The sequence below is a fragment of the Nostoc sp. LPT genome (genome assembly GCF_017115165.1).
In the GTDB taxonomy this organism is placed as follows: domain Bacteria; phylum Cyanobacteriota; class Cyanobacteriia; order Cyanobacteriales; family Nostocaceae; genus Nostoc.
On the sequence record NZ_JABXKF010000105.1, the window covers coordinates 115,343 to 173,013 of the forward strand.

A 57,671-nucleotide genomic window follows, 5' to 3' on the forward strand; every position below is an offset into this window, starting at 1 on the left:
ACCCAGGATTTTAGTCAAGGGAGTTAGTGATCGCAACGTTTTAACTATTAGTGGTGGATAATTCAATAATCGCCGCATCTTCTGACAATACTCTTCTTGCCCTGCTATCTCTACACCTTCTGGTGCTAGCAGTACCACACCATCAACTTTCTCTGGATACTTTAAAGCATAGCTAGCAGCAATCCAACCCCCAAGAGAATGCCCCACTAAATATACTTTTTCTAGCTTCACAGCTTGCAAAAATTCAGCTAGACATTCAACTTGTAAATCTATCGAATGGTGGATATTAGGATTTTCTGATTCACCAAACCCTAACAAATCAGGTGCAAAACAATGAAAATCTTGTGCAAGGGACTTCATCACAGATAACCATTGACTGCTCTCATTCCAAGCACCATGTAAAAAAATTATAGGAGTTTTTTCACCGACTTCACGCCAGAATAGTAGCCCTTGAGAAAGCTTTCTTCGGGAGTTACGGAATAGTATATCCATTTTATTTAGTAGTTAACTTTAGCACCATAATAAATAGTCATTAGTCATTGGTTATTATTAACTAGTTCTGGACAAATTACAAACAGAGAAGTGTGAGCCAAGGCTTCTTGAGATTATAAGTTTGGCGGCAAATCACAAAGGACTAATGACTAATGAGTAATGAAAAAATATTGTTATGCCAGTGTTGTCAAGCCATTTAAGTAGTCTTGCAACTGCCGAGTATGGTCGTGAGACATCTTTCCTGAAGGTAGTAAACTGGGAAAGAAAGCTTGGATTTCCATGACTTCTAACGTGTCTTGAATCTCCATTGTCCCATGCACTTCGGCTTCAACCACAATACAAATTGAATGAATTCTGGGATCGCGGTCTGGTGCAGAGTAAACTCCTACTAAACGGTTAATTTTCACTAATTCTAGCCCGGTTTCCTCCATCAATTCCCGGCGGACTGTATTGGGAATATCTTCTCCCCAATCTACAATCCCTCCAGGCAATGACCAAAGACCATTGTCGCGCCGCCGGATCAGTACAATCCGACCATCGGGTAAAATTGGGATGATACTAGTGCCAGTAATGGGATGACGAAATATTATACCCAATACTGTTTGTCCAATACGCCATAAGCTACGTGTGGACTCTACAGCTGCCGGAAAAAAAGCAATAACGTTCAATCTTCAAAATTTATGTGTTGTATTCTATAGTTCTCTACCACTTACATAATCTCAACTGATAAAATTTTTGTTGAGTTTTGTTTTATACAAAAATGTTTGTGGGTTGAGATTTTATTCTCACGATTTACGTAGAATATTATCAATTCTAACATCAAGTTTCATGAGAAGCACTGTATTTATATATACATGATATTTATTAAATAAAGTAAATTTTCAGTTTATAGCTAACATTAGTACTGCTGAAATTAGCTGTTACTAATAGATTTTTAGAACAAATAAAAATAATATGAATAATAAGTCAAAATTCTGAATTCTGAATTTATAAGAGGCAATTAAGTAGGGTTTAAAACCTACAATTAATTAAAGACCACTAAATCAAAAATTAGACTCTATGCTTAAACTTACCTATGCCTCCGAGTTTTGATGACCGATTCCTGAATTATTTCTTGATAATTTCTTAATAATATTGGTTTGTTTTAAGAACAACAACTAATGAGCTAATTTACAATCATTTGACAGATTGGAATCTCAGAAAAGATATTTTTGTCTTACTGGCGTGGATAATTCAGAATTTATATTGACAAAATCAGGTAAAATGCGGTAGACTAGTACACTGTTTAAAGCGTATTTATTGCTGCACTAGGCTAAAAGTATATCAATAACATTGGTAGCTAATATTGCCTAAGTGATGCCTAGTTGCTACTTTTTTGTTGTTTATTAATAGAGGTGAACATGGCCAAGCGCCGTAACCCGAAAAAAGAAAAGGCGCTACGTAACCAGGCGTATGCCAGAAAGTTTCGTAAACGGACTACGACAGGAAGAATGCAGAGAAGGTTCCAACAAAGACCACCAAAGAGTGAGGAAGAAGAAGGCGCAGCAGCAGCTGACACTGAATAAGCTGCCTGCCTAAATCCTTATTGTTTGGGTTATTTACCTATTTACCTTTTGGGGCGCACATTTATTTGTACGCCCTTATTTATTTTTGGGCATTGGGCGTTAGGAGTGCTGAGTTAGGAGTTAAGAGTTAGGAGTTAAAAGTTAGGAGTTTTGTTTATCTCCTCATCTCCCTCATCTCCTCAATCCCTCTATTGAGCAATTTGAGCACGGGCGGCTATGAGTGCTTTGTTTACCTGTACAAAGCCAGTTCCTCCGTAACTGTTGCGGGCAGCAACAACTTGACGGGGGGATATCGCCTCATAAATATCTGCTGCAAATGCCGGATGTAGTTGTTGCCACTCTTCTAATTTCAAATCTTTTAGGAGTTTACCTGCGGCAATACTAGTTTTTACCACCTTACCCACAAGGTTGTAAGCTTCCCGAAAAGGAACGCCCCGTGCTGCCAGATAATCTGCGACATCGGTGGCATTAGAAAAATCCTCCGCTACAGCTGATGCTAACCGCTGGGTACGAAATTCTAAGCCTTCCCTGAGCAAAATTGTCATCGCTTCTAGTGAGGCTTTGACTGTGTTAACGCTATCAAATAGACCTTCTTTATCTTCTTGTAAGTCTTTGTTATACGCCAGGGGTAGCCCTTTCATAATGACCAACATCGCTTGGAGATGACCGAATACACGTCCCGTTTTCCCCCGCACCAATTCTGGGACATCGGGGTTTTTCTTTTGAGGCATGATACTGGAACCTGTAGCACAGCTATCTTTGAGGGAGACGAAGCGAAATTCTTCAGATGACCAAAGAATGACTTCTTCTGCAAGGCGGCTGAGGTGAACCATAATCAAGCTAGCAGCACACAAGAATTCGATCGCAAAATCGCGATCGCTCACTCCATCGAGGCTATTAGCATAAATATCGTCAAAATTCAAGACTTTGGCTGTGTAGTGGCGATCGATAGGGAAAGTAGTTCCCGCTAAAGCACCGCACCCCAAAGGTGAGATATTCACGCGGCGAGAAACATCTCCTAAGCGTTCCCAGTCACGTTGCACCATTTGAAAATATGCCAAGAGGTGATGAGCTAAACTCACGGGTTGGGCGCGTTGGAGGTGGGTATAGCCAGGAATCAGAGTTTCAACGTGCTTTTCGGCTATATCCAGTAAAACACCTTGAAATTCTCGCAATTCGCTTTTGATTTGTTGAATTTGGTCGCGCAGGTAGAGTCTGGTATCAGTGCCAACTTGGTCATTACGCGATCGCGCCGTATGCACCTTTTTACCCACATCGCCGACAATTTCTGTCAGTCGTCGTTCAACTGCAAAATGTACATCTTCAGCATCGATACCAGGCTGAAATTTTCCCTGGCGGTACTCTTGGCGAATTTGTTCTAAACCGGCAACCAGTTGCTCTCCTTCTTCTGGGGAGATGATGCCCGTGTGAGCAAGCATTTTGGCATGAGCTTGAGAACCAGTGAGGTCATATTCGATTAATTCAATATCAAAACTTATACTGGCATTAAAACGAGCGATCGCTGGATGCAACGCTGATTCAAACCGCTGGCTCCAAGTTTGTTTTTCAGTCATAAATATCAGAGGAGTGGGCATCAATTTTGGATTTTAGATTAATCATCAATCTAAAATCCAAAATCTAAAATTACTTTAACCGTAGCTAGTTAGATTCCGAATCATATAGCCAATGACTAAACCAATCAACAATGCCCACACTTGACCTGTTTGTATAAAGTGGCTCCAAGCTTTTTGCATCTGACCCATAACGTTTGGATCGGTGATTGTTTGTGCTAGGGCTGTCCAATTTACAGGCAAATGCCAAAGTAACTGAGATATCAAATCGCTGTAATTGCTCATCTTTGGTGATTAAGAAGTTAGGGGTGGCAAATTTCAGCATCAGTTTATTATTTACATTAATTACTGATATTTACTGAAATATTTGGATATAACTTCAATGTCTTAACTCAAGATGCAGCCGATGCCAACCGCAATTTCTCGGCAGTCCGCAAAATTTGCCCCGCTAAAACTGCTGCACCAAAACCATTATCGATATTTACTACCCCTACTCCCGCAGCACAAGAGTTAAGCATTGTCAATAAAGGTGCTAAACCGCCAAAACTTGCGCCATAACCGATGCTGGTGGGTACAGCAATCACAGGACAACTCGCTAAACCAGCGACAACGCTGGGTAAAGCGCCTTCCATCCCCGCCACGACAATCAACACCGATGCTGATTCAATCAGGTGGCGGTTACTCAGCAAACGGTGAATTCCAGCAACGCCAACATCCCAGAGGCGCTGGACGCGAAAACCAGAAAGTTCAGCAGTGACAGCAGCTTCTTCAGCAACGGGTAAATCGGCGGTACCAGCAGAAAGAATACCGATCTCACCGCAGAATTGTGGTTCGATGGTAGGGGGAGCGATCGCACAAATTCGCGCCGATTCATAATATCGCAAACCGCTAACTTTTGATTGCAGTGCGGTATAAACTGCTGATTCAATGCGGGTTGCCATTACTACAGGGTTACGGAGGCGCATCACTTCCATAATTTGAGCAATTTGTTCGGGCGTTTTACCAGGGCCCCAAATCACCTCTGGGAAACCAGTTCTTAGCTGGCGATGGTGGTCAATTTTGGCAAATTCACCTACAGATTCATAAGCTAAGTCTTTGAGTGAGTCTAATGCCACATCTGGCGTAACTTTACCATTGGCAACCGCTTCCAGGAGCGATCGCAAACTTTTTTCATCGGTCATTGGTAATTAGCCCTTTGTCTTTTGTTCTTAGTTGTTTATCAGTCGTCCAATGCCCAATGCCCAATACCCCATGCTTAATCGGTTACTTTCAATTCGTAAAGATTCCAAAATGGGCCACCAAGAGCAGTATATTGAATTCCTTGGAAGCGATCGCGCACTGCTTGCAGATTCAACCTCTCCACTAAATGAATAAACGGCAACTGTTCTGAGGCAATGCGCTGATATTCATAATAAATTTCCTTGCGCTTGTTTTCATCCAATACCTGTGCGCCTTTAATGTAAAGCCTGTCAATTTCCTTTTCCCAGTCGGAAACTTCCCAGCCAATTATGGGTGGATCTCCCGGTTGTGGCCCCAAATTAAATGCGTGGGATGCACCGGTAATTCTCCATATTTTGCTAGCGCCGTGGGGTTCAATACCGCCTTCAGTAAATCCTCCAAGGTAACAATCCCAATTATGCGTAACTTTGAGTTTTTCTAGATAGGAATTGAAACTGAGAATTTGCAAATCTACTTGAATCCCAATATTAGCGAGATCCCGCCTGATTTGGGATGCCATATCTCCTCTAACTTTTCTTTCCGAATTCGTTAAGAGTGTAAATCTGACTCTGTTACCATCAGTATCTAAAAGCTGATTTTGGTCATTATATTTGAAACCAGCTTTTAACAATAATTTCTTCGATTTATCTGGTTCGTAATTATATACTTTTAGCCCTTTTTCTGGAGTTAGGAAATAGGGACTTTTGACATAAACAAATGAATTTTGCAGTTCACCCAGTCCCCGATAAACATTTGTTTTCATCGTTTCGCGGTCGAGGGCGTAGGCTATAGCCTGCCTGAATTCCTTTTTATTAAACCATATAGATTTAATTGGGTCTACAAAAGGTTTACCCTGAGAATTCTTTGCTTTAATCAGATTGAAAGCAATAAAACTCGTACTTGTACTTGGCCCACCGTTATAAATTTTAAACTTCGCCCGTTTTTCTTGTCGCTTCAGCAAACTGAAGCCTTCAGGAGGAACTTCTAAATTATCCAACTGCCCAGAGCGAAAACTAATCAACTGGTTTTCAGTAGATTCAATAATTTGCCAAACAATACGCTCAATGTAAGGCTGAGAATTACCCTGAGCATCTTTGCGCCAGTAATATGGATTACGCCGAAATATTATTCGCTGACTGGAAACGTAACTTTCCATGATATATGGGCCGTTACCAACAATTTGTTTCGGATCAGTGCCTGTTCCCCACATTGAGAGAAACTTAGGATTTCCATCAGATCCAACTGTGCGAATTGCTTTCTGTAGAGCATGGGCTGGCATAATTGGGATACCACCTACATATCTTAAAAAAGGAGCAAAGGGTTCTAGTATACTGAATTCAACTCGGCGCTCATCGATTTTTTTGACCTTTGGCAAAGTGCCCTTATCACCAATTCTTAGGGCATCCTTGGTAGAGGTGGGAATTTTGGGGTTGAGGTAGATTTCGTTATAAGTAAAGACAACATCATCAGCAGTCATTGGCTGACCATCTGACCACTTAATTCCTTCTCGCAGAGTGATCACAATCCGTTGACCATCTTCAGAAACTTCCCAGTCCTCTGCTAAAGCAGGCTCTAGTTTTGTAGTTAGGGGATTCTCATTAATCAATGAGTCATAGATGAACCTAAAAACACTATATGCTGATTCATTTAAAGCATAGTTAAAAGTTGAAGGCTCACTCAAAACTGCGGTGACGAGTTGCGGTACTTGAGCAGCTGCGCTTTTAAAGTTCGCTGGGTTGCAGGCAGTAAGTGTAAGTGCTATTGCTGAAGTCAGAAATATTGGCAACCAAAAACGCCTAATTGCAAAAAAGATGAAGGGTGATTTCATAGAATTAAATTTACTGGAATTCTGTCTAATTATGGTCAATAAATTCACCCGCAGGTTTATAAGACAAAGATTCAAGTGTGTATAATCCTATATCTGGAGTAACTTTACCATTGGCAACCGCTTCTAAGAGCGATCGCAAAGTTTTTTCATCAGTCATTAGTCTTTTGTCCTTTGTCCTTCATTGTTTGTAATTAGCGATTAGTTAGTAGACAACTAATGACTAATTCATTACTTTAATTTCATGAATGTTCCAGAATGCGCCACCAAGAGCAGAGAATCTGATACCTTCAAAGCGATTACGGACTGCTGACATTGACAACTGATTAACTAGGTAAATCAACGGTAAATTTTCCTGAGTAATTCGCTGCGTTTCCCCATAAATTTCTTTCACTTTTGCTTCATCAAACTCCTGTGCAGCTTGAATGTAAAGCTTACCAATTTCTGCTTCCCAAGGAGCTACTTCCCGACCCTCAATCGGTTGTTGTCCAGGTTGTGGTTTCTGATTAAACATATGCAATCCACCTTCGGGAGACCAGACATTTGCTCCATCATTGGGTTCTAAACCACCCGTCAGACCCAGCATCGAAGCTTCCCAGTCTAAAGAATTAGAAAGCTTGTCTGTATAAGTATTCCATGCCAATGGAGTGAAATCGACTTGCATACCGATCTTACTCAAGTCTCGTTTAATTTGCGATCCAATTGCTTCGCGGATTTTATTTCCAGAATTAGTGAGCAAAGTGAAGCGAACGCGGTTAGCTTCAGCGTCTAATAACTGACCTTGTTGATTGTACTTAAATCCAGCTTTAATTAGCAGTTCCTTTGCTTTATTAATATTATAATCATAAGTTTTTAATCCTTCTTTTGGCGAAAGGTAATAAGGACTTTGTACTGTAATTGGTGAATTTTGTGGTTCACCCAAGCCGCGGTAAGTGTTATTAATCATCGTTTTGCGGTCGATAGCATAAGCTACTGCTTGCCTAAATTCAACTGTATTGAACCAGCGTGATTTAACTGGATTTACCAATGGTTTTCCGTTTCTTTTACCTTTATTTAAATTAAATAAAACAAACGTTGTACCAGTTCCAGGTTCATTGCCGTAAATTTTAAAGTTACCCTGCTTTTCTTGCACCTTTAGCAAAGAAAAGTATTCAGGTGTTACTGGCACAGTATCTAATCCACCAGACCGAAATTGCAGCAAAGAAGTATCCGTATTTTCGACGATTTGCCAAACCATGCGTTCAATATAAGGCTGAGATTTACCTTGGTTGTCCTTGCGCCAGTAGTAGGGATTGCGTCGAAATACTACACGTTCACTTGTGTCATAGCGTTCAACTTTATAAGGGCCGTTGACAATAATTTGCTTGGTGGGAGTATCAACACCCCACTTACTCAAAAAGGTCGGCTTTCCTTCTGAATCTTTCTGTTTTATAGATTCTCGCAGTGCATGGGCAGGTAAGATAGAAGTGCCTGTATTTAGTAAGAAAGGTCTAAAGGGTTCCGGTAGAGTAAATTCTACCTGGCGTTCATCGAGTTTTCGCACCGTAGGTAGCTTGCGACTGACACCAATTCTGAAGCCATCTCTGGTATCTGTAGGAATCGCTTCATTCAAGTAGATTTCGTTGTAAGTAAATACAACGTCTTCAGCTGTGAGTGGCTGCCCATCAGACCATTTTAAGCCTTCACGTAAAGTAAAAGTAAATCGCAATTTGTCATCAGAAATTTGCCATGATTCTGCTAAGTCTGGCTCAACTTTACCAGTAATTGGATTTTGGGTAACTAATCCTATGTATGTCAAACCAAAAATATTTGGTGATTCTTGACTCAGAGCAAGGTTGAAAGTTTTGGGATCACTGAGAATGCTACTTACCAATTGCGGTACTTGAGCAGATGCGCTTTTGAAGTTAGTTGGGTTGCAGGCGGTAAGTGTAAGTGCTGTTGCTGAAGTCAGAATTATTGGCAACCAAAAATATTTAATTGCTAGAAATATTTGTCTAAAAAATTTCATAATTTCAAATTTATTTTGATCCTAATCAGTTTTCAATATCTCGATCAGAAGCTAAAGAAAGTTATTCTGAAGCACCTAGCAAGACAACAGCATAAGCACATATACCTTCTTCACGTCCAACAGGGCCTAATTTTTCGTTAGTAGTAGCTTTGATGCCAATTTGATTTGGTTGTAATTCTAAAACAGTCGCTAGTTTGTCGCGCATCTTGTGAATATGCGGCTTTAATTTTGGACGTTCTGCTACTATTACCGAGTCAATGTTTCCGATCTGCCAGCCTCGATCCCGAATAAGTTGATGTACTTGAGTTAATAGTACTAAACTATCTGCTCCTGCCCATTGGGGATCGGTAGGCGGAAAATAATGACCAATATCTCCTAAAGATAATGCCCCAAGCATGGCATCCATAATCGCGTGCGTTAACACATCAGCGTCACTGTGCCCCAACAAACCCAGTTCATGGGGAATTTGAATTCCACCTAAAATCAAAGCGCGATCGCTCACTAGTTGGTGAATATCGTAGCCATTACCAATACGAATTTTTGTCATTTGTCATTTGTCATTTGTCATTTGTCATTTGTCAGGAGTTATTATTCTCCCCCTGCTCCCCCTGCTCCCTCATCTTCCCCTACTCCCCCTACTCCCCCTGCTCCCCCTGCTCCCCCTGCTTCAATTTTTCCAGGAGATCGGGGCGGCGATCGCGGGTTTTTTGAATTTGTTGTTCGTAACGCCACCGGGCGATCGCTGCATGATTCCCACTGAGCAACACATCAGGCACTTTCAAGCCGCGAAAATTGGCAGGACGAGTATATTGGGGATAGTCCAATAACCCTTCCTCAAAACTTTCTGCTGTCAGCGACTCTGTTTTGGCCACAGTTCCTGGTATTAGTCGCACAACACCATTAATCAAAGCCATTGCTGGAATTTCCCCACCAGTCAGAATAAAATCGCCTAAAGATACTTCCCGAGTTACCAAATGCAGCACCCTCTCATCCACCCCTTCGTAATGCCCGCAAATAACTACTAACTGGTCATAATTTGTCACCAATTCTTTCAAAAGAGGTTGATTGATTGTTTGACCCTGTGGACTCATCAAAATTATTTCTCTTCGGGGAAGAGTTGGCAGCGACTCTACAGCCGTAAAAATCGGTTCTGGCTTCATTAGCATTCCCACACCGCCACCGTAGGGTTCATCATCCACCTTTCGGTGCTTGTCAGTGGTAAAGTCCCGTGGATTAATCAGATGCACTTCGGCAATCTGTTTGGCTAAGGCTTTACCTAGCAGCCCAGAATTGAGAACAGAGTTAAAACAGTCAGGAAAAAGTGTAACTATATCAAAGCGCACAGTTATTCGTATTCGAGGACACTAATCTTAAATTTGAATGTCTAGCAAATACCAGCAAGCCAAGGTCGGGTTAAACTCCAGTTAAACTTTATCAATAGTATCTAAAACTACCAGACCTCCTGGATTTTAGATGGGCTCAAAAGTTTTTCTAATTACTTAATTTATGTTTAAATGTTGTCACAACTACATTTAAATTAATAATCATATCAAGTTAACAACTTCCAGGATGCATCGAGCCAGCCTCAGAAAAAAGCGTAGTCTTAACTGCTCGTTCCCAACTCTAAAGGGGGAATCTAGCTACTTAAAGACTATTTTGCCCTGCTGCAAGTGGATAGGTGAAAAACAAGGCGCCAGCGAGAGAGGAATGGGAACAAACACGTTTAGACTGAGGCAACGCGAGCGTTAAGCGAGAATTTAGAGAGTAGCTTTCCCCAGTTCCAAACTTCCAAAAAGTGTCCTCTCAAAAGTTGCAAAGCGCAAAAATTATCAGGCAACTGAACCTTGTTAAATTCACCTGAAGTTGTTGACAGGAGAACCAAAATGCCGCAATTACAAGCTAAATCGCTAGAAATGAGGACACCCCAAGCAACTAAAACAGCCGTTCTGGTTATCGGAGGTGCAGAAGATAAAGTTCATGGGCGCGAAATCCTACGAACTTTTTTTGGACGTGCCGGTGCTAGTAAGGCTTATATTACAATTATTCCATCTGCCTCTCGCGAACCTGCCATCATCGGTGGTCGGTATATTCGCATTTTTGAAGAAATGGGTGCCCAGAAGGTAGAGATTTTAGACATCCGTGAACGAGAACAGTGTGAAGCCTCCCAGATCAAAGCATCTTTAGAAGCCTGTAGTGGGGTGTTTTTGACAGGAGGAGACCAACTGCGTCTTTGTGGCGTATTGGCAGATACGCCAGCAATGGAAATTATTCGCCAGCGGGTGAGGGCGGGGCAACTTACGTTAGCAGGCACCAGTGCAGGAGCGGCGGTGATGGGGCATCACATGATTGCTGGCGGCGGTAGTGGAGAGGCGCCCAATCGTTCCCTAGTGGATATGGCAACGGGTTTGGGATTTATTCCGGAAGTAATCGTTGACCAACACTTTCACAACCGTAATCGCATGGGACGACTAATTAGTGCGATCGCAGCTCATCCCGATCGCTTAGGTATTGGCATTGACGAAGATACTTGTGCAGTGTTTGAACGTGATGGTTGGTTACAAGTTATGGGTAAAGGTAGTGTCACCATTGTCGATCCCACTGAGCTGACCCATACCAACGAACCCCATGTCGGTGCTAATGAACCGTTAACCGTACATAATTTACGTCTCCATATCCTCAGCTACGGTGATCGCTTCCACTTGTACCAGCGGACTGTATTGCCTGCTGTACACCGAATCTCCAGCTGACGGGATAGAGTATCTGAGGTTACACTGAGTTGACCGCACATTTATTATTTCTTACCGTAGAAAAATGATAAGAATACCATGTAAAAAGAAAAAACTGTTTTTAACGAACAGTTTAGCGGTCAATTCCAGTAAGAAACTAGAATTTTGGTTCCGAATCTCCATCTACCTATTCCCATGAGAATTCTCAAGATCCAGACATTACGCGGCCCAAACTATTGGAGCATTCGACGCCACAAACTGATCGTCATGCGCCTCGATTTAGAAAACCTTGGCGAGACGCCCTCGAATCAAATCCCTGGCTTTTATGAAGGATTAGTTGAGGCGCTGCCAAGTCTGGAGGGTCACTATTGTTCGCCTGGCTGTCGCGGTGGTTTTCTGATGCGAGTCAAAGAAGGCACTATGATCGGGCACATAGTGGAACACGTAGCCTTAGAACTCCAAGAATTAGCTGGGATGCATGTCGGCTTTGGTCGCACCCGCGAAACTGCCACGCCCGGAATTTACCAAGTAGTAATCGAATACCTGAATGAGGAAGCGGGACGCTACGCTGGACGAGCCGCAGTACGGCTGTGCCAGAGTATCGTTGATCGAGGCCGTTATCCCAAGGCAGAATTAGAGCAAGATATCCAAGACCTGAAAGACTTTTCCCGTGATGCTTCCTTAGGCCCTTCCACAGAAGCGATCGTTAAAGAAGCAGAAAAAAGAGGTATTCCCTGGATGTCGCTGGAAGCCCGCTTTTTGATTCAGCTAGGTTATGGCGTGAACCAGAAGCGGATGCAGGCCACAATGACGGACAACACTAGCATTCTGGGCGTAGAACTAGCTTGCGATAAAGAAGCCACTAAACGTATCCTTGCTGCTGCGGGTGCGCCAGTACCCAGAGGTACAGTAATCAACTTTTTAGACGATTTGGAACAAGCCATTGAATTCGTTGGCGGCTATCCCATCGTCATCAAGCCCCTGGATGGCAATCATGGACGTGGGATCACCATTGATATTAGAACTTGGGAAGAAGCTGAAGCCGGATACGAAGCTGCCAGACAAGTTTCCCGGTCAATTATTGTCGAAAGATATTACGTTGGGCGCGACCACAGGGTACTGGTGGTAAATGGCAAAGTAGTAGCAGTAGCCGAGCGCGTCCCGGCTCATGTCATTGGCAACGGCAGATTAACCATTGCCGAACTGATTGAGGAAACAAACCTCGACCCAAATCGCGGTGAAGGACATGATAACGTCCTGACCAAGATTGAACTAGACCGCACCAGTTACCAGCTGCTAGAAAGGCAAGGTTATACCCTAAATAGCGTGCCACCCAAGGGCACTATTTGTTATCTCAGAGCAACAGCCAACTTGAGTACAGGTGGTAGTGCCGTAGACCGTACCGATGAAATTCACCCAGAAAATCTGTGGTTGGCACAACGAGTAGTTAAGATTATCGGTTTGGATATCGCCGGACTCGATATCGTCACCACAGATATTAGCCGTCCTCTGCGGGAAGTGGATGGCGTGATTGTCGAAGTTAACGCCGCTCCCGGTTTTCGGATGCACGTTGCCCCAAGCGTGGGTATTCCCCGCAACGTCGCTGGCGCAGTCATGGATATGCTGTTTCCTAACGAGCAATCTAGCCAAATTCCGATTCTCAGCGTCACGGGTACTAATGGTAAAACCACTACTACCCGACTACTAGCACATATTTATAAGCAGACTGGTAAAGTAGTAGGTTATACTACTACAGATGGAACCTATATCGGTGATTACTTAGTAGAGGCAGGCGATAATACAGGTCCCCAAAGTGCCCATGTCATCCTCCAAGATCCCACAGTGGAAGTAGCAGTACTGGAAACGGCTCGCGGTGGCATTCTCCGCTCTGGATTGGGCTTTGAAGCCGCAAATGTAGGGGTAGTATTGAATGTAGCCTCCGACCACTTAGGAATAGGCGATATAGATACCATTGAGCAGTTAGCTAATCTCAAAAGTGTAGTAGCAGAAGCTGTATTCCCTGATGGCTATGCGGTACTTAACGCCGACGATCGCCGTGTCGCCGCTATGTCAGAAAAAACTAAGGCTAATATTGCTTACTTCACGATGAACCCCAATTCGGAATTAGTGCGGAAGCACATCTTAAAGGGTGGAGTTGCGGCAGTATATGAAAATAGCTATTTGTCAATTGTTAAAGGTGATTGGACACACCGCATAGAAAGAGCCGAAAATATACCTTTAACAATGGGCGGACGTGCGCCGTTTATGATTGCCAACGCTTTAGCAGCCAGTTTGGCAGCGTTTGTGCAAAACGTCACAATTGAGCAGATTCGTGCTGGTTTGAAGACCTTCCGGGCTTCAGTTAGCCAAACACCGGGACGAATGAATCTATTTAATTTAGGCAACTACCACGCTTTGGTGGACTATGCCCACAACGCAGCCAGTTACGAAGCTATAGGTTCCTTTGTGCGGAACTGGACTACAGGACAACGGATTGGCGTAATTGGCGGGCCAGGCGATCGCCGCGACGAAGACTTTGTTACTTTGGGTAAATTAGCAGCACAAATTTTTGATTACATCATCATCAAAGAAGACGATGATACACGGGGACGCTTACGTGGTTCAGCTGCCCAGTTGATTATTCAAGGTATCACGGAAGTTAAGCCTGATAGCCGCTATGAATCGATTCTGGATGAAACCCAAGCGATCAATAAAGGCTTAGACATGGCTCCTAATAACAGCCTAGTGGTAATTTTGCCAGAAAGTGTTAGTAGGGCTATTAAGTTAATTAAGCTGCGTGGTTTAGCCAAGGAAGAGACACACCAACAAAATCCCGGCACAACTGTTATCGATTCCCAAAATGGAATCACACCTTCTTCTGTTGTTAATACCTTGCTGTAGTCAGGAATCAGGAGGAAGCACTGCGCTGGCTTCTCCTGACTCCTTTAATTACTGTTTTTCTTCTTCGTGATTGGTTTCCTCGCTAGGAGTTTTCATCTCCTCCTTAAAACCTCGTAGGGTTTTGCCCAGTGCAGTCCCCAGTTCGGGAATTTTTTTTGGGCCGAAAATTAGAATAGCGACTATGCTAATTACAGCTATTTCTGGCCATCCCAGTCCAAACATATAAATTTCCTCTAAGGCATCTGTAATTAAATATAGACATTGATGGCTCATATCCCATAAGTTTATCACTGATAAGCACTCTACCCTCTTGCAAAACAGGGTATAAATAAAATCAATAAAGATAAGTTTTTTGTCCTCAAAAACTTTTGGCAAAGCAACTTGGCATAATCTGCCAAAGTAGCTCAGTCTGTGATTGACCAACTCAAATTAGTGAAAAGTGCGACTAAATCTCCTCAGTTTCTTGCGTCTGTAACCTTGTCAAAACAATACATAGAGATGCTACAATGGAATTCAAATGTACTAGTTTCTAGTAATAGAGCTATCATTTAGAGTTAATAGAGAAACCTTTAATGTGCGGTCTTTAAAGCTATTTTTTGATAAAAATATAAATCTTTGATACAAGCGTGAAGAAAATACTTCCCCTATGAAGAAATAGCCATTAGTCCCTTATAAATAGATTCTGTAACTTTAAAATACTGGTATATGCCTCTACTATGAAACTTAATTTCAAGTGTGCAAGTTGTGGCATCGTAACCAACACTTTGCAAATCGCTTGAGCTAACTTGTATTCGTAGCATTCTTTATTCTTATAGAAAAATAAATGTCAGGTAAAATTACTCACCTGACAGTTTATCTTGAACTAATGCAGTAATCTTTAACCTTTAGATGAGTGTGGATCATTGCCGTAGCTGTTCCGCTCTCGAATTTGGCCCTCTCGGTTATGTATTAATAATTCCGACTGCTGATTAATAGCAATCTCACGCCCTTTCTCAATGGCTTCTTGCTGGGTGGGGAATATTTTAGTAGCCTTACTAGCACCCTCAGACTTAACTGCCCAACCTTTAGAGTGAGGGACGATATGTTGGTCTTTACCTTTAGACATTAGCGATATTGTTTATACTTAACTACTTTTATACCTTAACATAATCTTTACTAATGTAAATATCTTGTAGTAGAAACAATATTAAATAATTATTAAATAATTTTGATTATTCTTAGAAAATCAAATTTTAAAATTATTTTTTTTAAAGTCATTTTAATTTCAACTTTAGAATTCAATATTAATATATCTTTGTTGAAGATTTAAAGCTGCCTTGAAACGACAGATATAATATCTGAAAACTACTTTTTGAAGCCAGCCAGCATATATAATACCCGTTTAGAATGGTGGGAAAAATAACATTAGGCAATATTGGCTTCCAGTATGTCTCAAATTAGTTGACACTCTTTACATAATTTCAGAATTTCAATTAAAGAGAATTTTGCTGGTGGCTAAAACTGATGTTTATAAGTAAAACTTTTTAATTTATTAGACTCCATTCTGCAATTTCCTTAAAACATCTGATGGTTGGAGCGCCTTCTTTAAAACAGTCCTAACTGTACTGACTGGTTATTATCAGCATTTTCTATTGCTATTGATGGTAAATCTGCTGGAGGTTCAACAACTAAAGGAGCATTTTCTTCAAATCTCAGTTTTGAGCTTTTGATGTAGTTTTCATCAATCTCAAAAGCCAACCAGCGTCTTTGTAAAGTTTCTGCAACTCGACCTGTCATATTAGAACCAGCAAAAGGTTCTAAAACAATATCACCTGGTTCTGTACAAAGGTTAATGACAAACTCTGGTAAAGCTTGAGGGAATCTTGCTGGATGTGGCTTAAAACCTTCTTGTTTGCAACGCCTTTGGTAATAATCGTTAGAAGCAGTATTCGAGGCAGAAATTACATTTACAGGCTGGACTAAATCTTCAAATAAAGTTTCTTGTATAAGAGTCTGTTGCCCTATTTCTTCTTTGTCTGTACTACAACGTCCATCAATAAAATTCGGGGGAATGGCTCCTCCCCTGTCCTTCCCAAATTTCTCGGAAATATCATGGCCTGATGGTCTAATTTTGGGTTTATACCCATTATTTAGAAGGTTTTTCATTGCATCACTATAAGGCTTTAAAACCCTTCTGTTATTAGCTTTAGGATGCGGTTCTTTTGACAGCCACCAAATTGTATTTACTGAATCTTTAACTCTTTCCCTGCGAACTGTTACCCATTCGGCAGGGGTGGGTAGTTTTGCTGGATTATACCAATACAATTCTTGTGCCAGATAAAATCCAAGTCCACCTTTTTCTTTTGCTTTGCACAAAGCAACAACTAGTTCAAAATGATAAAGAGAACGAACTGGCATTCCTTTAATCCAACTGCCACCTATATCAATAACTAGTGAGCCTGTTGGTTTAAGAATACGGTAAAACTGGGCTGCATAATCTTTAAACCATTCAACATATTCCTCAGCATCAACGTTTCCGTATTCTTTTTTACGAACCAATGCAAATGGTGGAGAAGTACAAATTAAGTCGATACTTTCGTCGAGAATACCTGCCATTAATTCTAGGCTGTTTCCCAAATAAGCAGCACCAAATTTTGTTTCGTAGTAAGGATTACAATTAAGTTTCATCTAAACTTTTTTAGTACAATTGTACGGTCTATAAAGACAGTATCATCCATAAAAGCATAAGTTTTCCAACTGTTAGCTATTTTTTTGATCAATTTGCTGGATGAATAAGGCAATGTGCCAAATATCTGCACTCACAAAAGTACGTATGTTCTGTATTGACTATGGTCGGCATAGAACTGGACACTTTGAATAAAGCCATGATCAGCGCAACTAACTTCCCATTAGATTAGTAATTGGCAAACCTAACCAATCACTTAATTCATGAGCTAACCATTCAAGTTCTGCTTCAGATTTAATACCACTATAGTTCGTCACACTAAACTTATATTCTTGTTCTCCTGACCAAATATATAGTGCTGGAACGCCAGAAATGTATTTTGGAATGTAAATTAACTTATTGATACTTTGTCGCGATGATGTACGCGGACGAGAAACTTTCCAAGTAAACAATTCCTCGGTTAAAGTAATTTCTTCTGAATTCAAGCGTAAGCAGATGTGTCCAAACAACACAAAGAGAAAGTGATATATTAACCAACAGCTAACACCCCAAAAGGGAAGAGAAAGCAAGGCAATGATCATGTTGCCAGTATAAGGTATTGAGAGTAGGCAACTTATTGTCATCCATAGGGTCATTGAATTCCAGGCGATCACAAATAAACCTGTAAATACGATTAATAATAAATCAAAACCAACTGATGGAATAATGATTTCTAGAGAATCCAAATTTTTGGTTAGTTGAATATTACTCTCATATGGTTTGCCAACTACCAAAGTAGGTTTCTTTAGTGGAATTCTGCTACCTGCTGGTTTGCCAACAGCTAAAGTTTTCTCAATTTCAAACTGCGGCTCATATAAATTTTTCAGTGCCTCCAAGGCAGAACTCAAACGCTGTTCTAAACTGGGTTCAACCATCCACTTTAACCAATTGGTAAAGCTGGGACTAAGATTAGCCGCTACCTCAAACTGAATGCGAAAATCTTTTTGGGGTAAATCGGCTGGGTGTGTACCTGTCACCAAATAAATTAAAGTTGTACCTAAACTATAAAGGTCAGAGGCGGGAACAGTGCGTCCGCCAAATTGCTCCTGTGGCATATAGCCATAGGTTCCTACCACAGTCCTTGTCCCGGTTTCTGTGGCCAAGACAGTTTGCACCGAACCAAAATCGATTAGATAAACTTCACCGACACTATTACCAGAGCGATCGCCCAATAAAATATTGCTAGGCTTAATATCACGATGGATTACAGGCGGATGCAACCCATGTAAGTAAATCAGAATTTCTAAAAGCGCTTTGGCTATCTGTTTGATTTCAGCTTCTGTAAAAGTCCGCCCAGTTTGTAAGTATTGCTCTAAAGTTTGTGCTGGAATATAAGTTTGTACTAAGGCAAATCCTTTGATAGTTGGTGAATTTATCTCAAAATAGTCTAAATAGCGAGGTATTAAGGGATGTGCTAAGTTTTTTAAAGTTTCGGCTTCCCGCTCAAACAGCTTGAGTGAATCCCATTCAAAGTCACCACCAAAAGACAGTAACTTGATAATAACTAATTCCTGAGTTTTCAAGTCACGAGCTAGCAAAGTTCTACGCCCAGCTTTTTTACCTAATAGCTGCTGAACTTCGTAGCGCTCTCCTAATATTTGACCAATCATAAAAAGTAATTTGATTAATTATTTTCATATTTTTATCTCTGAAATAGAAAAGCTTTACTCTCTGGTAATTGGTATATCTAACCAATCACTTAATTCTTGAGCTAGCCATTCAATTTCTGGTTCGGAGTTAATCACACCATTAGCACCAGCTAGTTGATATTTATGCACTCCTGCCCAAAGTATTAATTGAGGCATAACATTAACTTCATTACCAGTTTTTGACTCCCTTTCAAACCGTTTGGAAATGTAAACTAAATGTACATCCTGTCTTGGTGATGGATAGGTACGGTTGAATTTAAATCCCAATAACTCATTTTTAAAAGTAATTTGCTGCTGATCTAGGCGTAGACGGATGCGTTTCAATAACGGAAAAAGAAATCTAGATATCATCAAAAACAAAATACTATACAAGAAAAATAAGAGCAGGTTTAAGCGCTTAGAAGGATATAAGAAAAGGTTTATTGTCCAGATTAGGGTAATGAAACTAAAGAAGAGTGGGTCTACACCTTCAGATGTACATAATGTTGATGAATTAAGCCCAACAGGTGGAAAAACAATCTCTAGAGAATTCCGATTCTTTTTCAGTTGAATTTTGCTACCAGCTGGTTGAATAACATTTAAAGTTCTAACGCTTTCAATTTGCGGTTCATCCAAAGCTTCTAGTGCAGCACTCGCAGAACTAAAACGCCGTTCTAAACTCGGTTCAGTCATCGACTTTAACCAGCGAATCAAGCTTGGACTGACATGAGCCACTTGCTCAAACTGAATCCGAAAATCCTTTTGGGGTAAATCGGCTGGGTGTGTACCCGTCAATAAGTAAATTAAGGTTGCACCTAAACTGTAAAGGTCAGAAGCGGGAACGGTACGTCCACCAAATTGCTCTTGTGGCATATAGCCATAGGTTCCTACCACAGTTATTGTCCCACCTTCTGTAGCCAAGACAGTTTGCACCGAACCAAAATCTATCAGGTAAACTTGACCGATACTATTGCCAGAGCGATCGCTCAATAAAATATTGCTAGGCTTAATATCACGATGGATTACAGGTGGATGCAGTTTATGTAAGTAAATCAGAATTTCTAAAACCGCCTTGGCTATTTCTTTGATTTCAGCTTCTGTAAAACTACGCCCAGTTTGTAAACATTGCTCTAAAGTTTGAGCTGGGATATAACTCTGTACTAGAGCGAATCCTTTGATGGTGGGTAAATTTACTTCCAAATAATCTAAATAGCTTGGGATAAAAGGATGTGACAAAGATTTTAAGGTTTGGGCTTCCCGCTCAAACAACTTGAGTGAATCCCATTCAAAGTCACTGCCAAAAGAGAGTAACTTGATAACAACTAATTCTTGAGTTTCCAAGTCATGAGCTAGCAAAGTCCGCCGCCCTGCTTTTTTACCTAATAGTTGCTGAGCTTCGTAGCGCTCTCCTAATATTTGACCAATCATAAAAAGTAATTTGATTAATTATTTTCATATTTTTATCTCTGAAATAGAAAAGCTTTACTCTCTGGTAATTGGTATATCTAACCAATCACTTAATTCTTGAGCTAGCCATTCAATTTCTGGTTCGGAGTTAATCACACCATTAGCACCAGCTAGTTGATATTTATGCACTCCTGCCCAAAGTATTAATTGAGGCATAACATTAACTTCATTACCAGTTTTTGACTCCCTTTCAAACCGTTTGGAAATGTAAACTAAATGTACATCCTGTCTTGGTGATGGATAGGTACGGTTGAATTTAAATCCCAATAACTCATTTTTAAAAGTAATTTGCTGCTGATCTAGGCGTAGACGGATGCGTTTCAATAACGGAAAAAGAAATCTAGATATCATCAAAAACAAAATACTATACAAGAAAAATAAGAGCAGGTTTAAGCGCTTAGAAGGATATAAGAAAAGGTTTATTGTCCAGATTAGGGTAATGAAACTAAAGAAGAGTGGGTCTACACCTTCAGATGTACATAATGTTGATGAATTAAGCCCAACAGGTGGAAAAACAATCTCTAGAGAATTCCGATTCTTTTTCAGTTGAATTTTGCTACCAGCTGGTTGAATAACATTTAAAGTTCTAACGCTTTCAATTTGCGGTTCATCCAAAGCTTCTAGTGCAGCACTCGCAGAACTAAAACGCCGTTCTAAACTCGGTTCAGTCATCGACTTTAAAGTGCGAGTCAAGCTAGGCCTGAGATTAACTACCTGCTCAAACTGAATCCGAAAATCCTTTTGTGGTAAATCGGCTGGATGAGTACCCGTTAATAAATAAATTAAGGTTGCGCCCAAACTATATAAGTCAGATGCTGCAACAGCGCGTTCGCCAAATTGTTCTGGTGGCATATAGCCATAGGTTCCTACCACAGTCCTAGTCCCGGTTTCTGTAGCCAGGACAGTTTGCACCGAACCAAAATCGATTAGATAAACTTCACCGACACTATTACCAGAGCGATCGCCCAATAAAATATTGCTAGGCTTAATATCACGATGGATTACAGGCGGATGCAACCCATGTAAGTAAATCAGAATTTCTAAAAGCGCTTTGGCTATCTGTTTGATTTCAGCTTCTGTAAAAGTCCGCCCAGTTTGTAAGTATTGCTCTAAAGTTTGTGCTGGAATATAAGTTTGTACTAAGGCAAATCCTTTGATGGTTGGTGAATTTACCTCAAAATAGTCTAAATAACGAGGTATTAAGGGATGTGCTAGGTTTTTTAAAGTTTTGGCTTCCCGCTCAAACAGCTTGAGTGAATCCCATTCAAAGTCACCACCAAAAGAGAGTAACTTGATAATAACTAATTCCTGAGTTTTTAAGTCACGAGCTAGCAAAGTTATACGCCCAGCTTTTTTACCTAATAACTGCTGAACTTCGTAGCGATCGCTGAATATTTGACCAATCATAATCAGCACTTTTTTATACTTTAAATACTGCAATCTAGCTAATTATATTTAAAAGTATTACATAAAATACTACTTGGTAATATCCATACGTAACCAATCACTTAATTCTTGAGCTAGCCATTCCAGTTCCGCTTCAGATTTAATTGCACCACCACTACCACCAAGTTGATATTTTTTTACTCCTACCCAAATATCCAATTGTGCGGGAACAGCAATTCTAGTGCCTTCAGAATCTTTAGTAAAATGTTTGGGAATGTAAACTAACTTATTAATACTTTGTCTTGGCGATGCACGATAACGATAAAATTTCCCAGAAAACAACTCCCAGCTTAGAGAAATTTGTTTGGGATTCAGGCGTAAGCAGATGCGTCCAAAAAAATGAAAGAAAAATTTATATAGCATCATAAAGCCAGCACCCCAAAAAGGAATTGAAAACATGGCAAAAGGGATGTTGACAGGAAAAGGTGCTGAGAGTGCGCCAATTGTCCAAAATAAGATAAATGAATTCCAGACGATCGCAAATAAACCTGTGAATACTATTGATGGATCAAAACCAGCTGGTGGAACGATAATTTCTAGAGAATCTCCATTTTTGGTTAATTGAATTTTACTCCCATCTGGTTTGCCAACAACCAAAGTAGGCAAGTTTGTCGGTTGTGGTTTCTCTAAAGCTGCGATCGCAACAGCAGCAGAACTAAAACGCCGTTCTAAACTGGGTTCAATCATCCACTTTAGCCAATGGCTAAAGCTGGGACTGAGATTAGCCGCTTGTTCAAACTGAATACGAAAATCCTTTTGGGGTAAATCGGCTGGGTGACTACCCGTCATCAAATAAATTAACGTCGCCCCTAAACTATAAAGGTCAGAAGCTGCAACAGCGCGATCGCCAAATTGTTCTAGTGGCATATAGCCGTATGTTCCTACTACAGTTCTTGTCCCAGTTTCTGCGCCGAGGACAGTCTGCACTGAACCAAAATCTATCAGATAAACTTCACCGACACTATTACCAGAACGCTCCCCCAATAAAATATTGCTAGGCTTAATATCACGGTGAATTACAGGCGGATACAACCCATGTAGATAAATGAGAATCTCTAAAAGTGCTTTGGCTATCTGTTTGACTTCAGCTTCTGTAAAAGTCCGCCCTGATTGTAAGTATTGCTCTAAAGTTTTTGCTGGAATATAAGTTTGTACCAGAGCAAATCCTTTGATGTTTGATAAATTTACCTCAAAATAGTCTAAATACTGAGGAATTAAGGGATGTGACAAAGATTTTAAAGTTTCGGCTTCCCGCTCAAACAGCTTGAGTGAATCCCATTCAAAGTCACCACCAAAGGAGAGTAACTTGATGACAACTAATTCCTGAGTTTGCAAATCACGAGCTAACAGCGTCCGCCGCCCTGCTTTTTTTCCTAATAGCTGCTGAACTTCGTAGCGTAGACGCCCAGCGTCTTGTCCCCGAACATCGCCTAAAATTTCGCCAATCATTATGATTTCTTGTAATGCTACGGTTGAAAAGTTTTATAGCTTATAGCTTTTCAATTTGGCAAATCGATATCTTTAGTATAATTGCGTAGTTCTATGCCCTCCCAACTTTGGCCTTATATTACCCCTGGTATTCCCGATGAATTATTCGAGCATTTGCCAGGAATTCCCCTGAGCCAGCGAGAAGTCCGACTACTATTGATTGCCCAACTGCGGCTAAAATCAGATTCCGTGTTGTGGGATATTGGTGCCGGGACAGGTACAATTCCGGTAGAGGTAGGGCTATTGTGTCCAGACGGACAGATTATCGCTATCGAAAGGGATGAAGAAGTAGCTAATCTGATCAAGCGTAACTGCGATCGCTTTGATGTGAAAAATGTCGAAGTTGTTGAAGGCAGCGCCCCAGAGTGTTTGCATGACCTCAAAATTACCCCTCACCGCGTTTGTATTGAGGGAGGTCGCCCCATTCAAGAAATTCTACAAGCAGCTTGGCATTATTTGCCGCCATCCGGTCGGGTTGTAGCCACAGCTGCTAATCTAGAAAGTCTGTATGCTATTTCCCAGAGCTTTTCCCTGTTAAGAGCTAGAAATATCGAAGTTGTCCAATCTGCGGTTAATCGCCTAGAGACACGCGGCTTTTCTCAAACCTTTACCGCCGTTGATCCCATTTTTATCCTCAGTGGTGAGAAACTAGACTAAATCCAAAATACTTCTATGCCTTGGTCTCGGATTATTAGTGGAATTGTTGCGATCGCTCTTGCTCTTTGGGCAACCCTTTTGGGGGGTTGGTACTTTACCATCATCTTTGCGGTTATCATCTTTTTGGGTCAACAGGAATATTTTAATTTGGTGCGAGCCAGAGGCATCGCTCCTGCCGCTAAAACTACTATGGCTGTCAGCCAAGTATTGCTAGTGATTTGCACCCTTGATGGCAGTTTAGCTGACGCTGTGATGCCAATAGCCGGCACACTTATTTGTTTTTACCTGCTGTTTCAACCCAAATTTGCCACGATCGCTGATGTTTCCGCTTCCATTATGGGGCTATTTTACGTAGGTTATTTACCAAGTTACTGGGTGCGGTTACGAGCAATTGATAGCGTTACTTTTAGCAATCTCCCTTTTGGAGGTTACTGGCCCACAACCTGGACAGATTTCTGGGAAAAGGCAAATTCCGCTTCTTTAGCACAAGGTTTTACAGCCACACTACTGACTTTTTTGTGTATTTGGGCAGCTGATATCGGTGCTTACACCATTGGCAAATTCTTTGGGAAAACCCGTTTATCTGACATTAGCCCGAAAAAAACTGTAGAAGGTGCTGTCTTTGGCATTACTTCAAGTGTTGCCGTAGCCATAGCAGGAGCCTATTATCTTCACTTGCCTAAATCCCTCTTCACTGGTTTAGCATTGGGTTTACTGATTGGTATTGCTAGTCTTTTAGGGGATCTCACAGAATCTATGCTCAAGCGGGATGCTGGAGTTAAAGATTCTGGACAGTTAATCCCCGGTCATGGTGGTATTTTAGACCGTACCGATAGTTATATTTTCACAGCTCCTTTGGTTTACTATTTTGTGACATTACTTTTGCCACTACTTAGTAAATAGGTGAGTTGCGCATTGGGCATTGGGCATGAAGAAGAGACAAGGTAGACAAGGAAGAGGCGGGAGATAAGGGAGATATAGGAATTTGTTTCTTACCTCCTTGTCCCCCTCATCCCCCTCATCCCCATGTCCCCCTGCTCCCCAGTCCCCACTAGACGCCATATAATTTAAAATAGAGTATTAATATTTTTTAATTTGTCATCATCAAGGGTTAACGTTAATCCGCCCACGACACACCAGCTTGCCTGGGATCAGCGTTAATTCTTGAATATCAACATCTGAGCCAAGATCCAGGTTGTACTCATGATTGTCCTTTAATATATCTTTCTGGTCGGGCTTGATTGGGATATATGTCAGTTGCAATTCATGCCCACTGAGTAATTGTAAGCCCAGACAAATCTCTAGAGGTGTTGTTTCACTATTGGTTACTTTCAAACCTCGCAGTATAATTTGGTTGTTTCCAAGGAGAATTTCTTGCCACTTGATTGGTTGTGACTGGGGGTAATCTGTTGGTGAAACCTTAACCAATAGATCGCTCAAAGCAGTCGATAATAAGTCAGATGAGAGAGAAGCATTCAGATCCTTCTCATCTACGATTAAATCGCCAACCACTGGTACTGTTTCTAACAGTCGCAGGGCTTTTCCCTTGAGTACAGAACCGATATTTACCCGAATATTTTCTGCTATTAATTGAATTTGTGTAATTAGGAGACCTTGATAAACTGCATGAGTAGCAAAAACAGATACCGAAGGAATGCGTCCAGAGAAAAGTTGGCGATCGCTAGCTTTAATCTCCACTTCTAATTCCGATATTTGGCTGACCTGCGCTCTTAACCAGAGCTTGACTGCTGTTGTGAGTACCTGCGTAATTATGCGGGTTTTATTTGTACTTGTTGTTTGAGAATTTTGATCTGGCATTTAAATCAATTTGTTTATGAGTATTTATTCAACAACTGAACATAAATTAAATAAGCTTTAAATGTAACATTTCTGCCTACTCGCTACATAATGCAAATATCATCTAATTGATAACAATAAATAAGCAATTTCCACATGGAGGTACGGTTACAAAAAATTATCGCTCAATGGGGTATCGCCTCACGTCGTGAAGCCGAAGAAATGATTAGGCACTCACGGGTGCGGATTAATGGGGTATTGGCACATTTAGGTCAAAAAGTCGATCCCGAAAAAGATGCGATCGCAATTGATGGTAAGCCTGTATCCCAAAAGCAGCGTCCGGCTTTAATATATCTATTGCTGCACAAACCACCGGGAGTGGTTTCGACTTGCTACGACCCTCATCGAAGACCAACAGTCCTAGATTTACTACCGAAAGAATTACGGGAGGGTTCAGGTATTCATCCAGTTGGTCGTTTAGATGCAGACTCTACAGGAGCATTAATCCTGACTAATGACGGAGAACTGACATTTGGATTAACCCATCCACGTCACAGTATTTCCAAGACTTATCATGTTTTGGTCAAAGGACATCCTCCAGAAACAGTACTACAGATGTGGCGTCAAGGTGTGATGTTGGAGGGTAGAAAAACTAGGGCTGCTAAGGTACATCTAATAGAACATCGTAGCGAGCAAAGCGTTTTAGAAATAATATTGCAGGAGGGAAGAAATCGCCAAATTCGCCGGATAGCTCAACAGTTAGGATACCCAGTAATCAAGCTGCATCGGACTGCTATCGGCCCAATTAAATTACAAACTCTAAAAGAACCCTTTTTGTCAGAGGGTAAATATCGTTCTCTTAAAGATTATGAGATTCACTTTTTGCAAGATCAGATAAGGCAACCTAATTATTGATTCAGTGGAATTAAGGAGTGTCAGTAAGCATGAAATGGCTAAGAAAGAAGAATAAGCACCAGCCATCACTTTCATTAGAGGAACAACGAGCCGAAAAGTTGGCAGAATTAGGCGCTCAACTTTGGGCATTGCGTCAAGAACGGGGTTTATCTCTAGAGCAAGTGGTTGCATTGACCAGGATTCCCCAACGATTATTGCAGGCGATCGAAGAAGGTAATTTAAACGATCTGCCAGAACCAGTATATATTCAGGGTTTAATCAGGCAATTTGCCGATGCACTAGGTTTGAATGGAGTAGAATTTTCTGGCACTTTTCCGGTCAGTTCTGTACAAGTTAGCCCTTTAAGTAGAGGTGATACTTCACCCCTGGCTCAACTACGTCCGATTCATCTTTACTTTCTTTACATATTACTAATAGTATGCTCTGTAAATGGGTTATCTCAGTTATTAAATAACGCGTTACTACAAGCAAGTAATAGCCCAAACCAGCCATATCCTAAACAAAAGTCCGTTGTTAAACCAGAAATAGCTCAACTAAAAGAGTCAACGCAGGTACAACCTGTCAGCGATACCCTTAGCGGTGTCCAAAAGGGACAGGTTGTCCAGGTTGGTGTGACTTTGAAAGCCTCATCTTGGATTCGTGTAGTAGCCGATGGCAAAACCGAGTTTGAGGGTATTCTGCCAGAGGGAACTCACCGAATTTGGAAAGCCCAAGAGCAACTGACAGTGAAAACTGATAATGCTGGTGGTGTGTTAGTGAGCGTCAATCAAGAGAAAGCTAAGAAAATGGGAGAGCCAGGGAAAGAGGAAGAAGTTAGGATTGCTGCCAAGCCTAAGTTTTGAAATATGGGGTATGGGGCATTGGGCATGGGGGATTGGGGATTGAAAAGAGACAGGGTAGACAAGGAAGAGAGGGAAGAACAGGAAAAGATTTATTCAATAATTCCTCTTTGTCCCCCTTGTCCCCTGCTCCCTTGCTCCCCTGCTCACTCAGCCCCACTCCTCACTGGGCTTGGGCTTCCGGGGCGCGTCCATTGAGTTTGGTAAGAACTTTCAAGCGATCGCGCAATTCGTCTGTTATCGCCCCTGCTTGATAGCGCCACTCCCAGTTCCCCTCAGCAATACTGGGAAAATTCATCCGCGCTTCGTTTCCTAATCCCAAAATATCTTGCAAGGGAATAATCGCTTGGTTGGCTATAGAACTCAAAGCTAGGCGAATCAAATCCCAGTGAATTCCATCAGGGCTGATAGAACCTAAATAAAGCAACAAGTTTTGCTTTTCCTCGTCCTCAGCTGTATTGAACCAGCCTATAGTTGTATCATTATCGTGAGTCCCGGTATAAACTACAGCATTGTGCCGATAATTGAATGGTAAAAATGGATTAGCGGAATCAGCACTAAAGGCAAATTGCAAAATTTTCATCCCCGGAAATTCATACTTGTCTCGCAGCGCTTCTACCCCCGGTGTAATTACTCCCAAATCTTCTGCTAAGACGGGTAGCTTGCCCAACTTTTGCCTAATCACTTCAAAAAAAGCATCTCCAGGCGCTTCCACCCATTTACCATTCATCGCAGTTTGTTCACCTTGCGGCACAGCCCAATAAGCCTCGAAGCCCCGGAAGTGGTCAATGCGAATTATATCTACATAATCCAGCATTGCCTCAAAGCGCTGTACCCACCATTTAAAGTCTTGTTTTTGCAATTCCTCCCAGTTGTAAACCGGGTTGCCCCACAATTGACCGGTGGCGCTAAAGTAATCTGGTGGGACTCCTGCCATTTGGGCGGCAGCTCCTGTCTGTTCATCTAGACAAAAGATGTTGGGATGCGCCCACACATCAGCACTATCATGAGCTACATAGATGGGGATATCGCCGATAATGTCAATCCCGCGCATATTAGCGTAGCTTTTAAGCTCTGACCACTGGCGGAAAAACTCAAATTGGACAAACTTGTAATAAAAAATCTCTCCATTGAGCTGCTCCTGTACTTGCTCCATTGCTTGTGGATCCCGCTTGACAAGTTCTGACGGCCATGTATGCCAGTTTGCATTCTCGTTGGCATCTTTCAACGCCATAAATAAGGCGTAATTATCTAGCCAATAGGCTTTGCTGTCGCAAAAACCTTCAAACTCTTTTTGTTGGATGGGTGTGGCATTCACTCTAAAATGTTCATAGGCTTTTTTGAGTAGCCCAATCTTAATCGGCACAACCTTCTCGAAATCTACCTTTTCTTCCGGAAATCCCGGTAAATTAGCAAAGTCTTCTTCTGTTAGCAAACCCTCATCTCGCAGTTTTTCTGGGCTAATCAGCAGGGGACTTCCCGCCATTGCCGAGTAGCACATATACGGAGAATTGCCGTATCCAGTGGGGCCCAAAGGTAAAACTTGCCAATATTGTTGATGGCTTTCTTTAAGAAAATCGATGAAGCGATAAGCTTCTAAGCCTAAATCCCCAATGCCAAATCGACTGGGAAAGGAGGTAGGATGCAGCAAAATACCACTTGATCTAGGAAAAGGCATAAGTAATCTGAATTATGGGAGGAAGCTATTGTCTGAACGACACGCTAGGCGATCGCATCGAATCTATCACAGAACAGTATTCGATTATCAGTTATCAGTTGTCACAGAGCTAACAAATACAGTTAACTATTAACTGTAGTTAACTATTAACTGTTCACTGTTAACAGATTATGACTTACCGAAATCCTACACCGACAGTTGATATCATCATTGAACTCGTAGATCGACCTCATCGGCCAATAGTGTTAATTGAAAGACATAATCTACCCTTAGGTTGGGCTATTCCTGGTGGGTTTGTAGATTATGGGGAAGCGGTGGAAGTGGCAGCACGGCGGGAAGCTCAGGAAGAAACGGGTTTACAGGTGGAGTTGGTTGAACAATTACTAGTGTATTCTGACCCCGATCGCGATCCCCGTCAGCATACGATTAGTATTGTGTTTTTGGCAACGGCGACGGGGGAACCGGTGGCTGGAGATGATGCTAAGGGTGTAGGCATTTTTGAGTATTGGTGTGTTCCTGGTAATTTATGTTTTGACCACGATCGCATTTTGCGGGATTATTGGCGATATCGGCATTATGGGATACGTGCGAGGTTGGGGTAAGAGGGACGAACCGCAAAGGCGCAAAGGGCGCAGAGAGAAGAGGGGAGAAGAATATCTGTGACACAAAGTTTTTGTGATTATACTGTGTCAGTGGTATTTAAAGGTGAATTATGGATGCTGAGACACTGTTGGAGAAATACGCCGAAGGACAAAGGCAATTTCACAACGAGAATCTTAGAGGAGTAGACCTCAAATATGCAAATCTGAGTGGAATAGACCTAACAGGTGCAGATTTGACGGGTGTAGATTTAAATGATGCGAACCTGAGCAAAGCATTACTTAAAAATGCAAACTTCACTAGAGCTTCTCTAACAGGTGCAAATTTGAGTGAGTTGGGCGAAAGTTCTAGTTTAAATTTGAGTTGGGCAGACCTAAGTAGTGCTGACTTGAGTGGAGCAAAACTAAGTAGCGCTAACTTTAGTAACGCTAATCTGGATAATGCCAACTTGAGTAAAGCATACTTGAATAGCGCTAACTTTAGTAATGCCAATCTAGATAACGCTAACTTGAGTGATGCGACACTCACTTCTGCAAACTTAACCGACGCATCCTTAAATGAAGCAAAAGTCGTTAGAGCTAACCTTACTAGTGCTGATTTAAGTAAAGCTAACTTGTTTGCAGCTGATTTGAGTCAAGCAAACTTAGCTCAAGTGATACTCAAAAGTGCTAATTTGCAGGAAGCCAAAATTCGAGGTGTTAATTTATCTCAAAAGGATTTGTCAGGTATGAATCTGACTCAGGCTGATCTAGGTGCAGCAAATCTTATCGGTGTAAATTTCAGAAAAGCCTGCCTTGAGGGGACAAATTTAGAGAAAGCAGAACTACAAAAAGTAGATTTGATCAACGCGAATCTGAAAGAGGCAAAGCTGAAGAAGGTAGATTTAACTGGGGCAAATATATATGGGGCAACCTTTAAAGATGCTGACCTGACTGGTGCGATAATGCCAGATGGAGAAGTCTACAAACCGATCGCAGCTGAAGCAGAAATCGGTAAACAGGAAACATCGTTAGAGAAAGTAATATCTATGACTCGTAAAGTAATTAATACTGATAACGCACCCGCACCAGTCGGCCCTTATAATCAAGCGATCGCAGCTTCAGGTCAATTTGTATTCATCGCTGGACAAATTGCCATCGATCCCCGCCTTGGTGATGTCGTCTACACTGATGATGTTAAAAAACAAACTGAGCAAGTATTAGCTAATCTTGAAGCCATCCTCACAGCAGCCGGAGCGACTTTTCAAGATGTGGTAAAAACCACTGTATTTTTAGCTGATATGAATGATTTCGCGGCGGTGAATGCCGTTTATGCTAAATATTTCCCGGAAGATACAGCCCCAGCGCGAGCTTGTGTCCAAGTATCGCGCTTACCTAAAGATGTGTTGGTAGAGATTGATGCGATCGCTGTGATTAGCGGTTAGGAGAAATAGAATAATGAGCAAAATTTTAACGGTTACATTTGATGGTTCTGTTTTGCGACCAGATATTCCACCTGATTTAGAACCAAACAAACGCTATGTGATTACCATTGTTACTGAGGAAATTAACTCATCTCAAATTAAAGTGGCTGATGCGTGGGATGTATTAGAAGATTTAACTGGAACAGTTGATGCACCCGAAGATTGGGCAAGTCAACATGACCATTACCTGTATGGCATACCAAAACGTCAGCCTGAAATTAACACATGACAGGTGAGCGAATATTTTTAGACACTGTTTTTATCCAAGCGTTACTGAATGCACGCGATCAATACCATATCAACGCAAAAATACTGCTACCACGTGTCCGAAATGCTGTAGAAGTATGGGTGACTAAAGCTGTTTTAATCGAAGTTGGTAATGCTTTGAGTGCTTTTAATCGCACAGCTGCGATGCAGTTTATCCAACAGTGCTATCAAACGCCAAATATGTATATTGTGAGTCTAGACACACCACTGTTCAACTATGCTTTACAACTTTATCAGTCTCGTCTAGACAAAACCTGGGGGCTAACTGATTGTATTTCGTTTATTGTCATGCAAGATCAGGGCTTAATCATTGCAGCAACGGCCGATCAACACTTTGTCCAAGCAGGTTATCGGGCACTTTTGCTGGAAACAGAAGCTTGAGTTATCATTACTTGAAAAATTAGAACTTTAACAGCAGAGTTGGGAATTGGCAATTGCAAGTATTTTTGAGTGTTCCCCTCTGATAAATGCGATCGCCTTTATAACTTTGGGAATACTGAAATTAAGTACCCTAAAGGAGTATTAAAAATGGCAGAAAATCGCATCAGTGCCAGCCTAGCCCCAGCAGATAAGGAAGTGGTCATGCAAGCGATCGCTACAATTAGAGAAAAGTTACCGTTTTTGGTAGATTTGACCCCTGAAGAGCGGCGAACGATGCTGAAGATGGGAGATAAAAGTCGGGCTTTTGTAAGCAAAGCTTTAGAAGTGGCGACACAGAACCCTAACTTTTTGCCCCGTTCTTTTGATTTAGAAGAGATGCGCCGAGATTTGGAAATATATGAGGACTTGTATCCGGTGCTGTTGTCTTTAACTCAACTGCAAGAATTGGTGGATGATACCTGTATAGCCTCTGCTAGCGAAGCTTACGCAGCAGCATTAGCAGTTTATAGCTATGCCAAAGCTAGCGGTGATGTCGCAGGTTTGGATGCAGTAATTGATGAGATGGGACGCAGGTTTAACCGCCGTTCTAAGAAAAAGAAACCCGAAGTCTCAGTTAGCTAAAGTTTAAAATAGGCGATCGCAGCAGTTATTAAATAGGTACAATGAGCGTTCTTTGTAGGGGCATAATAATGTTATGCCCCTTTCGCGTCTTGAATCTAAAGATTTTTGAAACTTGCACAAGCAAGTTTTGTCTGTATAGCCGCAACTTCTTTAGCGCATCTCGTTTATCTAAAATACACTTTGACCTCACTTCCATTCCTCTCCCCTACAAGGGGAGAGGCTTTAAATCTTACTCCCCAACGCTAGTAGGGAAGGGGCTAGGGGTTAGGTCTATATTAGACTCCACCGAGAAGCACTAAGTCGCCAGGACATTTTTCAGCCTCAGAAGGTCAACGTCGAGCCTCAGAAGGTCAACATTGAACCTCAGAAGGTCAACATTGAGCCTCAGAAGGTCAACATTGAGCCTCAGAAGGTCAACATCGAGCTTCAGAAGGTCAACATTGAACCTCAAAAGGTCAACATTGAACCTCAGAAGGTCAACATTGAGCTTCAGAAGGTCAACATCGAGCCTCAGAAGGTCAATATTGAGCTTCAGAAGGTCAATATATATAAAATTACCTAAAAAAAAATTAATAAATTCTGAAATATAGAGTGTGTATTTAGTAGTTATTCTGTAAGCATTAGCACCTTAAAATTTAATTTTGTAATGAACCCATATAACAAGCCCAGGAATCTACAAGATATTATTAAGCAACGTCAGCAATTAGGTTTTGTGGGTCGTGAAGACCAAACCAATCAATTTCGCCAAAATCTGGCATTGCATGTAGAAGACGATCGCCGTCATTTTTTGTATAACATTTGGGGTGAAGGCGGGGTTGGTAAAAGCACACTTGTACGACAGTTTCGCAAAATTGCTGAAGAAGCAAAAAATATTACGGCTTATATAGATGAAGCTGAAAAAACTGTCCCAGAAATTATGGGTCGTCTAGCTGAAGACTTGGAACGGCAAGGTCACAAATTGCCGCAGTTTACAGAACGCTACAAAGTTTACCGTCAAAAGCGCCAAGAATTAGAAACTGATCCAGAAGCTCCTCAAGGCTTTTCGGCTTTTGTAGGCAAAACTGTAGTTAAAACTGGTGTGCGTCTGGCGCGTCGAGTTCCCATTGGCGGTGCTGTCTTTGACTTTGTAGATGAGGATGCTTTGGCTACCCAAGCCGGAGAATGGGCATCTTATGTTGCAAAGAAAATAACAAATAAAGATGAGGTGCGCTTAGTTCAAGAACCTGTAGAAATCCTAACCCCGCTATTTTTGCAAGATATTTTTAAAATTGCCGATAAAACTGCTGTTGTTTTGTTTTTTGATACTTATGAACGCACTGGGGAATTCCTAGATAACTGGCTACGAGAAATTTTGGAGGGTCGCCACGGTGAAGTGTCTCTCAATATATTGATAACCATCGCCGGTCGCCAGGAATTAGATAAAAATTATTGGGCACCTTACGAGGGGTTAATTGTTCGTTTCCCTCTGGAAGCCTTTACAGAAGAAGAAGCCCAACAATATCTAACTCGCAAAGGCATTACAGACAATCGCATTATTGAAGTGATTTTGCGCCTTTCTGGAAATTTGCCGTTGCTGATGGGAATGCTAGCAGATGCTCATCCCAATGACCCTAACCAAGTAGTTGAGCCTAGCAGCAGTGCTGTACAATGCTTTTTAAAATGGATTGATGACCCCAAGCGGCGACAAGTTGCTCTCGATGCTGCCATTCCTGGGTGCTTGAATCGAGATGTTATAGCCAAATTAAGAGGAGAACAAGAAGCTGATGAGCTATTTACTTGGCTGAAAGAAACATCCTTTGTCAATGAACGCTCTGATGGCTGGGCTTATCATGATATCGTTAAAACCCAAATGTTACGCCACAAGCGCCTTTCATCGCCGCAAGGTTGGGCTGACATACATGGTAAGTTAGCAGACTATTATGACAGCCTGCGGAACGATCTGCAATTGGACGAAGAAAATAAACAGCGCCATCCTAGCTGGCAAAGTCACACATTAAACGTGTTGTACCACAACTTATGTCAGTCACCGCAAAGGAATTTATCTGTATCTCTCAATGAATTTCTTGCTGCACTCAAAAATAAACGCAAATTTGCCCAACAATATGCAGAAACGATGCTTCAGGCTGGTAAAGATGCGGATTCCTCTGAAGTTCAGCGTTGGGGTGAGCAACTAGCTAGTGGGTTAAAAGCTTATGAGGAGAACCTTTATCAACTTACATTAGAAATGTTTACCGCAGTCCTACAAAATTCTAGGATTGAAGTTAAATGGCAACCAATTGCTCTAGGTTGGCGCGGTCAAACTTACCGCTTAATGAAGCGTTACCCAGAAGCCTTACAAGATATTGATCGCGCAATTGAACTTAACCCCAAACTTGACTGGGCGATCGCACGTCGCGGTGAAACTTATCACTCAATGAAGCGTTACCCAGAAGCCCTACAAGACTTTGACCGCGCAATTGAACTTAACCCCAAATATGACTGGGCGATCGCACTTCGTGGTCTAACTTTCTGCTTAATGGAGCGTTACCCAGAAGCCCTAGAAGATATTGACCGCGCAATTGAACTTAACCCCAAACTTGACTGGTCGATCGCACATCGCGGTCTAACTTATCACTCAATGAAGCGTTACCCAGAAGCCTTACAAGATTTTGACCGCGCGATTGAACTTAACCCCAAACTTGACTGGGCGATCGCAAGTCGCGGTGAAACTTATCGCTTAATGGAGCGTTACCCAGAAGCCCTACAAGATTTTGACCGCGCGATTGAACTTAACCCCAAACTTGACTGGGCGATCGCAAGTCGCGGTGAAACTTATCGCTTAATGGAGCGTTACCCAGAAGCCCTACAAGATTTTGACCGCGCGATTGAACTTAACCCCAAACTTGACTGGGCGATCGCACGTCGCGGTCAAACTTACCTGATGCTTAAGCTATATAATGAGGCTCTCGCAGATTTCAACCGCGCTATTAACTTAGATTCTGACAGTAATTGGAGATTGTATAATCGTGCTTTAGCCTACCAAGCCCTTAACCAACCAGATAAAGCATGGGCTGACCTATCACTTGCCATCAAGCTTGCTAAACAGCATTACGAAAAAGATGCTAAAGACTGGTCTAATACCTTTAACTTAGCCCTTTACTATTTAGCTGCTCAATATCATCAACCAGCAGAGCGGTTATATCTCCATGTTTTATCTCAAGGTGCTTCCTCAGAATCTATTCGTGAAGCTATCCAAGACCTAAATGACTTTTTAACCGTGTTCCCTGACCATATGCAGGCTACATCCATACGACGGTTGTTGCATTCTCTAACTTAGGTCATGTAATTTCCACTAGAAATATCAAGCGATGCCTGCGGCGGGCTATGCCTATGCTACTACTACTTTGCTCTTATCATGAGAAACTGTAGGCGATCGCTAAACCTAATTGCGTACAAATATTAAGCGATGCCTGCGGTTTTTGCTAGCCTACACTACTACTACTTTGTCTTTCTCATGACAAAAGAGGGATATATTGACTCAGTACATCTACCAGCAGCATACAACAGCTATGAGCAATACCTCTGGATTTTCAGTCAGCAAGCCTGTTGCATTATGGAATAAACCTATTAAAGCTGACTTTAAAGAACTATTCAAATCACTAAGCAAAGGTGTGATAGATGGGGTTTTGGGTAAGTGGGAAGAGGTAGCCAAAGATGCTGTAGAAGCTACAGCAGCACTAGGTTTAGCAGCAGCACCAGAGGAAGTTGCTTGGTTACTAATTTACCGTTCTTTGGTAGAAGCAATAGTGAGTTTGGTGAAAGGAAATCAAGAGTTACTGTTTGAAAAACCAAACGAAAAGGATCTTGAGCTATTGTGCGATCGCCTCAACCATTCCCTAGAAAGTATAGAATTGCGTATTGACCAAGATTTTTTTAGCCATCCCAAAGATTTACCGATTCTGGAAGCGATTAAAACTGCTTTTGCCGACTGGTTAAAATACTTTAGCGTCAATCAAGCTCAAGCACAGACAATTAGTCATCGTCTTCCTACCTATTTTGTATATGCCCTACATGAAGAGTGGGCAAAACATCCAGAAAAATATGCTTGTTTAAAAGCAAAACTCGATACCCCCTTTACTCAAGCCAATGAACGGGAACAGTCATGGCAGCGTTATTTAGCTTGGCTACAAAAACAGGTTGAAGAACCGATGCTTTTAGAAGCTTTTGGTTTAAAACAGGTTTATGTTCCCTTACGCGCCTACTATAAGCAGAAAGTTGCGGGTGAAAAGTCAGAAGAATTTGAACGCCGACTGAGAGAAGATGATAAATATCAGCGAGTTGTGCTTGATTTAGAAACTGAACTAGAAGCTTGGTTAGAAAAAGGCGATCGCAATGATGCCATTAGAGTAATTAGTGGTGACCCAGGAAGTGGTAAATCTTCCTTTGCCAAAATCTTTGCAGCTAACCAAGCAGAAAAAGGGAAAACTCCGGTTCTATTTATACCTTTGCACTATTTTGAACCCTCGGATGATTTAGTTGATGCAGTTGGTAAATTTGTGCGAGACGATGGCTTTCTCAGATATAACCCCCTAGAGAAAGATAAAGCTGATTCACACTTACTGATTATCTTCGATGGTTTAGATGAGCTTGCGATGCGGGGCAAAATTGCCACTGAGATTGCTCAACAATTTGTGCGTGAAGTCCAAAGAAAAGTAGAGCGGTTTAATGTTCGTGAAACTTGCTTACAAGTATTAATCAGTGGTCGAGAATTGGTAGTACAGGCAAATAGTAGCGACTTTCGCCAACCACAGCAAATCTTGCATATCTTGCCTTATTTTGTTCCTAAAGATGAGAGAAAGAATTACATTGACGAGCAAAACTTGTTGCAGCAAGATCAACGTCAGATTTGGTGGCAGAAATACGGCAATGCTAGCGGAAGGGGATATGATTGCTTACCAAAAGAGTTAAACCAAGATAACCTGATAGAAATTACTGCTCAACCCTTGCTGAATTACTTGGTAGCATTGAGTTTTGACCAACAAAATAAATTTCCTACAGACGGCAACCTGAATGCAATTTATGCCAATTTGCTCACAGCAGTTTATCAACGCGGTTGGGATAGTCATCAACATGCGGCTCTTCATGGAATTAAGGAAAAAGACTTTGTTCGCATCCTCGAAGAAATTGCTTTAGCTTCTTGGCATGGAGATGGACGAACAACAACAGTTAGAGAGATTGAAGCCCATTGTGAAAACAGCAGTTTAAAGAGTCTTTTAGACAAGTTTCAGGAAAGTGCAAAGTTAGGCGTAACTCGTCTTTTGACTGCCTTTTATTTTCGGGAGAGTGGAGTTAAAGAACAGGAAAAAACTTTTGAATTCACTCACAAAAGTTTTGGTGAATATTTGACAGCAAAACGCATCGTGCGAGAAATTAAACTCATTCATAAAAAGCTGAAGGATGGCCAGGATGATCCAGATGAAGGATGGGATGAGCGCGAGGCTTTAAAAAGGTGGGCAATTCTCTGCGGTGCATCCCCTATGGATGAATACCTTTTTAACTTTGTTTTGGATGAAATGCGTTTACAGAATGTATCGGATGTTAGGAATTGGCAGCAGACATTATGCCATCTGATTGGTTTTATGTTGCGTCATGGAATGCCAATGGAATACTTGACTCCCAGACCTGATTTTCAAGAAGAAAATAGACAAGCACGAAATGCAGAAGAAGCGTTGTTAGCTGTCTTAAATGCTTGCGCTAGAGTGACAAAAATAGTTTCAAAAATTAAATGGCATATTCCTGAAGTTTTCGGTATCTGGATTTCCCGCTTGCAAGGGCAAAGAATTATTACTGATGCTGATGTGTTTTGCTTGAATTGCCTGAGTTTTTTAGATTTGCAAGGTTGCGTTTTAGTTTTTAAAGACTTTGCTCAGGCGAATCTTCAAGGGGCAAATCTTGTACGGACGAATCTTCAAGAAGCGAATCTTGTACGGGCGAATCTTCGAGGCGCGAATCTTCGAGGCGCGAATCTTCGAGGCGCGAATCTTGTACGGGCGAATCTTATAGAAACGAATCTTCAAGGGGCGAATCTTCGAGGCGCGAATCTTGAACTGGCGAATCTTGAACGAGCAAATCTTGTACGAGCAAATCTTGTACGAGCAAATCTTGTACGAGCAAATCTTGAACGGGTGAATCTTTTACAGGCGAATCTTGTAGAAGCGAATCTTGAAGGGGCATATCTTGTACGGGCGTATCTTGGAGGAGCGAATCTTGTAGAGGCATATTTTCAACAGGCGAATCTTGTAGAGGCAAATCTTCAAGGGGCGAATCTTCAAGGGGTGAATCTTGAAGGAGTGAATCTTCAAGGGGTGAATCTTCAAGGGACGTATCTTGAGGGCGAAAACTTAGCAGACTTGAATGAAGATTCAGGTTTAGACTCTGATGAGTGACTTCCAAACATTAAGAATTTGTAAAGTGCATTACATTCTTAATGCATCATTCTAAATACTTTCGATGCGTTACGCTGCTGCTAACACATCCTAGCAAACCAGCGAACGTAATTGCATACAAATATTAAGCGATTTCTCCTTCTCATGACAATGTGTAGGCGATCGCTTCATTCCCAACTTTTGCAAATGCTGGGCAAAAATTACCCCTGAAAGTAAAAACCCTACACTGCGTTGTTAATCTGTAGGTAATTGATCGTAAGATTCCGGTTCAATATCTGGTACTTTCGCTAAAACTGCGTCGTATTTTTCTCGACTGCCTCGCTTTGCTAATTCCCCTAGATAAATTTCAGTTGTTAGTGCAGCGATTTTTTCCGCAACTGCTGTCGCCACAAACTGATCGATAGAAATGCCGTCTTGTTTGGCAAGTTCCTGCAAACTTTTGTATAAAGAGTCAGGAAGCTGGACGCTGAGGTTGCTCATGACAATGCTCCAGTTGATTGCAAAAACTCCGCAGGTGCAATATTGTTATCCCAAACTGCTCAATGCCTTTAAAATGACGAGCATTATATGTTATTACGCTATCACATCGCGCCTTGACTGCTAGCTCCAGCACCATATCGTCTTTTGGATCAGGCAAGTAAGGTCGCCAGAGGAAGAAAATCTGATGCTGTGTTGCAACCGAGCAATGAAACTCGATAAATTCTTCAACATCTAGTGCAGTGATATATAGATTTGGCAGTTGCCGCGATAATACCTCTCGATACTCCAAAACCAGTGGAACCGAAAGATGGATATCAAAAATTCCTGTGCCCACGAGTGTCAGTAGACGAAAAGCACTCCCTCGTTTGGAACGCAGACCAGCAACGATAACATTTGTATCAAGGACAACGGAACTGTCATAGAGGCATGATACTGGCTCTCGGCTTAGGAATCAATGCTGTTTTGCAGTTCTAAGGTCAAAGTTGAGCCTCAGAAGGTCAACATCGAGCTTCAGAAGGTCAACATCGAGCCTCAGAAGGTCAACATCGAGCCTCAGAAGGTCAACATTGAGCCTCAAAAGGTCAACGTCGAACCTCAAAAGGTCAACGTCGAGCCTCAGAAGCTCAACGTCGAGCCTCAGAAGGTCAATGCATAAAAATTACCTCAAAAAAGCTTGGAAAATTCCGAAATACACCTTGTTTATTTAGTAGTTCTTTTTAGAAACATTAACGCCTCAAAATTAAATCTTGTTATGAATACACAAGACAAACCCAAAAGTTTACAAGATATTGTTAAGCAACGTCAACAATCAAATTTTGTGGGTCGTGAAGACCAAGTAAACCGATTTCGCCAAAATTTAGCATTATCCCTAGAAGACAATCGCCGTTGTTTTCTGTTTAACGTTTGTGGTCAAGGCGGAGTTGGTAAAACTACCTTACTGCGGCAGTTTCGGAAAATTGCTGACGAAGCAAAAATGATTTCGGCTTACATTGATGAAGTTGAAAAAACTATACCCGAAGTCATGGCTCGTTTAGCTCAAGAGTTAGAACAGCAAGGTTATAAACTAACGCAGTTTAGCGATCGCTACAAAGTGTACTGCCAAAAGTGCCAAGAATTAGAAACAGATCCCGAAGCTCCTCAAGGCTTTAGTGCTTTTGTAGGGAAAACTATGGTAAAAACTGGTGTGCGTCTGGCGCGTCGAGTTCCCGTTGGCGGTGCTGTATTTGATATTGTAGATGAGGATGCTTTGGCTACCCAAGCTGGAGAATGGGCATCTTATATTGCAAAGAAAATAACGAATAAAGATGAGGTACATTTAGTTAAAGAACCTGAAGAAGTTCTGACCCCGCTATTTTTGCAAGATATTTCTAAAATTGCTGATAAAACTCCTGTTGTCCTGTTTTTCGATTCCTCAGAACGCACCGGAGAATTCCTAGATAACTGGCTACGGGAAATTTTTGAGAACCAGCACGGTAAAGTATCTGCCAATATATTAATAATCATCGCCGGTCGGCAAGAATTAGATAAAAATGACTGGGCATCCTACGAAGGATTAATAGTTCGTTTGCCTCTGGAACCGTTTACAGAAGAAGAAGCCCAACAATATCTAATTCGGAAAGGCATTCTAGACAATCACATTATCGAAGTGATTTTAAAGGTTTCTGGAAACTTACCCCTGCTAATAGAAATGCTAGCAGATGCTCATCCCAATCACCCCAACCAGGTAATTGAGCCTAGCAGCAGTGCTGTAAAAAGCTTTTTAAGATGGATTGACGATCCCAAACGGCGACAAGTGGTGCTTGATGCTGCCATTCCTCGGTGCTTAAACCGGGATGTTATAGCCAAGTTAAGAACAGAAGAAGAAGCTGATGAGCTATTTACTTGGCTCAAAGAAACATCCTTTGTCAACGAACATAGCAAAGGCTGGGTTTATCATGATGTCGTTAGAACCCAAATGTTATGCCACAAACGCCTTTCATCCCCACAAAGTTGGGCTGACATACATAGTAAGTTGGCAGAATATTATGACAGCCTACGGAACGATTTGCAATTGGAAGAAAATAACAAACAGCGCGATCCTAACTGGCAAAGTCACACATTAAACGTGTTGTACCATAAGTTATGTCAGTCACCGCAAAAGAATTTATTGGTAGCTCTTAATGAATTTCTGACTGCACTCAAAAATCAACCCATTTTTGCCCAACAATATGCAGCAGTAATGTTTCAGGCTGGTAAAGATGGGGATTCTGCTGAAGTTCAGTATTGGGGTAAGCAATTAGCAAATGGGTTAAAAGCTTATGAGGAAAAACGCTATGAAGATGCTATGTATAATCGCGCTTTAGTCTACTTAGCCCTCAAGCAACCAGCCAAAGCACGAACTTGCCTAATACCTGCCATCAAGCTTGCTACAGAGCATTACAAAAAAGATACTAAAGACTGGCGTAATGCTTTTAATTTAGCCCTTTACTGTTTGGCTGCTCAATACACTCAACAAGCAGACCACTTATATCACTATGCCTTATCAAAGGGTGCTTCTTCTGAATCTATTGCTAAAGCTATCCAAGACATAAATGACTTTTTAACTGTCTTCCCTGACCATCTGCAAGCTACATCCATCCAACAGTTGTTGCAGTCTTGTCTAACTAAGTCATGTAATTTGCAACCTATCCTCCAGAAAACCCACAAGTCCCAACAGCAACCTGCTAATCAATTCCCTCTCTCATAGTGCAAGTCCATTCAAATGAACTTGCACTATGAGCTTGAGATTTCAATCTTTGGTACAGAAACAGTATGTGCCATTGGTTTTTAAGTCATTGATAATTGACGCTTCTACTGTAAGCGATGTGTAATCACAAGCCTCAGTGCGTCTACCTACTCACCAATCAATCACGTTTCCTTGAATTTTCGCAAACGATCGGAGCATCCCAGTTAAGAATTGCTCAATAGAAACCCTATTCATTCAAAAAACTGGCCTTAATTAAAGCCAGTTTTTTGATTTTATTGCAAACTTCTAGCGGACTTAGGGCCGAGTATTAACGGAACACACTTGAGAAGATATTATTAAGCTTTCTCATGAAAATGTCAAGATTTTATGAATTATTCCCCCAAAGTTTGCCATTATATATCGCAACTTCTCTTAAATTCTCAGGCTGTGCTGATAAACTCTTGTCGCCAAAATGCTGATTCATCAAGGCGGGAACTTGTGTAGCTTGAATTCGACTATGGCGTGTTTTATCTGGCATAACTAAATTCGGCCCAGCTTTACAGTTCTTCATACAACCAGTGCCCTTGATTGTAACTTGGTCTTCTAAACCGCGATCGCTTAAAGCCGCCTCCAACGCCTGACAAACTGCTTTACCACCGCGTTTCATACAATCAGACTTTTGACACACCAAAATCGTGGCCTTAGTCTTAGCTGGTTTTACCTTGACATCATCAATAGATGGGGGTTCTTGTGGTGCAGCGATAGTTTTAACTGCCGCTATTTCAGAACGCGCCGCCATCACACGTTCAGCTTTCAGTGTAACTTTGTCTTTTTTTATATCGTATTCTTTATAACCAATAACTTGTAGCCAAGTACCTGCTGGTAGCCGCAAGTCAAAAGCAGCCCGCAAATGTTTAGCGAGTTTAATGTAGCATTCACCCTCATGAGTAGCCAGCAGTAAACCTTTCAGCTTATAGCCATCTTTAATAACAAAATCTATAAATCTGCCCTCAAGGCAAAATTCTGATACTTCCATATTGTGAGATCCACCCATTTTTTAACCTCCTTTTAATTAATACAAGCTATCAAGCAAGATATTCTCAGCAGCTAAAAATTATAACTGTTAGTAGCGACTTTTCCAGCAACACTCAAGAGTCCAAATCTGGTCTTGACGAGAGGCTGTAAATCGCCGTACTACACTCCAAAGTTGAACAGCCGCAGTCAGATTGCTAATTTCAACTTTTAATGGCTGGTTAGCCGCACAACTACAGGGAATGTCTAACTCCTCTAGACGTTGATAGACTTGCCAGCGGTCAACCCAATTCACCTCTACAAGGTGGTTTATTTCTATTTCTGAACTATACGATTTCAAGAGAATTGCCCTCAAAGTGCAACAAACTTGCAGTAACTACTGCCATTTAACTCCCTGCTTTTTGAAAGTCTTAGTAGTCTAGTTTCTTTAAACCAGCATACCTTAAGTGCAAACAATTCTCATTAATTTTGGAAAAAAAATAAAATTTTTGCAATCATCCCATCAGGGAGATCAGGGGAATGACCAGGACAATCAGGACAAGGAGGTATTTACTCCCCCATCTACCCTCACTTCCTGGCGTATGTTTGCACACTTAAGTTTTTATGTCAATAGTAATGAAAAATATACACAACTAGATGAGCGTGCCATAATCCAGCAAACGATAAACTTCTATACTTTTAGTAAACAAAAATACAAAATCTTGTGATGGCAAATTGGCTTGCTCTTATTGTGAAAATGTTAATATGTAAACAATGAGCAGTTAAAATCTATAATTGCTAAATAGCGAGGAGAACAATGTCTGAAACGCAAACTTTGTTACGGAATTTTGGTCATGTATATGACAATCCTGTATTGCTGGATCACAGTGTAACTGCTCCGGTTACAGAAGGATTTAACGTTATATTAGCTAGTTTCCAGGCACTGTACTTGCAGTACCAAAAGCATCATTTTGTAGTTGAAGGCTCAGAATTTTACTCTTTGCATGAGTTTTTTAACGAAAGCTACAACCAAGTACAAGACCACGTTCATGAAATTGGCGAACGTCTGGATGGACTGGGTGGTGTGCCAGTAGCTACCTTCAGCAAATTGGCAGAATTAACCTGTTTTGAGCAAGAATCTGAAGGCGTATATTCCTCTCGCCAAATGGTGGAAAATGACCTAGCTGCCGAACAAGCAATCATTGGTGTAATTCGTCGTCAAGCTGCTCAGGCAGAGAGTTTAGGCGATCGGGGCACACGCTATCTGTACGAAAAGATTTTGTTGAAAACTGAGGAACGTGCATATCATTTATCTCACTTCCTTGCCAAAGACAGCTTAACTTTAGGGTTTGTCCAAGCAGCTCAAAGTTAAAATTATCATAATCTAGATTTGTCTACCTAGACTGAAAGAAAAAGTTGGCAGCCCAACTGTTAAAATATTATAAAAAATGGCAGAGAATGGTATACCTATTTCTCTGCCATTTTTCATCTAAGTAAATATATTTCTATAATGTTTAACGTTGAAAATATTTAGCAATTAGCTAGTTAAGATAAATTTTTATCTAAGTAATTTATTTGTGTATAAATAAGCAGACAGATAGATGCCAAAATAAATCATCATTTATCGCAAGGTTCATCAGATTAAATAATAAAGATTCGCAAAAGGTTTACAAATTTGAGGATCATAATTAAATAAAATTAGAAATACAAAATAATCATTGGGCATTGGGCATTGGGCATTGGTTATTAATTATTCTCCCCTGCTCCCCTGCTCCCCCACTCCCCAGTCCTTCCTGTCATCAAACTTAGAAAAGTTAATAATAAAAAGCACCATAGGGGGTAAAGACCCTTAAAATGATCAGGATTTGTATTCTCGTATTCCAAGGCAACGACTATGCCCCGCCGTGACGACCTCCGGAAGATTCTACTGTTAGGCTCTGGCCCAATTGTGATTGGACAAGCCTGTGAGTTTGACTACTCTGGCACTCAAGCCTGCAAAGCACTCCGAGAAGAAGGCTATGAAGTGGTTTTGGTCAACTCCAACCCTGCAACGATTATGACCGACCCGGAAACGGCCGATCGCACTTACATTGAGCCGCTAACTCCAGAATTGGTCGAAAAAGTCATCGAAAAAGAACGCCCCGATGCTCTACTACCAACGATGGGAGGACAAACTGCCCTCAATCTTGCCGTTGCTTTAGCCAAAAAAGGGGTGTTGGAAAAGTACGGCGTTGAGTTAATTGGCGCTAAACTCCCAGCGATTGAAAAAGCCGAAGATCGAAAGCTGTTTGGTGAAGCAATGGCAAGGATTGGGGTAGCTGTTTGTCCCAGCGATACAGCTGAATCTTTAGAAGAAGCCAAAGCTGTTGCCCGCCAAATTGGTACTTATCCCCTAATTATTCGTCCAGCTTTTACAATGGGTGGAAGTGGCGGCGGCATTGCCTACAACCAAGAAGAATTTGAAGAAATGGCACAGGTGGGTATAGATACTAGCCCTGTTTCGCAAATTCTCATTGACCAGTCTTTACTAGGCTGGAAAGAATATGAACTTGAAGTGATGCGTGACTTGGCAGATAACGTGGTGATTATCTGTTCCATCGAAAACCTTGACCCAATGGGCATTCACACCGGAGACTCTATTACCGTCGCTCCCGCGCAAACCCTCACTGATAAAGAATATCAAAGGCTGCGGGATATGGCAATTAAAATCATCCGCGAAATCGGTGTGGAAACTGGCGGTTCTAATATCCAGTTTGCCGTCAATCCGCTTAATGGCGATGTGGTTGTAATTGAGATGAACCCCCGCGTTTCCCGCAGTTCGGCTTTGTCTTCCAAAGCCACGGGTTTCCCGATCGCCAAAATGGCCGCAAAATTGGCTGTGGGCTACACCTTGGATGAAATTAAAAATGACATCACCAAGAAAACTCCCGCGTCCTTTGAGCCGACAATTGACTATGTAGTGACAAAAATCCCCCGCTTCGCCTTTGAAAAGTTCCCCGGCTCCGATCCAGTGCTGACAACCCAAATGAAATCTGTTGGGGAAGCAATGGCAATTGGGCGGACGTTCAATGAATCCTTCCAAAAGGCACTGCGATCGCTTGAAACCGGACGCGCTGGTTGGGGTTGCGATCGAGCCGAAAAATTACCTAGTGGCGAACAAATTCGCGCCCAACTGCGCACACCTAACCCTGATCGCATTTTCTCTGTGCGCCATGCCTTGCAACTAGGGATTAGTGGTGAGGAAATCTACGAACTGACTGGTATTGACCCGTGGTTCCTAGATAAATTTCAGCAACTGCTAGATGTCGAGAAATTTCTCAAGCGAACACCTTTACAGCAATTGACAAAAGAGCAATTTTATGAAGTGAAGCGGGACGGATATAGCGATCGCCAGATTGCTTACGCCACCAAAACCACCGAAGATGAAGTTCGCGCCTACCGCAAACAACTAGGAATCATCCCAGTTTACAAAACCGTAGATACCTGCGCCGCTGAGTTTGAAGCCTTTACCCCCTACTACTATTCTACCTACGAAGAAGAAACAGAGGTTTTGCCAGCAACTAAGCCAAAAGTATTAATTTTGGGTGGTGGCCCCAACCGCATTGGACAGGGAATTGAGTTTGATTACTGTTGTTGTCACGCCGCTTATGCCTTGAAGAATGCGGGGTATGAGACAATTATGGTCAACTCCAACCCAGAGACAGTTTCGACAGACTACGATACCAGCGATCGCCTTTACTTTGAGCCGTTAACAAAAGAAGATGTCCTTAATATTATCGAAACTGAAAATCCAGTTGGGGTGATAATCCAGTTTGGCGGGCAAACACCGCTAAAGCTGGCTCTCCCATTACAAGAATTTCTCAGCAATGATACTTCACAACTCCTCACTAAAATTTGGGGTACATCGCCAGATTCCATCGACATGGCAGAAAACCGGGAGCGGTTTGAAAAGATTCTCCAGCAGTTGAATATTTCCCAACCGCCTAATGGTATTGCCCGGAGTTATGAAGATGCGTTGATTGTCGCTAAACGTATTGGCTATCCGGTGGTGGTGCGTCCTAGCTATGTGTTGGGGGGACGGGCGATGGAAATTGTTTATTCCGATGCTGAGTTGGAACGCTACATGACCTTTGCAGTACTAGTGGAACCAGAACATCCGATTTTGATTGATAAGTTTTTGGAAAATGCGATTGAAGTTGATGTTGATGCGATCGCCGATCATACAGGACGGGTAGTGATTGGTGGTATTATGGAACACATCGAAAATGCAGGTATTCACTCAGGAGATTCCGCTTGTTCCTTACCTTCCATTTCCCTATCCCCAGCAGTTCTCAATCAGATTCGCACTTGGACGATACAGCTAGCACAAGCATTGTCAGTCGTAGGATTGATGAATATTCAGTTTGCTGTTGTCGGCGCAAGTAACTATTCTCCCCAAGTTTACATTCTAGAAGCTAATCCTCGCGCTTCCCGCACAGTGCCCTTTGTATCTAAAGCAACAGGCATACAATTAGCAAAACTAGCATCCTTAATTATGTCAGGGAAAACCTTAGAGGAGCTACATTTTACAGAGGAAGTCATTCCCACACATATTGCTGTAAAAGAAGCAGTATTACCCTTTAATAAATTCCCAGGAACTGATACAATATTGGGTCCAGAAATGAGATCCACTGGTGAGGTGATGGGGATTGACAGCGACTTTGGCCGTGCCTTTGCCAAAGCGGAAATGGGTGCTGGGGAGCGTTTACCGTTAACGGGAACTGTATTTGTATCAATGAGCGATCGCGATAAAGCTGCTGCAAGTGGTGTGGTGAAGGAATTTATCGATTTGGGCTTTACAGTGATGGCTACTCTTGGTACACGGCGAGTTCTTCTCGAACAAGGGTTAAATATTGAATTAGTGTTAAAACTCCATGAAGGTCGTCCCCACGTCCTAGATGCAATCAAAAACCAGAAAATCCAACTTATTATCAACACACCATCAGGGGAAGAAGCCCAGACTGATGCTAGGTTAATCCGCCGCACAGCCTTAGCTTACAAAATTCCCATCATTACTACCATCGCCGGTGCAAAAGCTACCGTCGCCGCTATCCGTTCCTTACAAAATACCACTTTGGATGTAAAAACTATCCAAGAGTACTGCCCGATCGCTAGGGAGTAGAGAGTAGGGAAGCAGAGGAGCAGGGGAGCAGGGGGAGCAGGGGGAGATGAGGGGGAATTATTGAATAAATCTCTCCCTTATCTCCCCCCTCTTCCTTGTCTACCTTGTCTCTTGTCAATGCCCAATCCCCAGAAAAAATTAAACAATTGTTAGAAGAGAATGAATATAGTTCTCATTGAGATACTTTAACAAATATGAGGAAAATTATTTGAACCAGATAATTTCTTAAATAGACTTTTAGTCAGCCTTAAGATAGAGGGCAACGTTGGATGAACTGGAAAAACCAGGAAATTTCATGTCGCTATCTAGCCAAAATCTTCTCATAAATGTTACAATTATTAATAGGACTTCCATAAAAATGTTTAAAAAGCAACCTTTTATCTAACTGTAGACACTTGTGAAAAATAGAAAATAACTGTAGTTTTAGCAGTTAAGAAGCCTAAATTTGATTATTATGAGCAGCCGAGTTTCTCAGGCGCGTAAATTGCAAACCATAGCATAGGTTCCCAGTCTGACTGGGTAGCACCCTAATAAATAAAGAAAGCATCTATCCCTTAATGACCCTACCGCCAACCCCATCATTACCAAAGAGTAGCGCCATGAAGACCGCTCAGACAGCCACAGACCTCGTGCGGACTTACCTGCGTGAGATTGGCCGTGTGCCACTCTTAACCCACGAGGAAGAGATTTTCTATGGTAAGCAGGTGCAACGTTCCTGCGCTTTGCACGAATCAAGGGAATCTCTTGCCACCCAGCTAGGTCATCAACCGACTCTAGAAGAGTGGGCCAAAGCAACAAACCTAGAACCAGCAGAGTTGAACGAAGCGATCGCAGATGGTGAAATTGCCAAGCGCAAGATGGTAGAAGCCAATTTGCGGCTGGTAGTCTCCGTTGCCAAAAAATACATTAAGCGCAACGTCGATTTACTGGACTTGATCCAAGAAGGTAGTATTGGTATGCAACGGGGCGTAGAAAAGTTTGACCCCACCAAAGGATACAGATTTTCTACTTATGCCTATTGGTGGATTCGGCAAGCGATTACTCGTGCTATAGCCGAAAAAGCTCGTACCATTCGGCTGCCGATCCATATCACTGAAAAATTAAATAAGATTAAAAAGGCACAGCGCCAATTGTCTCAAAAGTTGGGACGCGCTCCTACGGCTGGGGAGCTAGCTCAAGAATTAGAATTGACGCCCAAACAAGTACGAGAGTATTTAGAAAAGGCGCGTTTGCCTCTTTCTTTGGATTTGCGGCTGGGTGATAACTACGACACCGAACTCGGAGAAATGCTGGAAGATCCAGGAGCTTCTCCCGAAGAGTTTGTTATGCAATCTTCCCTATCTTATGACTTAGATCGCTTAATGGGCGATCTCACGCCACAACAGAGGGAAGTAATCACACTGCGCTTTGGCTTAACTGATGGGCAAGCCCTGACTCTAGCTAGAATTGGTGAAATACTGAACATCAGCCGAGAACGAGTCCGACAAATTGAACGGGAAGCCTTAAGCAAACTTCGTAAGTCCAAAGCCAATATGGATGAATATTTGGCAAGTTAGGAGTAAGGAGTGATGAGTTTTTAATTAACTCCCCACTCCTTACCTATTTATTGGGGTGAGAAAATACGCTGACTTTGGTACGGTTACACCTACTTCCATTCTTACGCTAGGCTGTTACATTAGTTGACAGGAAGACAAAATAACTAAGTCAAATCCAAAACGGACATTTAATATTCAAATCACAAGCACCGCAGCTAATAGTGGTAGTTAAGGAGCTAAAAAATGAGTAACTCATCCAATCGTGTCTCAGAATTTTTTAATAGCGAATCAGAAACTAACGATTTATTATGGCAGTACGTTAAATCCTTGAGTCCAGAAACAGTTACCCAGCTATCCAAACCCGCGTCTGCCGAAGTCTTTCAAGTGATGGAACGGAATATTACAGGACTATTAGGTAATCTACCTTCAGAACACTTTGGTGTTACTGTAACCACAAATCGGGAAAATCTAGGTAGGCTTCTTGCTTCTGCGATGATTAGTGGTTATTTCTTGCGTAACGCTGAACAGAGAATGAATTTTGAAATGGTTTTACAAGGATCTGAAACTGACAACAGCGAAATTGACTAGAAATGTAAAATTTGGAAAATTCAATCAATATTGTTAGGCTGATAACTAGTCATAGTTACAGCGATACGAATTTTAAATAAGTCTCTGCGAAATCTTTGCCGCTAATTCCCGATTATACATCAGCTAAGTTTTTTAAAATATCCAAAATAGTGACGAATTCAGGTTGAAATTTCAACGCATAGGCGCTTTGCCTTCCCGCAGGGTAGGAACGCTGAGGTTGGCGCAGAGGTACGCGGAGTCTTTGATTTCGCTTCTCTGTGAACTCTTGTAATTTTTTGATTAATTGAGTCAATTATATGATGTCTGGCTAGTTGGAATTCCTGTAACCTATGCAGAAAGCATAAAAATTCCTCCCCTCTAACCCTCTGCGGTTTTAATAATAAGTTTTTAACCGAACACGATATTAAAAGCATATTTATAAATGATTAATGCACATTTGTGGATAAACGAACAGTGGTAGATGACCTTTGCAATAAATCTAAACTCGGCAGAGCTACAACTAATCTGCCGAGTTTTGTTATTAGTCAAAAATAAAAATTCAGGAATTGTTCCTCTACTCCCCATTCAACTATGAGTGAAACCAGTTCTTTCCCACCCCATAAAATCATTGGTGTTGCAGTAATTTGGAATGACCAAAAGCAAATTTTAATTGACCGTCGTCGTCCACAAGGAGCGATGGGTGGTTTGTGGGAATTTCCTGGTGGTAAAATAGAGCCTGGTGAAACTATCCAAGAATGTATCCAACGAGAAATTTCCGAAGAACTGGGAATAGTAATTGAAGTGGGAGAGCATCTGATTACTATTGACAACAGCTATACAAACTTGCGTGTTACTCTCACAGTACATCACTGCCGCCATCTTACAGGTGTCCCCCAACCTTTAGAATCCGATGAAATTCGCTGGGTAACTTTAGAAGAACTGGAGCAGTTTACTTTTCCGAAAGCAAATATTCAAATTATTACTGCATTAAAAGGCAGTGGGGAAGCAGGGGAGCAGAGAGTGGGGAGATGAGGGAGATGAGGGAGATAGGGGGACAAGGGGACAAAAGGACAAGGGGGTAAATAAAACTCCTAACTCTTAACTCTTAACTCCTAACTCAGCACGGGCTAAACGCCCCGCTTCCGCTAACAGCACTCAGCACTCCTAATGACCAATGAACCAATGACCAATGACTAATCCCGTAACAATCTATTAATTGCATCAGGTTGAGTCCCGCAATTTTCTACAATAGGCGCAGGGACTTTGATTTAAGGTGTCAGCAAATAAATGCCTAAAACCGTTGCCGATGTGATGAGCCGCGATCCTATTGTTGTCCGGGAGGAAACTCCACTCAAGGAAGCTATCCAAATTCTCGCAGAACGCCATATCAGCGGGCTACCTGTTGTGGATGATCTTGGTAAATTGGTGGGCATTATCTCGGAAACCGATTTGATGTGGCAAGAAACTGGTGTTACTCCACCTGCGTACATTATGTTTCTTGATAGTGTTATCTATTTAAAAAATCCTGCTACGTATGACCGTGATTTGCACAAGGCTCTAGGGCAAACCGTCGGGGAGGTGATGAGTAAAAACCCGATCGCTATTTCCCCTGATAAAACTTTAAAAGAAGCAGCTACAATCATGCACGATCGCAGCGTTCACCGCTTGCCAGTACTTGATAGTACAGATCAAGTAATTGGTATTCTTACTCGTGGTGATATTATTCGGGCAATGGCTGCTAGTCAAGATTAGTCAGCTGTCATTAGTCATGAGTCATGAGTCATGAGTTCTTGATACTTAACTGTTGACTTTTGACTCTTTTTTATACATTTGAAAATCAAGGATAACTAAATGAGTATTACTCCGGAGTCTGTTAAGCAATTGCTCAGTTCTGAGGATTTAGGCGATCGCTTACGTGCAGTAAATCAAATCCGCGAACTGGAACCTGCGGTTGGCTTTGAATTAATTCAAAGTGCGATTGGCGATCGCAATTCTCGTGTCCGCTACACAGCAGTGAGTCAAATGGATACACTCGGAACCCAAGATTTACAATTATCCTTAGATATCTTGCGCGATCGCTTGCTTCATGACTCCGAAGTAGATGTACAAGCAGCAGCAGCAGACTGTTTGGGCGCTCTGAAGTTACGTGAAGCTTTTGAAGATTTACAGCAGCTTTATCATACAACCGATGAATGGCTAATACAATTCAGTATTATTGCTACATTAGGAGAGTTGGGCGATCCACGAGCTTTTGAACTACTAAAAGAGGCACTTTCATCAGAAAACGAATTAGTCCAAACTGCTGCTATTAGTTCTTTGGGTGACTTGGGAGATGTACAAGCTGTTCCTCTCTTGGCTCCCTATGCTACCAACCCAGATTGGCAAATTCGTTACAGACTTGTACAAGCCTTAGCTCGTTTGAGTAATCCAGAAGCCAAATCTATATTAGAAACTCTGGCTAATGATGAAGTAGATGCGATCGCAAGCGAAGCCAAAAATTCTTTGCAGTCAGTCTGAGTTCGTCTTTCTAGGAATAGTTAACCTGACTTTTCCATAGAATTACCGAAACTGGAAAAGTCGTTTTCAATAAAGTTTTTCTTGGAAATAATTAAAGGTTCGCAGTAATCGCTAAATTACTACGAACCAAAACCTATAACACTTCATTGAAAACCGATGTAATTGGATAGATTTTGTACAGGGTGGTAGTCTTTACAATTGTTCTACCACCTTTTTTCTCAGCAATTTATCTGCTGGATATTTTTCATTAATTAGCCAGACTTTTGCGACGGCGAGACATAGCCATGACTGCACCTACTGCACCTAAGCCTAGTATTGTTGTTGGCTCAGGAACGGATTGTGAGATAGCATCTATTTGAAATATATACTGACCAGGATTATTACCTTGCTTTAGAGTAGTAACTGATCCCTCGCCTACGGCATTTGTACCATCATAGAATGTTCCAAAGATTTTAAATGCATCTAAGCTAGTAGTATATATGTTGTTTGTACTCTTTGTATTTTTCCTAGTAATGTCCTCTATAGTGGTTGCCTTAAACTTTATCCCATTATCAAAACTAAGGAATGGGTCAACTATTGAACTCACACGAACTTTGTAATCTGCTGATACCGTTGTAGAGGTAGGTGTAGATTTGGAGCTTGTGGAGCCTGGAATTAGATCTAACATTAAGCTGTAAGGGTCGTTGTTCCCTACTGTAACTTTCTGTACACCAGTAAATATACCACTAGCAGATAATATATTTGCTGGATTATCAAATTGGGCTACTTCAATGTTTGGAGTATTTTGTTTTGTATTTTGAAGAGTCAAATTTCCCGAGAAAGAAACACTACTAAGAAAAGCCGCTTGAGCAGAACCAGCAGAGGCAAACATCCCAGCAGTAGCCAAGGGGATTGCAAAAGTAGCAGCTAGAGTCGCGTTTACTAATTTAGATTTTAAACTAATCATGAGCGTTTGAGAGTCCTAATAATAACTTGGAGTAGAGAAATTGATTACTTGACCTTTACTATCAGTAATCTATTTAAAATACTGTCAGTGAAAGCGAAACTTGCGTGATGTATTTCTTATCTCCATAAAATCACATAGACTTAGAACCTGCAATATTTACTGAGTGGTCTTCATCACATCTTCAACTAATAAATAGTCTTCATAAAATTTTCATTTCTTACATATCTGCGCTTCGTATATCTCTTAATCTCTAGGGTTTAAATTATTGGCAATCGCTTTGACTTTAAGAAAAAATATTTACGTAATTTTTATAAAAAAGTATTTTTTTATACTTTTAATTCACTAAACCATATTTTAGATAAATGGAATATGAAGTGTATCTATAATCTTTCTAGTTACTAATTTTAGTGAAACGGTTCCTCTCATAGAATAAATGGGAGGAACCGCTGTATTTGTTTACTATGGATAGTCTTTGCGATCAAATTGAATGTTTGTAATAAATGGCTAGTTGCTAGCTATTACCGCTGTTCTCAAATCTGTCAGATTTTTCAAATGCTAAGAGCCAAATACCTGTGGCCAGGTTGTCACAACAAAAACTACAACTGCGGCGATCGCTAACAACCCTTGAATCAAATTTCCAACCAAAGACCCGACTACAATTCCTATACCTGCTTTAACCGCCAACCCTAATTCACGTCGATAAAGGTACTCACCAATAATTGCTCCCAAAAGCGGACCTAGTAAAATTCCTAACAGTGGCCCCCCAAAAGGTAAAGTTGGCAATAATCCGAAAAATCCTACCACCAAACCAACAATTGCGCCAATTTGCCCCCATTTGCTAGCTCCAGCTTGTTTTGCTCCCACATAGCTAGCTAAAAAATCCACTCCGACACTCAGCAGTAAAACTATAATTGTCACAATTAGTGGAATCTTGATAGCTGCAAAAGAACTACTAACGATTCCCCAGATGATAATTGCAATTAAAATTAAGCTGCTACCGGGAATGGCTGGAACTACAGCACCAATAATACCCACAACCATTACAGCAACTAATAGCCAATAAATAATTTGCATAGATCAATTGTAAACTTCCAAATTTTTTCATAGGGGCGCACATCTGCGCGCCCTTACTGTTTATTCTATCTGGGTAAGATAGCGAAAAATGCCTAGTACAATGTGATGCAAGTTTGCCTAATGCTTCTAAACTGCTATTTAAAAGCTCAAAACCTATGACGAGAAAAATATTAACTGGACTAAGTTCTGAAGCCTACGAGCACCCCTTTGATCGCAAAGCCTTGGCTTCTGTGCAAAATATGCCCGGTGTCTCCTTGCTACTCAAAAAAATTAACGAATATGGTATTGATCGCCTACTTAGACTGCAAAGCCTTGGTAGTGAAATCAGAATTTCGCCGCGTAATTTTCCCGAATTACATCAAACATTTGTAGAAACCTGCCAAATTCTTGATGTTGCTCCACTTCCTGAATTGTATCTATTTCGAGGCACAGGTCACATTCAAACCTACATTGTTGGCGTGGAAAAACCCCTTGTCGGTATCAATTTAGATGCAATGGAGTGGCTTGGCGTAGATGAGTTGCTTTACGTTTTCGGACACGAAATCGCTCGTATCAAGAGTAAGCACATGATTTATCACCAAATGGCAATTGTTATGCCAACGTTGAAAAATTTGTTGAGCAGTACCACATTGGGAGTCGGTGGCTTAGTCGCTGGTGGAATGGAACTAGGTTTGTATAATTGGCGGATGATGGCTAGGTTTACTGCCGATCGGGCTGCAATGCTTGCTTGTCAGGATATTGACGTAGCAACTACTACACTGATGAAACTCGCGGGTTTACCAGATGAGTACTTGACTGCTGCTGTAATTGAAGATTTCCTCGTCCAAGCCCGTGAGTTTGCATCCAATAACTTTGATAGCGTGGATAAAGTCACCAAAATATTAAGCTATACAGAGCCTGGGCTTTCTTGGGTAGTTATGCGGGCTGGCGAATTATTAAAATGGGTTGATTCAGGAGAATATGATAATTTAATTCAACAGACAAATTTAAAGACACCGGAAGAACTAGAAGAAAAAGAAGGAAAGACACTGCAAGAAAAGGAAGGTTGGAATTTTTTGACTTCTTGGTGAGTTAATAATTCGTAATTAACTTATAGATACGAGCAAATCAATTTGAGGTAGTAATTACAAATTACGAGTTATTCTCACAGATGACAAACCTAAATTTAGGTTAAGTTACTTGGTTGGATAAATTTGAGCCAAGAGTAACGGCTAATTTATCAGCAATTCCTGCAATCCAGTTTTCATCTTGTTTGGTGTAACTTCGAGGAGCATTTGCTCCCAAAATTAATGCACCTTGGTTGCCAATAGGTTGACAAATTACACCTTGAGTATTTTCTGGTAAATAATCAAATTCAATTTTACCTGGATATACTTTTAGAGCAACTAGATAAATCGGTTTTTGTTTTTCGAGTACTTGTTTTAAGATTACTCCTGGCACAACTTCAGATTTAGTACCTAGAATCCCACGACGCAACAAAACTTTACCTTGATAAAAAACCACAAGCGATCGCGTTACTGTGTTAGTCAACAATAAATGAGATGCCCAGGCTAGCTCTGTTTTCACGGCTTCGGGTAAATCTGCTGCGAGTACAAAACCTTCTTCTCCAATTAGTTCTACAATATCAGGCGATCGCGGCTGAACTTGCTGCCAAATTAAACCCGTCAAAATTAACACTGCACTCAAAATCACGCCTACGACATCACCACGCGATTGAGACTGGGTTAATTCCGGTGTCAATAAACGGTTAATCAATAAAAGTACAGCGCCTAGCCCACCCACGACAATGGGTAGACGCCGCAAAACTCGATTAGGATCAGGTTTAGTCATTAAAAGTTAGGAATTGGGAATTGCGCATTGGGCATGGGGCATTGAGAAGAGACAAGGTAGACAAGGAAGAGACTTGTTCAATAATTCCCCCTTGTCTCCCCTGCTCCCCTACTCCCCTGCTCCCCCTGCTCCCTCATCTCTCACTCCTCCCCTGGTTCAATAATTCGCTGGAAAAGATAACCAGTACCCCGTGCGGTGAGAATCAATTCTGGGTTGCTAGGATCATCTTCTAATTTTGCCCGCAAACGTGATATATGCACATCTACTACGCGGGTATCTACATGACGTTCTGGTGTATAACCCCAAACTTCCTGCAAAATTTCCGAACGAGAAAAAGCTTCTCCAGAGCGACTGACTAACAACTCTAACAAGCTGAACTCCATACCCGTCAATCGAATCCGCTCATCGCCTTTGTAAACTTGTCGCTTATTCGTATCGATTTTAATATTAGCGACATGAATTACCCCAGAACTGGGAATTCCAGAAGCACCGTTTTTATCTACTCGCCGCAGCACCGAGCGAATCCGGGCTTCTAGCTCCTTGGGGGAAAATGGTTTAACTACATAGTCATCAGCACCCAATTCTAATCCGGTGATGCGATCGGCAACATCACCCAAGGCTGTTAGCATAATAATGGGGACATCTGATTCTTTTCGTAATTCTTGACATACACCATAGCCGTCTAGCTTTGGCATCATTACATCTAAAACTACCAGGTCAGGCTCTGTTTTGCGAAAAGTATCCAAAGCTTCTTCGCCGTCGCCAGCTGTCACTACATCGTAGCCAATCATGGAAAGGCGTGTTTCCAAAATCCGGCGAATGCTGGCTTCGTCGTCTACCACCAAGATTTTTTCTTTATGGCTTTCCAAGTTTCTCTAGGCTCCTTAACTAAAAATTTACATGATTAATTTTTAATACCATAATATTAAGATATCATTCCATGAATTGATTTGGAAAAAGCTCTAAATACTACTATTATTTGTTTTTAGTTTTTTTCAAGAATTAAGTAAATATTAAGATTATTTAATAAGATTTAAGAATGCCAAAGCCAAAAACCTTTTTCACTTGTAACGAATGTGGAGCAGAATCGCCCCAATGGTTTGGTAAGTGTCCAGCTTGCGGTACTTACAACTCTCTAGAAGAACAAATTTCTATTCAATCCTCA

At 41.5% G+C, this 57,671-nt stretch carries 53 protein-coding genes and 1 pseudogene (2 of these 54 running past the window's edge); 25 read left to right on the top strand and 29 right to left on the bottom strand.

From position 1 onward, the window contains the following. Window positions 1-492, bottom strand: the 5' portion of a protein-coding gene (locus HWQ58_RS20250; RefSeq protein WP_292866487.1) for an alpha/beta hydrolase. 321 nt of this gene lie to the left of the window's left edge; 492 of the gene's 813 nt are visible here — the first part of the coding sequence; its start codon is at window positions 490-492; its stop codon lies off the left edge, out of view. 173 nt (window positions 493-665) lie between these two features. After that, window positions 666-1,160 carry an NUDIX hydrolase gene (locus HWQ58_RS20255; protein WP_104905789.1) on the bottom strand — a complete coding sequence of 165 codons (495 nt, stop codon included), beginning with the start codon at window positions 1,158-1,160 and terminating at the stop codon, window positions 666-668. 732 nt (window positions 1,161-1,892) lie between these two features. Here HWQ58_RS20255 and HWQ58_RS20260 point away from each other — a divergent pair. Beyond that, a complete protein-coding gene (locus HWQ58_RS20260; RefSeq protein ID WP_167407613.1) occupies window positions 1,893-2,057 on the top strand; it encodes a hypothetical protein in 165 nt (54 codons plus the stop codon). A 188-nt stretch (window positions 2,058-2,245) separates the two neighbouring features. On the opposite strand, the gene argH is transcribed toward HWQ58_RS20260, so the two are convergent. The 8 genes and pseudogenes from argH to trmD all read right to left on the bottom strand — a co-directional run bounded on the left by argH (window position 2,246) and on the right by trmD (window position 10,022). Then, window positions 2,246-3,631, bottom strand: a complete 1,386-nt coding sequence (gene argH / locus HWQ58_RS20265; RefSeq protein WP_292866490.1) for an argininosuccinate lyase — start codon at window positions 3,629-3,631, stop codon at window positions 2,246-2,248. A gap of 75 nt (window positions 3,632-3,706) precedes the next feature. Beyond that, a complete protein-coding gene (locus HWQ58_RS20270) occupies window positions 3,707-3,913 on the bottom strand; it encodes a hypothetical protein (RefSeq protein WP_292866492.1) in 207 nt (68 codons plus the stop codon). A 107-nt stretch (window positions 3,914-4,020) separates the two neighbouring features. Then, window positions 4,021-4,809 carry a nickel pincer cofactor biosynthesis protein LarB gene (larB, locus tag HWQ58_RS20275; RefSeq protein WP_292866494.1) on the bottom strand — a complete coding sequence of 263 codons (789 nt, stop codon included), beginning with the start codon at window positions 4,807-4,809 and terminating at the stop codon, window positions 4,021-4,023. 74 nt (window positions 4,810-4,883) lie between these two features. After that, entirely contained in the window at window positions 4,884-6,674 is a 1,791-nt protein-coding gene (locus tag HWQ58_RS20280) for an ABC transporter substrate-binding protein (RefSeq protein ID WP_292866496.1), read from the bottom strand. A gap of 31 nt (window positions 6,675-6,705) precedes the next feature. Next, window positions 6,706-6,831 (bottom strand): annotated as a pseudogene (locus HWQ58_RS20285) (1-(5-phosphoribosyl)-5-amino-4-imidazole-carboxylate carboxylase); the annotation flags it as partial. Window positions 6,832-6,894: 63 nt separating this feature from the next. Beyond that, window positions 6,895-8,679 (bottom strand): ABC transporter substrate-binding protein, encoded by a 1,785-nt coding sequence (locus HWQ58_RS20290; protein ID WP_292866498.1) that lies wholly within the window; start codon window positions 8,677-8,679, stop codon window positions 6,895-6,897. Window positions 8,680-8,740: 61 nt separating this feature from the next. Beyond that, window positions 8,741-9,226: a 2-C-methyl-D-erythritol 2,4-cyclodiphosphate synthase gene (gene ispF / locus HWQ58_RS20295; RefSeq protein ID WP_292866500.1), complete on the bottom strand. Its 486-nt coding sequence runs from the start codon at window positions 9,224-9,226 to the stop codon at window positions 8,741-8,743. A gap of 88 nt (window positions 9,227-9,314) precedes the next feature. After that, window positions 9,315-10,022, bottom strand: coding sequence for a tRNA (guanosine(37)-N1)-methyltransferase TrmD (gene trmD / locus HWQ58_RS20300; RefSeq protein ID WP_292866502.1), 708 nt, complete (start codon window positions 10,020-10,022; stop codon window positions 9,315-9,317). A gap of 540 nt (window positions 10,023-10,562) precedes the next feature. On the opposite strand from trmD, the gene HWQ58_RS20305 reads away from it, so the two are divergent. Next, a complete protein-coding gene (locus HWQ58_RS20305; RefSeq protein WP_104905797.1) occupies window positions 10,563-11,426 on the top strand; it encodes a cyanophycinase in 864 nt (287 codons plus the stop codon). Window positions 11,427-11,600: 174 nt separating this feature from the next. After that, the gene (cphA, locus tag HWQ58_RS20310; RefSeq protein ID WP_292866652.1) at window positions 11,601-14,306 is read left to right on the top strand and encodes a cyanophycin synthetase; all 2,706 of its coding nucleotides are present in this window, start codon (window positions 11,601-11,603) and stop codon (window positions 14,304-14,306) included. Between the two features lie 48 nt (window positions 14,307-14,354). On the opposite strand, the gene HWQ58_RS20315 is transcribed toward cphA, so the two are convergent. The 8 genes from HWQ58_RS20315 to HWQ58_RS20350 form a co-directional block, all read right to left on the bottom strand. Beyond that, window positions 14,355-14,528, bottom strand: a complete 174-nt coding sequence (locus tag HWQ58_RS20315) for a twin-arginine translocase TatA/TatE family subunit (protein ID WP_292866654.1) — start codon at window positions 14,526-14,528, stop codon at window positions 14,355-14,357. A gap of 422 nt (window positions 14,529-14,950) precedes the next feature. Continuing rightward, complete coding sequence (locus HWQ58_RS20320; RefSeq protein WP_292866505.1) at window positions 14,951-15,106, bottom strand: KTSC domain-containing protein; 156 nt, start codon at window positions 15,104-15,106, stop codon at window positions 14,951-14,953. A gap of 77 nt (window positions 15,107-15,183) precedes the next feature. Then, window positions 15,184-15,411, bottom strand: coding sequence for a DUF2188 domain-containing protein (locus tag HWQ58_RS20325; RefSeq protein WP_292866507.1), 228 nt, complete (start codon window positions 15,409-15,411; stop codon window positions 15,184-15,186). Between the two features lie 479 nt (window positions 15,412-15,890). Then, the gene (locus HWQ58_RS20330; RefSeq protein WP_292866509.1) at window positions 15,891-16,973 is read right to left on the bottom strand and encodes a site-specific DNA-methyltransferase; all 1,083 of its coding nucleotides are present in this window, start codon (window positions 16,971-16,973) and stop codon (window positions 15,891-15,893) included. Between the two features lie 210 nt (window positions 16,974-17,183). Continuing rightward, a complete protein-coding gene (locus tag HWQ58_RS20335; protein ID WP_292866511.1) occupies window positions 17,184-18,620 on the bottom strand; it encodes a serine/threonine-protein kinase in 1,437 nt (478 codons plus the stop codon). Between the two features lie 54 nt (window positions 18,621-18,674). Beyond that, window positions 18,675-20,066 carry a serine/threonine-protein kinase gene (locus HWQ58_RS20340; protein WP_292866513.1) on the bottom strand — a complete coding sequence of 464 codons (1,392 nt, stop codon included), beginning with the start codon at window positions 20,064-20,066 and terminating at the stop codon, window positions 18,675-18,677. A 54-nt stretch (window positions 20,067-20,120) separates the two neighbouring features. Beyond that, entirely contained in the window at window positions 20,121-21,512 is a 1,392-nt protein-coding gene (locus HWQ58_RS20345; protein WP_292866515.1) for a serine/threonine-protein kinase, read from the bottom strand. Between the two features lie 69 nt (window positions 21,513-21,581). Then, entirely contained in the window at window positions 21,582-23,000 is a 1,419-nt protein-coding gene (locus tag HWQ58_RS20350) for a serine/threonine-protein kinase (RefSeq protein WP_292866517.1), read from the bottom strand. A gap of 93 nt (window positions 23,001-23,093) precedes the next feature. Here HWQ58_RS20350 and cbiT point away from each other — a divergent pair, with 93 nt between their 5' ends. Further along, window positions 23,094-23,696: a precorrin-6Y C5,15-methyltransferase subunit CbiT gene (gene cbiT / locus HWQ58_RS20355; RefSeq protein WP_104905801.1), complete on the top strand. Its 603-nt coding sequence runs from the start codon at window positions 23,094-23,096 to the stop codon at window positions 23,694-23,696. Window positions 23,697-23,711: 15 nt separating this feature from the next. Then, window positions 23,712-24,599: a phosphatidate cytidylyltransferase gene (locus HWQ58_RS20360; RefSeq protein ID WP_292866519.1), complete on the top strand. Its 888-nt coding sequence runs from the start codon at window positions 23,712-23,714 to the stop codon at window positions 24,597-24,599. Window positions 24,600-24,800: 201 nt separating this feature from the next. On the opposite strand, the gene HWQ58_RS20365 is transcribed toward HWQ58_RS20360, so the two are convergent. After that, on the bottom strand, window positions 24,801-25,514 hold the full coding sequence (locus HWQ58_RS20365) for a DUF2993 domain-containing protein (protein ID WP_292866521.1): 714 nt from the start codon (window positions 25,512-25,514) through the stop codon (window positions 24,801-24,803). 135 nt (window positions 25,515-25,649) lie between these two features. Here HWQ58_RS20365 and HWQ58_RS20370 point away from each other — a divergent pair, with 135 nt between their 5' ends. Continuing rightward, a complete protein-coding gene (locus tag HWQ58_RS20370) occupies window positions 25,650-26,408 on the top strand; it encodes a pseudouridine synthase (protein ID WP_292866523.1) in 759 nt (252 codons plus the stop codon). Window positions 26,409-26,437: 29 nt separating this feature from the next. Next, window positions 26,438-27,250 carry a RodZ family helix-turn-helix domain-containing protein gene (locus HWQ58_RS20375; RefSeq protein ID WP_292866525.1) on the top strand — a complete coding sequence of 271 codons (813 nt, stop codon included), beginning with the start codon at window positions 26,438-26,440 and terminating at the stop codon, window positions 27,248-27,250. A 160-nt stretch (window positions 27,251-27,410) separates the two neighbouring features. On the opposite strand, the gene malQ is transcribed toward HWQ58_RS20375, so the two are convergent. Beyond that, a complete protein-coding gene (gene malQ / locus HWQ58_RS20380) occupies window positions 27,411-28,925 on the bottom strand; it encodes a 4-alpha-glucanotransferase (RefSeq protein ID WP_292866527.1) in 1,515 nt (504 codons plus the stop codon). 170 nt (window positions 28,926-29,095) lie between these two features. Between malQ and HWQ58_RS20385 the strand changes: the two genes are divergently transcribed. The 7 genes from HWQ58_RS20385 to HWQ58_RS20415 all read left to right on the top strand — a co-directional run bounded on the left by HWQ58_RS20385 (window position 29,096) and on the right by HWQ58_RS20415 (window position 38,681). After that, complete coding sequence (locus tag HWQ58_RS20385) at window positions 29,096-29,527, top strand: NUDIX hydrolase (RefSeq protein ID WP_292866529.1); 432 nt, start codon at window positions 29,096-29,098, stop codon at window positions 29,525-29,527. 110 nt (window positions 29,528-29,637) lie between these two features. Continuing rightward, complete coding sequence (locus HWQ58_RS20390; RefSeq protein ID WP_292866531.1) at window positions 29,638-30,948, top strand: Rid family detoxifying hydrolase; 1,311 nt, start codon at window positions 29,638-29,640, stop codon at window positions 30,946-30,948. 13 nt (window positions 30,949-30,961) lie between these two features. Further along, a complete protein-coding gene (locus HWQ58_RS20395) occupies window positions 30,962-31,216 on the top strand; it encodes a hypothetical protein (RefSeq protein WP_292866533.1) in 255 nt (84 codons plus the stop codon). Next, complete coding sequence (locus HWQ58_RS20400; protein WP_292866535.1) at window positions 31,213-31,635, top strand: PIN domain-containing protein; 423 nt, start codon at window positions 31,213-31,215, stop codon at window positions 31,633-31,635. Before HWQ58_RS20395 ends, HWQ58_RS20400 begins: the two co-directional genes overlap by 4 nt. A 147-nt stretch (window positions 31,636-31,782) precedes the next feature. Beyond that, a complete protein-coding gene (locus tag HWQ58_RS20405; RefSeq protein WP_292866537.1) occupies window positions 31,783-32,256 on the top strand; it encodes a hypothetical protein in 474 nt (157 codons plus the stop codon). A gap of 646 nt (window positions 32,257-32,902) precedes the next feature. Next, window positions 32,903-35,572, top strand: a complete 2,670-nt coding sequence (locus tag HWQ58_RS20410) for a tetratricopeptide repeat protein (protein ID WP_292866539.1) — start codon at window positions 32,903-32,905, stop codon at window positions 35,570-35,572. 232 nt (window positions 35,573-35,804) lie between these two features. Then, the gene (locus HWQ58_RS20415) at window positions 35,805-38,681 is read left to right on the top strand and encodes a pentapeptide repeat-containing protein (RefSeq protein WP_292866541.1); all 2,877 of its coding nucleotides are present in this window, start codon (window positions 35,805-35,807) and stop codon (window positions 38,679-38,681) included. Window positions 38,682-38,915: 234 nt separating this feature from the next. Here HWQ58_RS20415 and HWQ58_RS20420 read toward each other — a convergent pair whose 3' ends face one another. Then, a complete protein-coding gene (locus HWQ58_RS20420) occupies window positions 38,916-39,161 on the bottom strand; it encodes a toxin-antitoxin system HicB family antitoxin (RefSeq protein WP_292866543.1) in 246 nt (81 codons plus the stop codon). After that, window positions 39,133-39,549 carry a PIN domain-containing protein gene (locus HWQ58_RS20425; RefSeq protein ID WP_366838326.1) on the bottom strand — a complete coding sequence of 139 codons (417 nt, stop codon included), beginning with the start codon at window positions 39,547-39,549 and terminating at the stop codon, window positions 39,133-39,135. Before HWQ58_RS20425 ends, HWQ58_RS20420 begins: the two co-directional genes overlap by 29 nt. Before the next feature lie 66 nt (window positions 39,550-39,615). On the opposite strand from HWQ58_RS20425, the gene HWQ58_RS20430 reads away from it, so the two are divergent. Further along, window positions 39,616-39,816 (top strand): hypothetical protein, encoded by a 201-nt coding sequence (locus HWQ58_RS20430; protein WP_292866545.1) that lies wholly within the window; start codon window positions 39,616-39,618, stop codon window positions 39,814-39,816. 96 nt (window positions 39,817-39,912) lie between these two features. After that, window positions 39,913-41,886: an ATP-binding protein gene (locus HWQ58_RS20435; protein WP_292866547.1), complete on the top strand. Its 1,974-nt coding sequence runs from the start codon at window positions 39,913-39,915 to the stop codon at window positions 41,884-41,886. A gap of 364 nt (window positions 41,887-42,250) precedes the next feature. Here HWQ58_RS20435 and HWQ58_RS20440 read toward each other — a convergent pair whose 3' ends face one another. Both HWQ58_RS20440 and HWQ58_RS20445 read right to left on the bottom strand, forming a co-directional pair. Further along, the gene (locus HWQ58_RS20440) at window positions 42,251-42,919 is read right to left on the bottom strand and encodes a (2Fe-2S) ferredoxin domain-containing protein (RefSeq protein ID WP_292866549.1); all 669 of its coding nucleotides are present in this window, start codon (window positions 42,917-42,919) and stop codon (window positions 42,251-42,253) included. 69 nt (window positions 42,920-42,988) lie between these two features. Further along, window positions 42,989-43,237, bottom strand: coding sequence for an Asr1405/Asl0597 family protein (locus HWQ58_RS20445; RefSeq protein WP_292866551.1), 249 nt, complete (start codon window positions 43,235-43,237; stop codon window positions 42,989-42,991). 456 nt (window positions 43,238-43,693) lie between these two features. Here HWQ58_RS20445 and HWQ58_RS20450 point away from each other — a divergent pair, with 456 nt between their 5' ends. The 4 genes from HWQ58_RS20450 to HWQ58_RS20465 all read left to right on the top strand — a co-directional run bounded on the left by HWQ58_RS20450 (window position 43,694) and on the right by HWQ58_RS20465 (window position 50,160). Continuing rightward, the gene (locus HWQ58_RS20450) at window positions 43,694-44,248 is read left to right on the top strand and encodes a Dps family protein (RefSeq protein WP_292866553.1); all 555 of its coding nucleotides are present in this window, start codon (window positions 43,694-43,696) and stop codon (window positions 44,246-44,248) included. 522 nt (window positions 44,249-44,770) lie between these two features. Next, window positions 44,771-48,037 carry a carbamoyl-phosphate synthase large subunit gene (carB, locus tag HWQ58_RS20455; protein WP_292866555.1) on the top strand — a complete coding sequence of 1,089 codons (3,267 nt, stop codon included), beginning with the start codon at window positions 44,771-44,773 and terminating at the stop codon, window positions 48,035-48,037. Between the two features lie 599 nt (window positions 48,038-48,636). Beyond that, the gene (locus HWQ58_RS20460; protein WP_104909800.1) at window positions 48,637-49,593 is read left to right on the top strand and encodes an RNA polymerase sigma factor, RpoD/SigA family; all 957 of its coding nucleotides are present in this window, start codon (window positions 48,637-48,639) and stop codon (window positions 49,591-49,593) included. Window positions 49,594-49,815: 222 nt separating this feature from the next. Beyond that, a complete protein-coding gene (locus tag HWQ58_RS20465) occupies window positions 49,816-50,160 on the top strand; it encodes a DUF760 domain-containing protein (protein ID WP_292866557.1) in 345 nt (114 codons plus the stop codon). Window positions 50,161-50,272: 112 nt separating this feature from the next. Here HWQ58_RS20465 and HWQ58_RS20470 read toward each other — a convergent pair whose 3' ends face one another. Continuing rightward, window positions 50,273-50,452 carry a hypothetical protein gene (locus HWQ58_RS20470; protein WP_292866559.1) on the bottom strand — a complete coding sequence of 60 codons (180 nt, stop codon included), beginning with the start codon at window positions 50,450-50,452 and terminating at the stop codon, window positions 50,273-50,275. Between the two features lie 278 nt (window positions 50,453-50,730). Here HWQ58_RS20470 and mutT point away from each other — a divergent pair, with 278 nt between their 5' ends. The 3 genes from mutT to nblB all read left to right on the top strand — a co-directional run bounded on the left by mutT (window position 50,731) and on the right by nblB (window position 52,656). Then, window positions 50,731-51,171, top strand: a complete 441-nt coding sequence (gene mutT / locus HWQ58_RS20475) for an 8-oxo-dGTP diphosphatase MutT (RefSeq protein WP_292866561.1) — start codon at window positions 50,731-50,733, stop codon at window positions 51,169-51,171. 255 nt (window positions 51,172-51,426) lie between these two features. Continuing rightward, the gene (locus HWQ58_RS20480) at window positions 51,427-51,891 is read left to right on the top strand and encodes a CBS domain-containing protein (protein WP_292866563.1); all 465 of its coding nucleotides are present in this window, start codon (window positions 51,427-51,429) and stop codon (window positions 51,889-51,891) included. 99 nt (window positions 51,892-51,990) lie between these two features. After that, entirely contained in the window at window positions 51,991-52,656 is a 666-nt protein-coding gene (gene nblB / locus HWQ58_RS20485) for a phycobilisome degradation protein NblB (RefSeq protein ID WP_292866565.1), read from the top strand. 247 nt (window positions 52,657-52,903) lie between these two features. Here nblB and HWQ58_RS20490 read toward each other — a convergent pair whose 3' ends face one another. Together HWQ58_RS20490 and HWQ58_RS20495 are read right to left on the bottom strand one after the other, a co-directional pair. Continuing rightward, window positions 52,904-53,602, bottom strand: coding sequence for a PEP-CTERM sorting domain-containing protein (locus HWQ58_RS20490; RefSeq protein ID WP_292866567.1), 699 nt, complete (start codon window positions 53,600-53,602; stop codon window positions 52,904-52,906). Between the two features lie 555 nt (window positions 53,603-54,157). After that, window positions 54,158-54,676 (bottom strand): DUF456 family protein, encoded by a 519-nt coding sequence (locus tag HWQ58_RS20495; protein ID WP_292866569.1) that lies wholly within the window; start codon window positions 54,674-54,676, stop codon window positions 54,158-54,160. 155 nt (window positions 54,677-54,831) lie between these two features. Between HWQ58_RS20495 and HWQ58_RS20500 the strand changes: the two genes are divergently transcribed. Next, window positions 54,832-55,746 (top strand): M48 family metallopeptidase, encoded by a 915-nt coding sequence (locus HWQ58_RS20500; protein ID WP_292866571.1) that lies wholly within the window; start codon window positions 54,832-54,834, stop codon window positions 55,744-55,746. Window positions 55,747-55,846: 100 nt separating this feature from the next. Here HWQ58_RS20500 and HWQ58_RS20505 read toward each other — a convergent pair whose 3' ends face one another. Both HWQ58_RS20505 and rpaB read right to left on the bottom strand, forming a co-directional pair. Next, entirely contained in the window at window positions 55,847-56,506 is a 660-nt protein-coding gene (locus HWQ58_RS20505) for a cofactor assembly of complex C subunit B (protein WP_292866573.1), read from the bottom strand. Between the two features lie 140 nt (window positions 56,507-56,646). Beyond that, a complete protein-coding gene (gene rpaB, locus HWQ58_RS20510; RefSeq protein ID WP_292866575.1) occupies window positions 56,647-57,375 on the bottom strand; it encodes a response regulator transcription factor RpaB in 729 nt (242 codons plus the stop codon). A gap of 170 nt (window positions 57,376-57,545) precedes the next feature. On the opposite strand from rpaB, the gene radA reads away from it, so the two are divergent. After that, a protein-coding gene (gene radA, locus HWQ58_RS20515) for a DNA repair protein RadA (protein ID WP_292866576.1) crosses the window boundary here: on the top strand, window positions 57,546-57,671 show its 5' portion. The gene runs 1,401 nt beyond the window's last position; only the first 126 of its 1,527 coding nucleotides appear in the window; its start codon is at window positions 57,546-57,548; the stop codon falls past the right edge of the window.

Bases quoted from the DNA above. Each gene is read 5' to 3' on its own strand.
- HWQ58_RS20330 (WP_292866509.1), bottom strand. From the start codon at position 16,973: ATGAAACTTAATTGTAATCCTTACTACGAAACAAAATTTGGTGCTGCT.
- HWQ58_RS20450 (WP_292866553.1), top strand. From the start codon at position 43,694: ATGTCTGAAACGCAAACTTTGTTACGGAATTTTGGTCATGTATATGAC.
- HWQ58_RS20335 (WP_292866511.1), bottom strand. From the start codon at position 18,620: ATGATTGGTCAAATATTAGGAGAGCGCTACGAAGTTCAGCAGCTATTA.
- cphA (WP_292866652.1), top strand. From the start codon at position 11,601: ATGAGAATTCTCAAGATCCAGACATTACGCGGCCCAAACTATTGGAGC.
- HWQ58_RS20315 (WP_292866654.1), bottom strand. From the start codon at position 14,528: ATGTTTGGACTGGGATGGCCAGAAATAGCTGTAATTAGCATAGTCGCT.
- HWQ58_RS20365 (WP_292866521.1), bottom strand. From the start codon at position 25,514: ATGCCAGATCAAAATTCTCAAACAACAAGTACAAATAAAACCCGCATA.
- ispF (WP_292866500.1), bottom strand. From the start codon at position 9,226: ATGACAAAAATTCGTATTGGTAATGGCTACGATATTCACCAACTAGTG.
- HWQ58_RS20325 (WP_292866507.1), bottom strand. From the start codon at position 15,411: ATGTCTAAAGGTAAAGACCAACATATCGTCCCTCACTCTAAAGGTTGG.
- HWQ58_RS20490 (WP_292866567.1), bottom strand. From the start codon at position 53,602: ATGATTAGTTTAAAATCTAAATTAGTAAACGCGACTCTAGCTGCTACT.
- HWQ58_RS20270 (WP_292866492.1), bottom strand. From the start codon at position 3,913: ATGAGCAATTACAGCGATTTGATATCTCAGTTACTTTGGCATTTGCCT.
- carB (WP_292866555.1), top strand. From the start codon at position 44,771: ATGCCCCGCCGTGACGACCTCCGGAAGATTCTACTGTTAGGCTCTGGC.
- HWQ58_RS20360 (WP_292866519.1), top strand. From the start codon at position 23,712: ATGCCTTGGTCTCGGATTATTAGTGGAATTGTTGCGATCGCTCTTGCT.
- HWQ58_RS20375 (WP_292866525.1), top strand. From the start codon at position 26,438: ATGAAATGGCTAAGAAAGAAGAATAAGCACCAGCCATCACTTTCATTA.
- HWQ58_RS20320 (WP_292866505.1), bottom strand. From the start codon at position 15,106: ATGCTACGAATACAAGTTAGCTCAAGCGATTTGCAAAGTGTTGGTTAC.
- HWQ58_RS20395 (WP_292866533.1), top strand. From the start codon at position 30,962: ATGAGCAAAATTTTAACGGTTACATTTGATGGTTCTGTTTTGCGACCA.
- HWQ58_RS20385 (WP_292866529.1), top strand. From the start codon at position 29,096: ATGACTTACCGAAATCCTACACCGACAGTTGATATCATCATTGAACTC.
- HWQ58_RS20340 (WP_292866513.1), bottom strand. From the start codon at position 20,066: ATGATTGGTCAAATATTAGGAGAGCGCTACGAAGCTCAGCAACTATTA.
- HWQ58_RS20430 (WP_292866545.1), top strand. From the start codon at position 39,616: ATGCTGTTTTGCAGTTCTAAGGTCAAAGTTGAGCCTCAGAAGGTCAAC.
- HWQ58_RS20415 (WP_292866541.1), top strand. From the start codon at position 35,805: ATGAGCAATACCTCTGGATTTTCAGTCAGCAAGCCTGTTGCATTATGG.
- HWQ58_RS20370 (WP_292866523.1), top strand. From the start codon at position 25,650: ATGGAGGTACGGTTACAAAAAATTATCGCTCAATGGGGTATCGCCTCA.
- HWQ58_RS20480 (WP_292866563.1), top strand. From the start codon at position 51,427: ATGCCTAAAACCGTTGCCGATGTGATGAGCCGCGATCCTATTGTTGTC.
- nblB (WP_292866565.1), top strand. From the start codon at position 51,991: ATGAGTATTACTCCGGAGTCTGTTAAGCAATTGCTCAGTTCTGAGGAT.
- HWQ58_RS20505 (WP_292866573.1), bottom strand. From the start codon at position 56,506: ATGACTAAACCTGATCCTAATCGAGTTTTGCGGCGTCTACCCATTGTC.
- HWQ58_RS20280 (WP_292866496.1), bottom strand. From the start codon at position 6,674: ATGAAATCACCCTTCATCTTTTTTGCAATTAGGCGTTTTTGGTTGCCA.
- HWQ58_RS20400 (WP_292866535.1), top strand. From the start codon at position 31,213: ATGACAGGTGAGCGAATATTTTTAGACACTGTTTTTATCCAAGCGTTA.
- HWQ58_RS20440 (WP_292866549.1), bottom strand. From the start codon at position 42,919: ATGGGTGGATCTCACAATATGGAAGTATCAGAATTTTGCCTTGAGGGC.
- HWQ58_RS20290 (WP_292866498.1), bottom strand. From the start codon at position 8,679: ATGAAATTTTTTAGACAAATATTTCTAGCAATTAAATATTTTTGGTTG.
- HWQ58_RS20405 (WP_292866537.1), top strand. From the start codon at position 31,783: ATGGCAGAAAATCGCATCAGTGCCAGCCTAGCCCCAGCAGATAAGGAA.
- HWQ58_RS20435 (WP_292866547.1), top strand. From the start codon at position 39,913: ATGAATACACAAGACAAACCCAAAAGTTTACAAGATATTGTTAAGCAA.
- HWQ58_RS20410 (WP_292866539.1), top strand. From the start codon at position 32,903: ATGAACCCATATAACAAGCCCAGGAATCTACAAGATATTATTAAGCAA.
- HWQ58_RS20465 (WP_292866557.1), top strand. From the start codon at position 49,816: ATGAGTAACTCATCCAATCGTGTCTCAGAATTTTTTAATAGCGAATCA.
- HWQ58_RS20460 (WP_104909800.1), top strand. From the start codon at position 48,637: ATGAAGACCGCTCAGACAGCCACAGACCTCGTGCGGACTTACCTGCGT.
- malQ (WP_292866527.1), bottom strand. From the start codon at position 28,925: ATGCCTTTTCCTAGATCAAGTGGTATTTTGCTGCATCCTACCTCCTTT.
- HWQ58_RS20260 (WP_167407613.1), top strand. From the start codon at position 1,893: ATGGCCAAGCGCCGTAACCCGAAAAAAGAAAAGGCGCTACGTAACCAG.
- larB (WP_292866494.1), bottom strand. From the start codon at position 4,809: ATGACCGATGAAAAAAGTTTGCGATCGCTCCTGGAAGCGGTTGCCAAT.
- mutT (WP_292866561.1), top strand. From the start codon at position 50,731: ATGAGTGAAACCAGTTCTTTCCCACCCCATAAAATCATTGGTGTTGCA.
- HWQ58_RS20305 (WP_104905797.1), top strand. From the start codon at position 10,563: ATGCCGCAATTACAAGCTAAATCGCTAGAAATGAGGACACCCCAAGCA.
- argH (WP_292866490.1), bottom strand. From the start codon at position 3,631: ATGACTGAAAAACAAACTTGGAGCCAGCGGTTTGAATCAGCGTTGCAT.
- HWQ58_RS20500 (WP_292866571.1), top strand. From the start codon at position 54,832: ATGACGAGAAAAATATTAACTGGACTAAGTTCTGAAGCCTACGAGCAC.
- HWQ58_RS20390 (WP_292866531.1), top strand. From the start codon at position 29,638: ATGGATGCTGAGACACTGTTGGAGAAATACGCCGAAGGACAAAGGCAA.
- HWQ58_RS20420 (WP_292866543.1), bottom strand. From the start codon at position 39,161: ATGAGCAACCTCAGCGTCCAGCTTCCTGACTCTTTATACAAAAGTTTG.
- HWQ58_RS20350 (WP_292866517.1), bottom strand. From the start codon at position 23,000: ATGATTGGCGAAATTTTAGGCGATGTTCGGGGACAAGACGCTGGGCGT.
- cbiT (WP_104905801.1), top strand. From the start codon at position 23,094: ATGCCCTCCCAACTTTGGCCTTATATTACCCCTGGTATTCCCGATGAA.
- HWQ58_RS20495 (WP_292866569.1), bottom strand. From the start codon at position 54,676: ATGCAAATTATTTATTGGCTATTAGTTGCTGTAATGGTTGTGGGTATT.
- HWQ58_RS20345 (WP_292866515.1), bottom strand. From the start codon at position 21,512: ATGATTGGTCAAATATTCAGCGATCGCTACGAAGTTCAGCAGTTATTA.